This is a genomic window from Flavobacterium sp. XGLA_31 (assembly GCF_051547105.1).
In the GTDB taxonomy this organism is placed as follows: Bacteria; Bacteroidota; Bacteroidia; order Flavobacteriales; family Flavobacteriaceae; genus Flavobacterium.
This window is the reverse complement of sequence record NZ_JBPTTM010000002.1, coordinates 230,686-288,356: the sequence shown is the minus strand read 5'-3', so window position 1 is coordinate 288,356 and position 57,671 is coordinate 230,686. Positions and strand designations below refer to the sequence as shown.

Here is a 57,671-nt window from a genome sequence, read left to right as displayed (position 1 = left end):
TTATTGTCTGATTACAACTTTGACGGTATCACGGAACTGCGATGTGCTGACTTTGAGGATATGAAAGCAAAATGGGTCATTACTAAGATTCACCGAACCATTATACTGGGTAATGAAGGTGAAATTCAAAATGCCTTTACCAATGTGTTTGATCTGAACTTCCCGGATGAATTAAAATAAACCCAAACAAGTTCTAATATCATACTTCAATATATAAAAAAACGCCTTTCAATGAAAGGCGCTTTTTGTATACAATTATTCTGTTGGATTATTGATTTCCTTTAGCATAATCTGCCAGGAACTGAGCCAAACCACTGTCAGTCAACGGATGTTTTAACAATCCTAAAATAGAAGACAACGGTCCGGTCATTACATCAGCACCTATCTTAGCACAGTTCACCACGTGCATGGTGTGACGAATGGAAGCCGCTAAAATTTCGGTTTCAAAAGCATAGTTATCATAAATATCTCTGATTTCCTGAATCAAAGCCAAACCATCAGTTGAAATATCATCCAATCTGCCTAAGAACGGTGATACATAAGTTGCTCCTGCTTTGGCAGCCAACAAAGCCTGACCTGCAGAAAACACCAAGGTAACATTCGTTTTGATTCCTTTATCTGAAAAATATTTACAAGCCTTAACACCATCTTTTGTCATCGGTATTTTCACCACGATCTGGGGGTGTAAATCGGCTAAAATTTCGCCTTCTTTTATCATTCCTTCAAAATCGGTAGCTATCACTTCGGCACTTACATCGCCATCTACAATATTACAGATGTCTACATAGTGTTTCAAAATGTTATTCTTCCCGGTAATACCTTCTTTGGCCATCAAGGAAGGATTCGTAGTAACGCCATCCAAAACACCAAGCTCTTGTGCTTCTCTGATGTCGTTTAGGTTGGCCGTGTCAATAAAAAATTTCATACTCTGATTTGTTATATATTAAAAAAGTTGTGTTTCAAATTTAGCTTAGCTCAGTCACCCTAAAAAGGTTCAAGCCGGTGCAAAGTTACAATTTATAATGGTTCATTAACATACTTTCATAGATTCTGTCCGGCAAAATTCGTTTGAGTACTATCGAAAATTTCTGCATAAACAATCCTATCTTATAATGCAGTTTTGGTTTGCTGTCATTAATAATACCGTAAATGGCCAAAGCCATCTCCTCCGGATTACTCCCACTGTCGACGTGTTCATCCATTTGTTTTAAAGTATTGCCATAAGGAATTTCATAAGCTGAACCGGCTATTACCGGAGCATGATAACGCCCTGCAGCAATATTGGTTGCAAAATCTCCAGGAGCCACATTGACTACATGAATACCGAAGTTTTTCACTTCCATACTAATCGCTTCGGTTACGATTTCTAAGGCACCTTTGGAAGCCGAATACACTCCGCGGTAGGGCAATCCCATATAACCGGCTATCGAAGTAATGTTAATAATCAAGCCTGATTTTTGTTCCCGCATTTGAGGCAAAACCGCTTTTATGACTTCAATAGGCCCGAAAAAATTGGTTTCAAAGTTATTCTTGATTTCCTGAGTTGGAATTTCTTCCAAGGGACCCGTTATCCCAACACCGGCATTGTTGATGACCACATCAATTCTTTTGGAAACCGATATGATATGAGCAACGGCCTGTTGAATACTTTCGGGGTTGCGAACATCTACAGTCAATAACGGGAATATTGAATGCGTAATCTTTTCCGGATTGCGGCTTGTGCCATAAACCATAAACCCTTTGTGAAACAAAAATTCTCCTATCGCTTTTCCTATTCCGGAAGAACCTCCGGTAATTAAAACAACTTTACTCATATCATATCGTTATGTCTTGCCCGAATTGCAGCATGTATCCATTATTGTCATAAATGGCAAATTCTTTCATTCCCCATTCAAAGGTTTCCAATTCGTAGCCAATTTTGGTTTTGGTTTTTAGTTCTTGCCAGAGCGTTTCCACATCATCAGTTTTGATGTAAAAACTTCCGGTAAAAGTAGGTTGTTTAAATGAAGTATGTGCATTGGGTTTAGCAATCATTAATTCACAATCGTCTTTATGCAATGCCGCCCAACCCCAATCATCGTTTCGTTCTCCACATGTAAAACCAAGAATATTGGAATAGAACTCGATAGTTTCCTGCACTTGCTCTGTCCATATTATGGGTATTATGGGTTGGAATTTCATAATGGTTATTTGTTGTTAAAGATAAAAAAACTACAGATTGCATTTAGATTAATTTGATGCCTAAACCCGGTTTCTCACTCAGATGAATTTTACCGTTTACCACCTGGCTACCGGTAGCCAAATCATTGACTATTAAATTGGCTCCGTCCAAATCAGCAAAATCACAGAAAGGTGCCAACACAGCCCCTGCCGAAATCCCAATACTCGATTCGGTCATGCAACCTATCATAATTTTATAACCTGAGGCTTTGGCACTGGCTATCATTTCTAAAGCCGGAGTTAAGCCGCCACATTTGACCAATTTTATATTAACGCTATTGTAATGTGGCAGTAGTTTTTTCAAAACCGTCAGATCCTGACAATCTTCATCAGCCATCCAATTGGCGTAAGTACCGGCGTGAAGTATTTTATAATTGTCGGTGCCGGGTTTCATGGGTTGTTCCAAATAAGAAAATCGGGAAACAATTTCGTTATTTTCCAGGCGCAGGCATTCTTCTTTGGTAAAACTACCGTTGGAATCTAATGCCATATCCCTTTCTAATGCCACTAATTTACTAATCGCATTTTCGTCCAAATGATTGCATTTTACTTTGAACTTGTTCCATGTTGATTTTTGTATTTTCTGAATTTGATTTTCTACCGAATCTACGCTAATGGTAATGGAAGACTCCGGAAGAGCATTCACCTCAATTTTGTTAAGTTCCAAAAAGGATTTGTTTTCCAGCTTACCAAATAAGTCCCAATAAGCACAATCTAGGGCTGAACGGAGGAAACTGGGCAAATTGAGTTGTAAAAGAAAAGCGTAAAAATTAACGGGAGCCTCTATTTTTTGTTGTTCAATAATGGCTTTACTCTCATGCAACTTTTGATTGAAATCTTCCAAACTAATGTTGTAATAATCAATAGCGGTACACTCACCATAGCCTTGTAATCCGGCATGCGATAAGGTTACAAGTAAAGCTTCTCTATAGGAGTAGTTTCCATAAGCAATGGCAAAGGTTTCTTTGAGTTGAAATCGTACTATTTGCCATGATAAAACCATAGGGGTAAAAATAAAAAATCCCGAGAACATCGGGACATAATTTTTTAAAAAAAATGGCAAGCGACCTACATCGCACCGCTACAACCACATACCTTTGCTATGTTCCCATCCTGGAGGATTTTGCAGGAGCTGGTCGTGTAGGACTTGCCGGTGCAAATATACAATCTTTTTATTTTTTTGCAACAAAATAAGCCCTTTATAAATATATTTGTGAGTGAAAATTTAATCTATACGAATGAAAAATTATAACCTGCTAATAACCATTTTATTAGCCATGAACTTGGTAAGTTGCGGTGACAGTCGGAGTGAAATAGAAAGCTATTTCAGTTTTGATGAAGGCAATTTAAAAGCGATGTATCAGGCAAATGAAAAAGTGGAATTGACACTGTTAAACTCCAAAAACAAAACTATAGACAGTATCGTCTATTCCGTTAACGATACAAAAATAAGTTCGGTCAAAGGCAATGGTAAATTTACTTTGGACTTAAAGGACAAAAAACTGGGCTACCAAAATGTAAAAGCCCTGGTATATTTTGAAGGCGATACGGTTTCCACCAAAACACGTATAGAGGTAGCTTCATCCATTACTCCGAAACTATTAAAATACACCATCGTTAACACGTATGACCACGATGTAAAAGCATTTACCGAAGGGTTTGAGTTTTTCAGAGACACCTTAATGGAAAGCACAGGAACTCCTGAGGGCTACAAGGGCTATTTTGCCAAAATTGACTACAAGACCGGGAAAGCGTATAAGAAAGTAGATTTAGATGCTCAATATTTTGGAGAGGGAATAACAGTGGTAAACAATAAAATTTATCAGTTGACCTGGCAAAATAAAACCGGATTTATTTACGATGCGAATAGCCTGAAGAAGCTTAAAACCTTCACTTTTGATAAAAACATCGAAGGTTGGGGAATGACCAATGACGGTAAAACCATTTACCAATCGGATGGAACTGAAAAAATTTGGATGATGAATCCGGAGACTCAAAAAATGACTGATTTCATTAATGTGTATACGAATGACAGTAAAATTAAAAGTATTAACGAGTTGGAATGGATTAATGGGAAAATCTTCGGAAACATTTGGCAAAAAGACGCCATAGCCGTAATTAATCCGCAAACCGGAGCTGTAGAAGCTGTATTGGATTTATCGGCACTAAGAGCAAAAGTAACCAACAAAGAAGCGGAGGTACTGAACGGCATTGCGTACCATAGAAAGACCAATACCCTTTTTGTAACCGGTAAACTTTGGAATAAAACCTTTGAAATTAAAGTCAGCGAATAGACAGCTAAAATATAGTGTAATAAAAAATCCCGAATGACTTCGGGATTTTTTTGTTATTTCTTTTTATTCACAAACTCCATTTTGGTGGTATCGTAAACTAAACTGTTTTGGGTTGTTTTGTTTTTCAATGTTAGCGAACCATCCGGATTTAAAACACACTCATACCCTTCTCTTCTTATTTTTTCCTGAGTTTCAGAGGCATTTTTCAATTTATCCAAAAAAACTTTCTCGGTTATGTGATTGATGGTTTGCGTATTCGTAAACACTTGTTTTTTTGTAGTTAATTCATAAACCACCGTGTAATTGGCCTCAATATCTTCCGTTTTTAAATCGGTTTTGTTTTGTGATTTTTCCGTCCAACTCAGTAAGCAAAGTTTTATTCCTGCGGTTGTAAAGGGAATCAGTTTACAATTTAAAGGAGTAAATTTGGAATCCGCAGCTTTAATAATAACAGCATCATCCGGTTTTCCTTTTTCTTTGATAATAATTTGAAAATTACCGGCTTTTACATCGGCAACCAAGTTGTCTACCTTGGCGTAACCGGCAGTAGCTGCTGGGGCTTTTTTGGCACTTGATTTCTTTTTTTGGCTAAAACCATTAACACTTAACAACGCCACACAAAGAAGGAAAACTATTTTTTTCATAACAAATCAGAGTTGGTTTAAAATTATGAATCGAATATACGAAATAAACCATTCGGCTTATGTTAAATAAAAAAACGTCCAGAAACAGGCGGTTAAGTTATTTATTGGTCCTATTTTAATTCAAATTTACCACCTCGTAGTGAATGTTGGTAAAAACACCGTTTGTCAGGTTGATTTCATAAGGGATCGAAACGCCTAAAAAATCGAAATCATCCGTTTCCCCTATAGCATGCATGGTTTGAACAAATGTTCCAGTAGCTGTTTTTGCCCCAGAATTACAGGCGGAAATATGCAAAGTACCACTATCCGGGTTATGCATTCCATATTTATTTCCGTTAATTTTATAGGACACATAAGCATAGCCATCATCCACAGTATCAGAAGACAAATAGTCCCCAGTCGGAATTGCATCATCAGCCGTATAACCCGAAAAGAACGTCCACTCGAATTCTTTGTCTGTTGTTTCTGCTATAATTTTTAGCATTTTCTCATCAGTAGCCTGTGATTTATAAAGCTTGGCAGAAGTAACTGAGGCTGTTACATCAACCCCGTTAAATTTAAAGGTAATATTTTGACCTGTTGAACCACCTCCATCAGAGTCACCACTACTGCTGCTGCATCCTATCAAAAGTGCGGCAAAAAACAAGGTAATCAGAACATTAATTTTTTTCATTATAAAAGTTTTTTTTGATTAGAGTTCAGCAATGATACAAAAAAAACCGGACTATTACTAGCCCGGTTTTCTCTATCAATAACCTTTAAATTATTTTACTTCTTCAAAATCTACATCTTGAGTTTGGTCACCGTTGGCGTCAGCTTGTGGCTGAGCTTCATGCGTTTGACCTTCTCCTTGTGCTTTGTACATTTCTTCAGAAGCGTTTTTCCAAGCTTCGTTGATTCTATCTAGAGCCGGCTGAATCGTCGCTACATCTTTAGTTTCAAAAGCCGCTTTCAATTCAGTTAAAGCACCTTCAATGGCTTGTTTATTACCGTCAGATAATTTATCACCATATTCTTTTAATTGACTTTCTGTTTGGAAAATCATGCTATCAGCTTCATTTAACTTGTCTGCTTTTTCTTTAGCCAAACGATCGCTTTCCGCATTCATTTCAGCATCTTTCTTCATTCTTTCAATTTCTTCCGGAGTCAAACCTGAAGAAGCTTCGATACGAATGTCATGCGATTTACCGGTTCCTTTATCAGTAGCTGACACTTTGATGATACCATTAGCATCGATATCAAAAGTTACTTCAATCTGAGGTACCCCTCTTGGTGCCGGCGGAATACCGTCTAAGTGGAAACGTCCGATAGTTTTATTATCTGCCGCCATCGTTCTTTCCCCTTGAATCACGTGGATTTCCACACTTGGTTGATTATCAGCCGCAGTAGAGAATACTTGTGATTTTTTAGTCGGAATCGTGGTATTAGCTTCAATTAATTTTGTCATTACGTTCCCCATGGTCTCAATTCCAAGAGATAATGGTGTCACGTCAAGCAACAATACATCTTTAACATCTCCGGTTAAAACTCCACCTTGAATGGCAGCTCCGATAGCAACCACCTCGTCAGGGTTTACTCCTTTTGATGGTTTTTTACCAAAGAATTTTTCAACTTGTTCCTGGATTACCGGGATTCTTGTAGAACCACCTACCAAGATTACTTCGTCAATATCTGAAGTAGATAAACCTGCATCTTTTAAGGCTTTTGCAACCGGTTCCATTGAACGTTTCACCAAGCTCTCAGCCAATTGCTCGAATTTGGCACGAGTTAAAGTTTTTACCAAGTGCTTTGGTCCTGAAGCCGTAGCAGTCACGTACGGTAAATTGATTTCGGTTTGTGTTGAAGACGACAACTCAATTTTTGCTTTTTCGGCAGCTTCTTTTAAACGCTGTAATGCCATTGGGTCTTTGCGTAAGTCAACACCTTCTTCGCTGTTGAACTCGTTAGCCATCCAGTCAATGATTACTTGGTCAAAGTCATCACCTCCTAAGTGGGTGTCTCCATTAGTAGACAATACTTCAAAAACTCCGTCACCTAACTCAAGAACAGAGATATCAAAAGTACCTCCTCCTAAATCGTAAACTGCAATCTTTTGGTCTTTGCCTGCTTTGTCTAATCCATAAGCTAAAGCTGCTGCTGTTGGCTCATTGATGATACGCATTACTTTTAAACCTGCAATTTCTCCGGCTTCTTTAGTTGCCTGACGTTGTGCATCGTTGAAATAAGCCGGTACGGTAATAACGGCCTCTGTAACGGTTTGACCTAAATAGTCCTCCGCCGTTTTCTTCATTTTTTGCAACGTCATCGCTGACAATTCTTGTGGGGTATACAATCTACCGTCGATGTCAACACGTGGCGTGTCATTATCACCTTTCACCACTTTATAAGCTACAGTCGAAGCTTCTTTGGCACTCTCTGTATACTTGTTACCCATAAAGCGTTTGATTGACGCTATGGTTTTGGTTGGGTTAGTCACTGCCTGTCTTTTGGCAGGATCTCCTACTTTAATTTCTCCTCCTTCTACGAATGCAATCACAGACGGGGTTGTTCTCTTTCCTTCTGCATTAGCAATTACTACCGGTTCTCCACCTTCCATAACCGCTACGCAAGAATTGGTTGTACCTAAATCGATACCAATAATTTTTCCCATTTTATTTTCTCCTTTTTGTTTTTAGTTTTGATTATTCCTCTACGAGTGAATAGTACTTTGTGATGTACGATTTCCGAAAGGACAACTATTATGCCAAGTGGAAATTCAGAATAAATTGTCAGTTTTGAACCAAATAAGGCTGACAAGATGACATTTTATTGTATAAAAAATCCCAACCATTGGGTTGGGATTCTGTATTTAGTCGTTCATCGAAATGAGGAACTCATCATTATTTCGGGTTTTCTTAATCTTATCATTGATGGTATCCATTGCTTCCACCGGATTCATATCGGCCAAGAATTTGCGAAGAATCCACATTCTTTGCAGTGTTTTCTCATCCAACAATAAATCATCACGACGGGTGCTGGACGAAGTCAAATCGATAGCCGGGAAGATTCTGCGGTTGGCAATTTTTCTGTCCAATTGTAGCTCCATGTTACCGGTTCCTTTGAATTCCTCAAAGATTACTTCATCCATTTTGGAACCTGTTTCCGTTAAGGCTGTAGCGATGATACTCAAGGAACCACCATTTTCTACGTTACGGGCCGCACCGAAAAAGCGTTTCGGTTTCTGTAATGCATTGGCATCTACTCCACCTGACAACACTTTTCCTGAAGCAGGCTGTACAGTATTATAAGCTCTTGCTAAACGGGTAATGGAATCCAACAGAATCACTACATCGTGCCCGCATTCAACCAAACGTTTCGATTTCTCCAAAACAATATTAGCAATTTTAACATGTTCGGAAGGCTCTCTGTCAAAAGTAGAGGCAATAACTTCTCCACGAACACTGCGCTGCATATCGGTAACCTCTTCAGGTCTTTCATCAATCAGCAATACAATTAAATATACTTCAGGATGATTGGCTGCAATGGCATTGGCAATGTCTTTCAGTAACATGGTCTTACCCGTTTTGGGTTGGGCGACAATCATACCACGTTGTCCCTTACCTATAGGTGAGAACAGATCGATTACACGGGTAGAAACGCTAGCCTGTTTATCAGCTATATTGAACTTTTCTTTTGGAAAAATTGGGGTTAAGTGTTCAAAGGAAACTCTGTCTCGAACCACTTGCGGATCATGACCGTTAATTTTTAAAACTTTTACCAAAGGAAAAAACTTCTCTCCTTCTTTAGGAGGACGCACCACCCCTTTTACAGTATCTCCGGTTTTTAAACCAAATAAACGGATTTGAGAGGTAGACAAATAAATATCATCCGGAGAGGCCAAATAGTTGTAATCTGATGAACGCAGGAAACCATACCCATCGGGCATCATTTCGAGCACTCCTTCACTTTCAATAATCCCGTCAAATTCGTAGTCTGAATCGCGGAAGTTATTTTGCTTTTTATTTTTAAAATTGGGATTGTTATTGCTTCCGTTATTGCCATTACCGTTTTGATTTTGGTGTTTGTGTTTTGGTTCACGATTACCATCGGCATTTGGACTTAAAGTTATTTCTGTTACTTCCTGAACCGGAACGTCTGCAACTTCTGTTTCTGCAATTGCATGTTGTGGCTCAGCTACAGTTTTAGGGGCATTGTTATTCTTTTTTTCAAACCCCTTTTTAAACTTGGCATTTTTATTTTGAAAAGCGGGTCTTTCTTCTGTTTTTTCCGCTGCGGTTGGTTCTAAAGTAAATAAATCACTCTGTTTCTCTTCGGCAACCTTCTTATTATCGGGAACTATTCGAGCTCTTTTGGTTTTACTTTCAACTGATTTTTCCTTGCTTTTTTGGGGTTCTTCCTGAACAACAGCATTATTTTGGTGTTCCAAAATCTGCGCAATCAGCGTTTCTTTTTTGGCACCGGCAACTTTTATGGTTTTAGCCAATTTGGCAATTTCTTGAAGCTCAGCAAGCTTCATTTCTTTTAAGGCGGAAATATCAAACATGAATATTGTTTTGATTTAAATTCGAATAATGGAATGTACTAAATGTGGGTAGAAAAAAATTGGTATAGAATGGTCCGAAGGATGAAGTACTTACGGATTGGTTATGCAATAATACAAATAATATTTTACCTTGCAATAGCATTTTTTAAAAAGAAACTATATTTTTGTCCTTCATTTTTCAAAACGTTATGTTTAGAATACAAACTTATTATTTGATTGGATGTCTTATCGTCACGGCGGTTTTACCATTCGTATTTCCTTTATGGAAAGATGCAAACGGGAAATCGTTCTATTTTATGATGGACATTACTTATGTTGCTCTTTTCGGTTTAAGTAATACATTATCGTTGTTGAGCATCATTTCACATAAAAAAAGACAACAACAATTTGTCATGGGCAGATTGAATATGATATTGAATTTAATTTTATTAGGATTATTTGTGTATCGAACACTAACCGCATCTGGAGAAACAGCTATTTCTGAGAAAGGTGTTGGGATGTTCTTACCTATTTTTTCTATCGTACTTTTGGTTTTGGCCAACAAAGCCATCAAAAAGGATGAAGATCTCGTAAAATCTGTGGATCGATTGCGATAAACCTATAAACTTAGTTTTTTAGTGCTGCGAAAAACCCGTCTGCTTTAGTATGACGGGTTTTTTATTTTCTGCCTAATTCAATAATTTCCAAATTCTGAATCTTGTCGCCATCAATTTCAAAACGAAGCATCGTTCTGACTTGGTGAAAACCATAAATACCACAAGCCCCCGGATTCATGTGCAGTAAATTCAATTGCTTGTCAAATTGCACTTTCAATATGTGTGAATGCCCGCAAATAAAAAGCTTTGGCGTATTTTTTTGCAGTTCCACTAGAACAGACTGATTGTACTTTCCGGGGTAACCTCCAATATGTGTAATCCAAACATCCACATTTTCACAGAGAAATCTATTGTTCAGCGGAAATTCCATTCGGGCCTTATCATCATCGATATTACCGTAAACCGCTCGGAGCGGTTTGATTGCTTTAATGGTATCCGTAACCACCAAATCACCTATATCACCCGCATGCCAAACTTCATCTGCCTGATGAACATATTTCAAAATGCTGTCATCTATGTGACTATGGGTATCTGAAAGCAACAGAATTTTTTTCATAAAGCAACTAAGCAGTTTTATTATTGAGTGGCTAAGGTACAAAGTAAATCAACTTCATTTTGAGTACGGATTATTTAACCAAAAAGTTTTTATATTTGAGACTCTAACCAAAACCCTCACCATGAAACCACATGATAACGAAGAGATTACTCGTGACGAAATCAAAAAAGAATTTCAATTAGAGCGGATGATTTTGTTTAGCGATGCCGTGTTTGCCATTGTTATCACGCTGATGGCTATTGAAATCAAGATTCCCGAAACTGAAAAACTTACCCAAGAAACACTCCCGAAAGCACTGTTTCATCTTTTGCCTACATTATTGGCTTACATTGTTAGCTTCGGATTTATTGGCGCTATTTGGTATCAGCATTTGAAGATGTTCAGCCTGCTTAAGGATTACGACAAAGGATTGGTAATCAGAAATATGTTGCTGTTATTTTTTATCGGTTTGTTTCCTTTCAGCGCGACCCTTATCACCAGAGCCAAAGGCCAAATGATTCCTTTTTTCATTTACCTCTGCATGATACTGTGCTGTATTATTACCCAATACATACTCTATCATTATATAGTCGAAAAGCGTCCTTCTATCCGTTTAAACACGGATTTAAGTGAACACAAAACAGAGTTACAAAAACGCAAGATTGCCATGATAGGCTTTTCCATTTCAGGTATACTGATTATGATTACTTATGTATTGATTCAGCGACCGGAGCTAAAATCACTTTCGATGATGTGGATGATGGTTTTTCCTTTAGTTTATAAGTTATTGACCCGGAAAAAATAAGTATTTTTTTGAATCATTTTTAGACGGTTTCCAACCTAAAAACTTTGTAACTTTGACACTTTAAAACTGCGCCAATTACACTTTGAGATATTTTATCAAATTAGCTTATAAAGGAACCAACTACCACGGCTGGCAATCTCAGCCCGATGCGAATTCCGTTCAGGAAACACTCAACAAAGCCCTTTCAATATTGCTGCGAACCGAAATCGAAGTATTGGGAGCCGGACGGACCGATAGTGGTGTACATGCCAAACAAATGTATGCTCACTTTGATTTGGAAACGGCAATTGAAGTTGCTCCATTAATCCACCGTCTGAATTCATTTTTGCCCAAAGACATTGTTGTTTTTGACATCATTAAAGTTGCCGATGAAGCTCATGCCCGTTTTGATGCCACCCGAAGAACTTATGAATACCACATTCATACCTTTAAAGATGCTTTTGAAAATGACGGCAGCTGGTTACATCAGGCTAAATTAGATTTAAACCAAATGAATCAAGCCTGTCAAATCCTGTTCAAACATCATGATTTTGAATGTTTTTCCAAAACACATTCGGATGTGCGAACCTTTAATTGTGTTATTTTTGAAGCACACTGGCAACAGCATGGGAATAACATTGTGTTTACTATCAGCGCAGACCGTTTTCTCAGAAATATGGTTCGGGCGATAGTAGGTACTATGATCAATATTGGTTTAGGAAAAATTACTTTGGCCGATTTTGAAAAAATAATTGAAAGCAAAGACCGCAGCCAAGCCGGGTTTTCGGTACCGGCTCATGGACTCTATTTAACCCGAATTGAATACGAATACCTATCTTAATCATGCAGGTAAAAGCATTCGACATTACGTTATTCAAGCGTATTTTGAAATACACCAAGCCTTATAAACTACGGTATTATGGTGTGATTTTCTTTGCGGTTTCACTATCCGTCTTTGCAGCACTTCGCCCCTTTCTATTGGAAGTCACTGTTGACAAGTACATCAAAACGGCCAGCAAATCGGGATTATTGGTTTATGCCGTCATCATGGGAGCTACCCTTTTATTAGAAACCCTTTCACAATTCTACTTTGTGTATTGGGCTAACTGGTTGGGGCAAGATATCGTAAAAGATATCCGAACCAAACTGTTTCGGCACCTACTTACTTTTCGAATGAAATATTTTGATACTGCTCCTGTGGGCCAACTCGTTACCCGTTCTGTTTCTGATATAGAACAGATTGCACGCATCTTTAGTCAGGGTCTTTTCATGATTTTCAGTGATTTGATGAAAATGGTAGTATGCTTACTGATTATGTTTTGGATGAACTGGAAATTATCGATGATTGTGGTGGTTGCCATGCCTATTTTGGTTTATATCACCCGTATTTTTCAGCGTAAAATGCAAGTTGCCTTTGAGGAAGTGCGAACACAGGTTGCCAATATGAACACCTTTGTACAAGAACGCGTTACCGGAATGAAGATTGTACAGCTCTTCAATAGGGAGGCTATTGAATTTGAAAAATTCAAAGAGATTAATGAAAAACACAACAAAGCCTGGATAAAAACCATTTTGTACAACTCTATCTTCTTCCCTATTGCTGATATCATATCCTCCATAACATTGGGTGTTGTGATACTGTATGGCGGATTTCAAATAATCAACGGTAATCCGTTTACTTCCTTAGGGCAAATGACAGCCTACACCATGTTTATCGGAATGTTGTTTAACCCGCTGCGTCAAATTGCGGACAAATTCAACGAAATGCAAATGGGAATGATAGCAGCCAATCGTGTTTTTGATATTATTGACTCCAATCAGGATGTACAGGAGGACGGCGTAAAAATGGCCGATCATTTCAAGGGAACAATTCGGTTTGAAAATGTTCGCTTCAGTTATATTTCTGATGAGGAAGTTTTAAAAGGGATTAATCTGAAAGTAAAAGCCGGCGAAACCATTGCTATAGTAGGTGCAACCGGCGCCGGAAAGTCAACAATCATCAATCTTCTGAACCGGTTTTACGAAATCAATTCAGGAGCTATATACATTGATGATCAAAATATTAATGCGTTTCAAATGGACAGTCTTCGCAAACAGATTGCCATAGTACTCCAAGATGTTTTTCTTTTTGCAGATACGATTCACAACAATATCACATTACATAATCCTGACATTAGCAGAGAGGCCGTAATAAAAGCTGCCAAGGAAATAGGTGTGCACAAATTCATCAAAAGCTTACCCGGCGGTTATGATTATGATGTAAAAGAACGCGGAGTAATGCTTTCTTCCGGGCAACGTCAACTGATTGCTTTTTTGCGAGCTTATGTCAGCAACCCGAGTATTTTGATTTTGGACGAAGCCACTTCCTCTATTGATACCTACAGCGAAGAGCTCATTCAGCGGGCCACTGAAACGATTACCAAAGGCCGAACGTCAATTGTCATTGCTCACCGATTGGCAACAATCATCAATGCCGATAAAATTATTGTGATGGATAAAGGACAAATTGTAGAAGAAGGTACTCATCAGCAATTGGTAAACAAACTCAATGGTTATTACAAAAAATTATACGATTCACAGTTTGCCACAGAAAGCTAAATTTTCAAAATAAATCCTTAAATTCGCACCCGAGACTGAAAAGTCGAACCGACGAAGTAATCTCAAATAAGCAACGTAATTATTATGAAATGACACGAGCGTTAGCGACTGCATTTTTTACGAAATACTAAATAAACACAAAAAAATGAAATACGATATTATTGTTTTAGGAAGTGGTCCGGGCGGTTATGTTACGGCTATTCGTGCGTCACAATTAGGCTTTAAAGTAGCCATAATCGAGAAAGAAAACCTTGGTGGTATTTGTTTGAATTGGGGATGTATCCCAACTAAAGCATTGTTAAAATCTGCTCAGGTTTTTGATTACCTGAAACATGCTTCTGATTATGGTTTAACCGTAAAGGAATTTGACAAAGACTTTAACGCCGTTATTGCCCGTTCTCGTGGTGTAGCTGATGGTATGAGTAAAGGAGTTCAATTTCTAATGAAGAAAAATAAAATTGACGTTATTGACGGATTTGGAAAAGTAAAACCCGGAAAGAAAGTTGATGTAACGGCTGCAGACGGAAAAGTAACGGAATACAGTGCTGATCACATTATCATTGCTACCGGGGCGCGTTCTCGTGAATTACCAAATCTCCCACAAGACGGTGTGAAAGTAATTGGATACCGCCAGGCAATGACTTTGCCAACTCAACCAAAGAAAATGATTGTGGTTGGTTCAGGAGCTATTGGTGTTGAATTTGCTCATTTTTATAACTCTATGGGTACCGAAGTTACCATCGTGGAGTTTATGCCAAATGTAGTTCCCGTAGAAGATGAAGATATCTCTAAACAATTTGAGCGTTCTTTGAAAAAATCAGGAATCACGGTAATGACCAATTCTTCGGTTGAAAGAATTGACACTACAGGAAATGGTGTAAAAGCGTTTGTAAAAACAGCTAAAGGAGAAGAAGTGTTAGAGGCAGATATTTTACTTTCAGCTGTAGGTATCAAAACTAACATCGAAAACATTGGATTAGAAGAAACCGGTATTGCTACCGACAGAGATAAAATTTTGGTAAATGATTATTACCAAACCAATATTCCAGGCTATTATGCCATTGGTGATGTTACACCAGGACAAGCCTTAGCTCACGTGGCTTCTGCCGAAGGAATTCTTTGTGTTGAAAAAATTGCGGGTATGCATGTTGAACCTTTAGACTATGGAAATATTCCGGGTTGTACTTATGCTACCCCTGAAATTGCTTCTGTCGGTTTAACTGAAAAAGCCGCTAAAGAAAAAGGATACGAATTAAAAATTGGAAAATTCCCATTCACAGCATCGGGAAAAGCAAAAGCAGCGGGCACCCCAGATGGATTTGTTAAAGTAATATTTGACGCTAAATACGGCGAATGGTTGGGTTGCCACATGATTGGTGCTGGCGTTACCGATATGATTGCTGAGGCTGTTGTAGCCCGTAAACTGGAAACTACGGGTCATGAAATTTTAAAGGCTGTACATCCACATCCAACTATGAGTGAAGCTGTCATGGAAGCAGTAGCCGATGCTTATGGAGAAGTGATTCACTTATAAAACAAAATTTAATTAGCATAAAAAAAGCCGAAACTGAGTTTCGGCTTTTTTACTAATTCAAGTTAAATTACATTTTTGCTTTCAAAGCTTTGTATTTATCGGTCATTTCTAACTCGTAGTATACGCTGAGTAATGTTTTCTTAGCTGCATCATCTTCCGGTTTTAACTCCACTGCTTTTTCAAGATAAGGCAAAACGGATCTGAAATTATTTTTTCTCTCCGCTTTCAATGCTTCATAGCGCTTATTATCTTTCTCTGAAGTGCCTAATTTGTTCATTTCAGCTACCAGCTTGCCATCAGATCTCAATTTTAATTCTGCCAAGTTTAAATTAGCATTGAAATAATTAGGATCAATAGCCAAAGCCTGTTTGTAATACTTCTCAGCTTCGTCCAATTTGTCTGCATTTGCACTGACAACACCTAAATTATAAATTAAATCAGCATTATTGGGATTTTGCGTTAAAGCCTCATTAATTAACTTAGTATAGGTCGCAACATCATTAACTTTTAAATACAACTCAGCTTCTGTGAGTATTAACGAGGTATCGTTCGGATTTTCCTTACGGGCTTCTGTTATAGCCGTTTTGGCTTCATCTACTTTACCCTTCTGAATAAGAATCAAAGCAATGTTCTTATAAATTTCACCTGCTTTAGACGGCACTTTCTCTTCTCTTGGCTTTGAGTGAGAACCAGTACTAACAGCTACATCACGTAAAGATTTATTAGCGCCAAAATTTTCTTCTGTTTTGGTGGCGTTATTTGTAGCCAAATATAACGTTCCTGCTCCCGTATATTTCAGTCGCTTCAATTCGTTGTAATAGTCGAGTGCTTTATCATACTGCTCTCCATTGACAGCATATGAAGCGGCGTAAAACAACATATCCTGATCTTTCTTATCCAATTGGTAGATAGAATACAGAACATCTCCAGCCTCCTGATTTTTATTAGACTTTCCTAAAAGAGAGGCGTAATCCACCATCTCAGGTTTGAATGAGGTTATAGTCTCATTAATATCATCAGTATAAACTTTTTTACCGGTCTTCTTTTCATAATCTAAGGTTGCATTTAAACCGGTCGCCAAATCCGAAATAGATTTCGGATTTACAAATTTGGCCATAGTAGCCTGAATTTGTGCCGGTGCCATAGTTTTATCTAAAGCCAAATATTCTAATACCGGAATCATTGCTTTATAAAAACCGGCATAGACTTTATCTCCTTCTTCCGTAGCTAAAGGTTCTACTTTTGCAACCAGACCTTTATACTCGGCCAAATCAGCAGCTTTAATCTCATCTTTGGCATAGATTTTTTTCAACGTTTTTAACTCATCTTTTTGAGCCAAAGCAGAAGCAGAAGCAAAAAGTACCGTTGCTGCTACAATGTGTTTAATTTTCATGTGGTATTTATTTAAATAATTATTCTTGTGTTTCCGAAGCATCATCAGAAGTTTCCGCTTGATGGTTTTCTGTTCCATCTTCGATTTCTCCTTCTGATTCTTCTGACTCTTCTTCTTTCATTACTTTGGTTACCGCAGCAATCGAATCGTTTCCTTTGATGTTTATCAAACGAACCCCTTGTGTGGCTCTTCCCATTACTCTTAAATCAGAAACTTCCATTCTGATAGTCAACCCTGATTTGTTGATGATCATCAAATCATCCTCATCGGTCACAGCATTGATAGAAATTAAAGCCCCTGTTTTTTCGGTGATATTTAAGGTTTTTACTCCTTTTCCTCCACGGTTGGTGATACGGTAAACATCTTCTCCGTCTTCGTCAACCAATTTGGTTCTTTTTCCATAACCGTTTTCGGTAACAACTAAAAGCTGTGTATCATTGATATCTTCTTTTTTAACCGATACCATTCCGATTACTTCGTCTTTGTCGTCTGCCAAAGTAATACCGCGAACTCCAGAAGCCGTTCTTCCCATCGGACGCGTTTTCTCTTCTTCGAAACGCACCAATTTTCCGGATTTTACAGCAACCAATACCTGGCTTTCACCATCGGTTAGTTTTGCTTCTAATAGTTCGTCGTCTTCTCTGATGGTAATTGCATTGATACCGTTTTGACGCGGACGTGAATATTGCTCCAACGGAGTCTTTTTCACTTGCCCTTGTTTGGTAGCCATGATTACATAATGACTGTTGATGTACTCTTCGTCTTTTAAGTCCTGAGTACAGATGAATGCTTTTACTTTATCATCACTTTCAATGTTGATTAAGTTTTGAATGGCACGTCCTTTACTTGTTTTGCTTCCTTCCGGAATTTCGTATACGCGCATCCAGAAACATTTTCCTTTTTGCGTGAAGAACAACAAATACTGGTGATTGGTTGCCACAAACAAATGCTCTAGGAAATCCTGGTCGCGGGTACCGGCACTTTTTTGTCCAACTCCACCTCTATTTTGAGTTTTATATTCTGATAAGTTAGTACGTTTAATATATCCGGCATGTGATATGGTAATCACCACATTTTCATCGGCAATCAAGTCTTCAATACTTACATCGCCACCCGAGTATTCGATAGATGAACGACGGGCATCGCCATATTTGTCTCTAATTTCGATTAATTCTTCTTTGATTAATTCCATTCGCAATTCTTTGCTTGCCAATAAATCTTTCAAACGTTGAATTAATTTCATGATATCCTCATATTCCGCACGCAATTTGTCTTGTTCCAGACCGGTCAATTGGCGTAAACGCATCTCAACAATGGCACGAGCCTGAATATCCGACAAATTAAATCTTTCAATTAATTTGGCGCGCGCTTCGTCACCGTCTTTTGATGCACGAATCAACGCAATTACTTCATCAATATTATCAGAAGCGATAATTAACCCTTCTAAAATATGGGCTCTTTCTTCTGCTTTGCGCAATTCAAACTGTGTTCTTCTTACTACTACGTCATGACGGTGTTCTACAAAGTAGTGAATCAAATCTTTCAGATTCAACATTTGCGGTCTTCCATTTACCAAAGCAATGTTGTTTACACTGAAAGAAGACTGCAACTGGGTGTATTTGTATAAGGTATTCAATACCACATTCGGCACGGCATCGCGTTTGAGTTCGTACACGATACGCATACCGCTTCTATCCGACTCATCACGAATGTTTGAAATACCTTCTATTCTTTTCTCGTTAATCAAATCCGCTGTTTTCTTGATCATTTCAGCTTTATTGACTTGGTATGGAATTTCGGTAACTACGATACATTCCTTACCATTGGATTCTTCAAAGCCTACTTTGGCACGAATAACCACTCTGCCTCTTCCGGTTTTGAATGCTTCCCGAACACCATCCATACCGTAAATGATACCTCCGGTAGGAAAATCAGGTGCTTTGATGTGATTGATTAATTCATCTATTTCGATATCATTATTGTCAATATATGCCAGAGTACCGTCAACCACCTCGGTTAAGTTGTGAGGAGCCATGTTTGTGGCCATACCTACTGCAATACCTGAAGCTCCATTGATCAACAAATTAGGAATACGGGTTGGCATTACCGTAGGCTCCTGTAAGGTATCGTCAAAGTTCAACTGAAAATCAACCGTTTCTTTATCGATATCTGCCATAATGTCTTCTGACATCTTTTTCATTCTGGCCTCGGTATAACGCATCGCAGCGGGGCTGTCACCGTCAACGGAACCAAAGTTTCCCTGCCCGTCCACCAATAAATAACGTAAACTCCATTCTTGTGCCATACGTACCATGGCATCATATACAGAAGAATCTCCGTGCGGGTGATACTTTCCTAAAACTTCTCCAACAATTCTCGCGGATTTTTTGTGTGCTCTGTTAGAAAAAACACCCAAATCATACATTCCGTATAACACTCTTCGGTGTACGGGTTTCAAACCGTCACGCACATCAGGCAGTGCTCTTGAGACAATTACAGACATCGAATAATCGATGTATGCTGATTTCATTTCATCTTCGATGTTAATCGGAATTAACCTTTCTCCGTCAGACATATAATATAAATTATTTAATAAAAATTAGTTCAATTTCAAAACGTGCTAATATAGAATATTTATACATTTTACAACGGTATTTTGCTCACAAATTTCAATGATTTATTAACAAATCAAGGGCATTTATTGGTTAATAAATAACTATCAAAACTACTTTCATTATTGGCTTTTTTTTTGTCAATTAGCTGACAGTACTTTTAGAAGGAATGGTTTTTGCAATAACCATTCAGAATAACTAAATTTACAGTACCAATATTTTATTTATATGGATGATAATTTTTCACCAAGAGTCAAGGATGTAATCACGTACAGCAAAGAAGAAGCACTTCGTTTAGGGCACGACTTTATTGGCACGGAACATTTGATGCTTGGTATTTTGAGAGATGGAAACGGTAAAGCGATTGCTATTCTTAATAATTTGTCCGTTGATTTGGATCATTTACGCAAAAAAGTAGAAGTTCTGAGTCCGGCCAACCCTAATGTAGACATTAGCAACGATAAAAAAAATCTACACCTGACCCGTCAGGCGGAACGAGCACTAAAAACAACTTTTCTTGAAGCTAAAGTTTTTCAGAGTTCGTCAATCAGTACAGCACATTTACTATTGTGTATTTTAAGAAATGAGAACGATCCAACAACCAAACTGCTGCATAGGCTTAAAATAGACTATAATGTAGTTAAAGAACAATACTTAAATATGACACCAAACGAAGAAGATTTTATTGATGATCTACCAAAAAACGAGTCATACAACGACGATTCAGGTCAAGATGACAGTTTAAAAGAAGGTAGTTTTAATAATCCGGCGAACAAGACCAATAAAAAATCGAAAACGCCTGTTCTTGATAATTTTGGTCGTGATTTAACCGAATTGGCAGAAGAGGGCAAACTCGATCCTGTTGTGGGACGTGAAAAAGAAATCGAAAGAGTTTCTCAAATCCTGAGCCGCAGAAAGAAAAACAACCCGTTACTCATAGGTGAGCCGGGAGTGGGTAAATCTGCCATCGCTGAAGGATTGGCATTACGCATCATTCAAAAGAAAGTATCGCGCATTTTGTTTAACAAACGCGTAGTCACATTGGATTTAGCCTCTTTAGTAGCCGGTACCAAATACCGCGGACAGTTTGAAGAGCGAATGAAAGCCGTGATGAATGAGTTAGAGAAAAATGACGATATCATTTTGTTTATTGACGAAATCCACACTATCGTTGGAGCTGGTGGTGCCACAGGCTCACTGGACGCTTCAAACATGTTTAAACCTGCTTTAGCCCGTGGTGAAATACAATGTATCGGAGCTACGACTTTGGACGAATACAGGCAGTATATTGAGAAAGACGGAGCCTTAGAAAGACGTTTCCAAAAAGTAATTGTGGAGCCTACTTCTGTAGAAGAAACCATTACGATTTTGAATAACATCAAAAACAAATACGAAGACCATCACAATGTTATATACACACCGGAAGCCATTGAAGCCTGTGTAAAATTAACAAACCGTTACATGTCGGAACGTTTCTTGCCGGACAAAGCTATTGATGCTTTGGACGAAGCCGGTTCCCGCGTTCACATTACCAACATTGATGTACCGAAGCAAATCTTAGATTTGGAACGTCAGTTGGAAGAAGTGCGCGAATTGAAAAATTCTGTGGTTAAGAAACAGAAATATGAAGAAGCAGCCAAATTACGTGACGACGAAAAACGTTTGGAAAAAGACTTAGCTATTGCGCAGGAACAATGGGAAGAAGATTCGAAAAGCAACCGTATTCGGGTAACCGAAGACAACGTAGCCGATGTAGTATCGATGATGACCGGTATTCCGGTAAACCGTATTGCACAAACCGAAAGCAACAAGCTGGCTCATCTGCCTGATTTAATCAAAGGAAAAGTAATCGGACAAGACGAAGCCGTGTTGAAAATTGCACGTTCTATCCAACGAAATCGTGCCGGCTTAAAAGACCCAAACCGTCCGATTGGTTCATTTATCTTCTTAGGTCAAACCGGGGTTGGTAAAACACAACTGGCCAAAGTTTTAGCTAAAGAATTATTTGACTCTGAAGATGCCTTAATCCGTATCGACATGAGTGAATACATGGAGAAATTTGCTATCTCACGTTTAATCGGAGCGCCTCCGGGATACGTAGGTTATGAAGAAGGTGGACAATTGACTGAAAAGGTTCGCAGAAAACCATATTGTGTGGTGCTTTTAGACGAAATTGAAAAAGCACACCCGGATGTATTCAATATGATGCTACAGGTTTTGGATGACGGTTATTTAACTGACAGTTTGGGAAGAAAAATTGATTTTAAAAACACCATCATCATTATGACTTCCAATGTGGGAGCACGTCAACTTAAAGATTTTGGTCAGGGAGTTGGTTTCGGTACTTCTGCCAAAGTAGCCCAGGCCGATGAACATTCCAAAAGTGTCGTAGAAAATGCTTTGAAGAAAACCTTTGCTCCTGAGTTCTTAAACCGTATTGATGATGTAATTGTTTTCAATCCGTTGGAAAAACACGATATCGATTTAATTATTGAAATCGAATTGAAGAAACTATATGAAAGAGTGGCTGAATTAGGATACAAGCTAAAATTGTCTGATAAAGCCAAAGCCTTTATTGCTGATAAAGGTTTTGACAAGCAATTTGGTGCCAGACCGTTAAAAAGAGCCATTCAAAAATATGTTGAAGATGCTTTGGCCGAAGAGATTATCACTTCCAAAATAGCAGCAGGAGATGAGATTTTTATGGATTTAGACGATACAACCCAAGAGTTGACCGTTACGATTCAAAAAGCAGAAAAGCCAACAAAATAAGATAGTTTAATTTTTATAAGCCACGAATTCCGAATAATTTTACTGTTTTATTCGATAATTCGTGGCTTTTTAATTTTTATTTCATGCCACAAAATAAAATCATTTTAGGTTCTGAAGAATGGTGTTCCTTTCCGGAGCTTGGCATTCCTGCTATTAAGGCTCGTGTCGATTCGGGAGCCAAAACTTCGGCTTTGCATGCCATCAACATTGCTCCTTTTGTCAAGGAAGATAAAAACTGGGTTAAATTTGACATCAACCCTATTCAGAACAACCTCAAAACAGTTATTCATTGTGAAGCTTTACTGATTGACAAACGAGTGGTAAAAAGCTCCAGTGGTTTTCGTGAACAACGTTATGTAATTCAGACCAATATCAATCTGGGAGGCGATACCTGGCCAATCGAGATGACATTGACCAACAGAGACTCTATGGGATTCCGCATGCTGTTAGGTCGTGAAGCTATGAGCGGCAGAATATTGGTTGATCCGGAACAAAAATACCTCTTGGGACAAACTTCGACTGAAAACTTAAGGGAATTATACCAGAATGCCATCAATTCCAAAAGCGGTCTGCGTATCGGTGTTTTGGCCAGTAATCCGGAATTATACAGCAACAAACGCATCATGGAAGCCGGAGAAATGCGAGGTCACGAAATGCATTTCCTAAACATCAAGGAATGTTATATGAAACTCGATGCTGATAAACCGGAGATTCATTACCGGGGTGGAAAAATCCTCGATAATTTTGATGCCATCATTCCCAGGATACGACCCAGCATTACCTTTTACGGTTGCGCGCTCACCAGACAATTTCAGGCCATGAAAGTGTATTGTCTGAATTCAGCCGCTGCTATTACCCAGTCACGCGACAAGCTCTTTTCACTTCAATTATTATTGCGTAACGGAGTAGACATTCCCACTACAGGATTTGCCAATTCTCCTCTGGATACTGATGATTTGATTAAAATGGTGGGAGGACCGCCTTTGATTGTAAAGCTGCTGGAAGGCACTCAAGGAAAAGGTGTTGTTTTAGCTGAAACCAAAAAAGCCGCCGAATCGGTAATCAATGCATTCAAAAGTTTGAATGCTAACATTTTGGTGCAAGAATTTATCAAAGAAGCCAATGGTAAAGATTTGCGTCTTTTTGTTGTAGACGGCAAAGTGGTAGCTGCCATGCAACGGGAAGCTGCACCCGGAGAATTTCGAGCCAATATTCACATGGGAGGAACGGCATCCATTATAAAACCAACGGCAGAAGAAAAGAAAATTGCCATCAAAGCGGCCAAAGCCATGGACTTGAAAGTCGCCGGAGTGGATATCATTCGTTCCTCAAAAGGGCCTTTGTTGTTAGAAGTAAACTCTTCTCCGGGATTGGAAGGTATTGAAGGGGCTACCAACAAAGACATTGCAGGCGAAATGATCAAAGCTATCGAGAAGAACTTTAAAATAAAAGAGCATGAACCCGTATCTTGATATTGTCATCCGTAGTGTGGCTGTTTACCTGTTTATGGTCATTGCCTTGCGTATTTTCGGGAAAAAACAATTATCTCAATTAAACACTGCTGATGTGATTCTGATTTTGTTAATCAGTAACTCGGTTCAAAACGCTATGGTAGGCAGCAACACTTCTTTATATGGTGGTATGGTAGCCGCTTTGGCCCTTTTTGTGGTCAATTTTATATTCAAACGAATCATGCTGAAATCGACTTTCATCAAAGACTTAGTACAGGATACTCCTGAAATACTGATACATGATGGTAAAATAGCCTTTCAAACTATTGCGAAATTGGGCATTAGCAATGAAGAACTTCAGGAAGCTATGCGAGAACACGGTGTCGAGTTTTACAAAGATGTCAAATTAGCCATGTTTGAAATTGACGGTAGCATCAGTATTATCTCCGGAGAAAAAAATCTCAGACAAACGCATCACAAACGCAAAATTCATAAAACTTTGGGGAACATAAACAATTAAACTCATGAATAAAAACCGACTCGAAGCCTTTAGTGACGGTGTATTAGCCATTATTATCACCATTATGGTATTGGAATTCAAAGTACCGGAAGGTATCGATTGTACTTCTTTAAAACCCATATTACCCAAGTTTCTGAGTTATATTCTAAGTTTTATTTACGTAGGCATTTATTGGAACAATCACCATCACATGATGCACACTGTCAAAAGAGTCAATGGTGGTATTCTTTGGGCCAACCTCCACCTACTGTTTTGGCTTTCCCTCATTCCGTTTGTGACGGCTTACATAGGCGAAAATCACTTTGCACCATTTCCGATGATGATGTATGGAGTGATTTTGTTGATGAATGGAATTGCCTATTTTATCCTCCAAAATCTTATTCTGAAACACCACGGCAAAGATTCGTTACTTTCCAAGGCCTTAGGGAAAGATTACAAAGGCAAATCCTCTCCTATCCTCTATTTTATGGCTATACTGTTGGCCAATCCTTACCCCGCCATCGCCGGAGGCATTTATATTTTTGTAGCTTTGATGTGGCTGGTACCCGATAAACGCATTGAACGCATCTTTAACGAAAACGAATAAACCGCAACCATGAACCTCCTCTCTCAACTTCTCATCGGAAGCATTGCCGTTTTACACCTTTACATCTTGTGGCTCGAAATGTTTGCCTGGACTACCCGAGGGCGAAAAGTATTTAAAACTATTCCACAAGACCAATTTGAAAAAACCAAAGTCATGGCCGCCAATCAAGGGCTATACAATGGCTTCCTGGCCGCGGGATTACTTTGGTCACTGTATATTGATGATGCGGATTGGAGTCAACATATTGCCGCCTTTTTCTTGTCCTGTATCCTTGTTGCCGGAATTTACGGAGCCATGACTGCTTCCAAAAGAATCTTCTTCGTGCAGGCACTTCCCGCTATTTTAGGATTATGGAGTCTTTTCAGTTAAAACTTCCTGCGATACAATTCCTTCCTTTCAATTGCCTTATTTCGACATTGGTATGCTGATGCGTTACCAACAGGTAATCTCTCTTAGTATGAAGAGTCGTCTGTTATTGGATAAAAACTAATGCACTTTTTATCAAAAACTAACCCAGTTTTTATTTAAGTACGCTAATGAAGGTAAGATAGGGTAAAACAAAATCACGCTCCGTAGGAACGGAGTGGCGTTGGAAATACTAGGGTACATCAAAAGGAAAACGTAAAACTACTCTTCCAGGTCAATCATAAAACTGTTCAAAAAGGCTACAGAATTTTGAATGTCGTAATGCAGAATGCGGTCTTCTTTCACCAATGGTACTTCTTCTCGGTAAGACTTAAGGAACATTTCAATAAAAGGGCTGGATTGCAATGGTCGTCGGAATTCAATAGCCTGGGAAGCATTCATTAATTCAATCGCCAAGATACGCTCCAGATTTTCCATAATACGAAGTGCTTTCGTAGCGGCATTCGCCCCCATACTCACGTGATCTTCTTGCCCATTACTCGATACAATACTATCCACACTGGCTGGTGACGCCAATTGTTTGTTTTGACTGGCAATACTGGCCGCCGTATATTGCGGAATCATAAAACCTGAGTTTAATCCGGGATTGTCCACCAGAAAAGCCGGTAATCCTCGTAAACCGGAAATGAGCTGATAGGTTCTTCTTTCGGAGATGCTGCCCAATTCGGCTAAAGCGATACCCAAAAAGTCTAACGCTAAAGCCAAAGGTTGCCCGTGAAAATTCCCTCCTGATATAATGACATCGCTGTCTATAAAAATATTCGGATTATCGGTTACCGAATTGATTTCGGTTTTAAAAACTTTCTTTACATATTCAATAGTATCTTTCGAAGCTCCATGTACTTGCGGGATGCAACGGAATGAATACGGATCTTGCACATGTTCTTTCGGTTGAGCTATAATCTGACTGTCTTCCAACAATTCTTTCATGTGTCGAGCCGTCACAATTTGTCCTTTATGCGGTCGCACAAAGTGAATCAACTCATCAAACGGTTCGATACGTCCGTCAAAGCCTTCGAGGGAAATCGCTGAAATCACATCGGCCAAATAAGAGAACTTCTCCGCTTTCAACAGCACATAACACCCGTAGGCACTCATGAATTGGGTACCGTTTAATAAAGCCAATCCTTCTTTGGACTGCAATACTATAGGTTGCCATGCCATTTTTTCGAGTACTTTGGAAGCCGGCTGTCTGAACCCGTCGCAATACACCTCTCCCATTCCCAAAAGCGGCAAAGACAAGTGCGCTAAGGGAGCCAAATCGCCACTCGCACCCAAAGAACCTTGAGTATACACTACCGGCAAAATATCATGATTGTAAAAATCAACCAATCGTTCCACCGTTTGCAATTGCACACCCGAATGCCCGTAACTTAGGGACTGAATCTTAAGGAGCAACATTATTTTTACAATCTCCTGGGGTACTTCATCACCCGTTCCGCATGCATGAGACATGACCAGATTTTCCTGAAGTTGTGAAAGATTGTCATTGGAGATTTTCACATTACACAATGAACCGAATCCGGTGTTGATTCCGTAAATAGGCGTTTCATTTGAAGCCATTTTTTTATCCAAATACTCACGACATTTTTCAATGTTGAGTTTGGCTTCTTCCGATAAGGCCAAGGTTTTATGTTGCTCAATAATGTCTCGTAGGACCTCCAAAGACAACACTTCCGAACTGATGTAATGCGAATTTTCCATTTTGGTTTGGGATTAAAGGGTCAAAATTCCGCAAACCATTGCTAAAAAGCAACAAATTAGCTGAGTATTTTTTGATAAATTATTAAAAAAAAGTATTATACGGGTCTGATAAAACCAAAAACATAACAGTTACTTTAATTTATTGCGATATTCTTAAAAATTTAAGGAAACCTTTTTTAATTATTAAAAATTTATACATTTGAAACTATGATGATACCAGTTACCAAATATCCATTCTCTTCTACAACCTCTACTTTGGTTGCGACATTTGGTACCACATCATCAACCACTACAACCCCATTGGGGGTATAATCTTTCATATAATCCGTTTTCAGGTTCTTTCTTTATGAAAGAGCAAATTCAATAACCCTCTTTTCTATAAAAATCAGTATTATGATCGTATTAAAATTTGGCGGAACATCTGTAGCCAATGCCACCAATATAACCAAGACCATCAACATTATTACGCATAAAAGTCAGGAAGATCAACTCGCCGTAGTCGTATCTGCCTTTAGCGGTGTAACCGATTTACTCATACTAGCCGGTAAAACTGCATCGGCTAAAGACAAGGCTTACAAAGAGATTTTAAATGAGATTGATAAAAAGCACAAAGATGCTATTGATGAATTGATTCCACTAAGCGAACAAAGCGATATCATTAATACTATCAACAGCGATATCAATCTGCTGAAAACCCTTTTGGACGGTTGTTATCTTTTGGGCGAATTATCCAGTCGCACTGCCGATATTGTGGCCGGATTCGGCGAATTGCTTTCCTCCCAAATCATAGCCGTAGCCCTAAAACAAAAGGTAACTGATGCTGTTTTCAAAGACAGCCGCGAATTGATTAAAACCAATTCCAACTTCGGAAAAGCAACTGTTGACTTTACCGTAACAAACAAATTGATTGCAGATTATTTCAAAAACAACACCAATCAAGTGGCGCTATTCCCAGGATTTATTGCCTCATCGCCTGATGGCAATACTACTACACTGGGCCGTGGCGGATCTGATTATACCGCAGCTATTATTGCTGCTGCAATCAAGGCTTCGGTTTTGGAAATCTGGACAGATGTAAACGGAATGTTTACAGCCAATCCACGCATTGTAAAACAAGCCCAACCCATTGAAACCATTTCCTACCAGGAAGCGATGGAGCTGTCTCATTTTGGAGCCAAAGTATTGTATCCGCCCACCATTCAACCGGTACTTAAAGACAACATTCCTATCTTCATCAAAAACACCTTTGAACCGGAAGCCTATGGCACACTGATTTCCAGCAATCCCAACCAAGGCAGCAACCCTATTAAAGGCATCTCCCACATAGACAATATTGCTTTACTCACCTTGGAAGGTTCAGGAATGATCGGTGTTGCCGGCTCTTCCAAGCGTTTGTTTGAAGTATTGTCAAACGAGAACATCAATGTGATATTCATCACTCAAGCCTCTTCGGAACACTCCATCTGTATTGGTATTTTAAATGCCGATGCTGATAAAGCCAAAGCAGCCATCGATAAAACCTTTGAGATTGAGATTGCACAGAACCGCGTCGACCCTTGTATCGTGGAAAAGGACTTATGCATAGTAGCCCTTGTAGGCGAAAGCATGAAGAATCATCAGGGTATCAGTGGTAAAATGTTCAGCACTTTAGGCAAAAACAATGTCAACATACGAGCCATTGCACAAGGAGCTTCCGAAAGAAACATATCAGTAGTGATTAATGAGAAAGATGTCAAAAAAGCGCTGAACACACTCCATGAAAGGTTTTTCGAAGACAACACCAAGCAGTTAAACTTGTTTGTTATGGGGGTTGGTAATGTTGGCGAAAAATTCATAGACCAAATCAGCCAGCAAAAAAAATTCCTAAAGGAAAACCTCAAAATCAACCTGAGAGTGATTGCTTTGGCGAATTCACGCAAGATGGTCTTTGACGAAGACGGTATCAATTTGCACGACTGGAAAACCAAGGTAGACGAAGGCGAAACCGCCGATGTAAATACCTTTATCAGAAGAGTCATCGATTTGAATTTGCGCAACAGCATCTTTGTGGACATTACTGCCAATTACGAAATAGCAGGGATTTACAGTCAGTTCTTGTCACAAAACGTAGCCGTTGTGACTTGTAATAAAATTGCCTGCTCCTCAGAATATGAGAATTACAAAAACCTAAAAAACCTTTCCCGAAAATACAACGCGCCTTTCTTATTTGAAACAAACGTGGGCGCCGGATTGCCAATCATTGACACACTGAAACACTTGATTGCCTCAGGTGACAAAGTCAATAGAATTAACGCCGTTTTATCCGGAAGTCTCAACTTTATTTTCAACAACTTCAGCGAAAACTACAGCTTTCATGATGTTGTTAAAGAAGCAGGTGTTCAAGGATTTACAGAACCAGATCCAAAAATCGATTTGAGTGGTGTGGATGTAGCTCGGAAAATCCTAATTCTTATTCGCGAAAGCGGATACGAAATGGAAATGGAAGACATAGTCAATAATTCCTTCTTACCTGCAGCATGTATGGAAACTACCAACAATGACGATTTCTTCAAATCGCTTCTCAAATACGAAGCGCATTTTGATAACTTGTTGGCCGAGGCCAAAGCCAAAAACAGTCGATTAAAATTCGTAGCGTCTTTCGAAAATGGAAAAGCCAGTGTTGGCTTGCAATTTATACCAGCGGATAGTCCGTTTTACAATTTGGAAGGAAAAGACAACATCGTACAGTTTTACACCGACCGTTATGTAGACCAGCCATTATTAATCAAAGGAGCCGGTGCAGGAGCAGCGGTAACAGCATCCGGAATTTTTGCAGATGTAATCCGAATTGGAAACGTATAAATATCATGAACGAAATCAAAATATTCTGTCCTGCCACTATAGCCAATCTCAATTGTGGGTTTGACGTTCTGGGAGTTTGTCTTGAAGGCGTTGGAGACGAGATGATAATCCGAAAAGTGACTGCTAAAGGCATTACCATTACTAAAATTACCGGAGCAGATTTGCCTTTGGAAACTGAAAAGAACGTAGCAGGCGTGGCCGCATTGGCTATAATGGCTGCAGCTAAACCTGATTGCGGTTTTGAAATTGAAATTCATAAAAAGATAAAAGCCGGTAGTGGTATCGGAAGTTCTTCTGCCAGCGCAGCCGGAGCAGTATATGGTATTAATGAATTATTGGGTCAACCCTTTAACAGACATCAGTTGGTTGACTTTGCCATGAAAGGCGAAGCCATAGCCAGCGGTTGCGAACATGCCGACAATGTAGCTCCATGTCTCTTAGGCGGATTTACATTAGTCCGAGGCTATAATCCATTGGATGTAATCAAAATTAAAAGCCCGAGTGAACTATACGCTGTGGTGCTCCATCCGCAAATTGAAGTCAAAACAGCCGATGCCCGAGCAGTATTGTCACCAACAATCGACCTAAAAGCAGCCATTACGCAATGGGGTAACTTAGGCGGTTTGGTAGCCGGACTATATACTGAAGATTACGAATTGATTCATCGTTCGCTGCAGGATGTCATTATAGAGCCTCTGCGCAAAAAACTGATCCCCGGATTTGACATCACCAAAAATTCCGCCATGGATGCCGGTGCGTTAGGTGCCGGGATATCGGGTGCCGGACCTTCTATCTTTGCCTTGTGTAAAGGGCAGAGTACGGCTGAAAAGGCAGCATATGCGATGAGCAATGCTTATTTAGAAACCGGAATTCCTTTTGACATTCATTTATGCAGAATAAATGAGGAAGGGGTAAAAACCATTGTGAATTAAAAATGATTGCAAATTAAAAGTAAAACATGAAATACTTTAGTTTAAATAATAAAGCTCCCAAAGTAAGTTTTGAAGAAGCTGTCGTTTTGGGATTAGCTCCTGACAAGGGATTGTATTTCCCGGAAAGTATAACGCCTCTTCCCCATTCATTCTTTCAGAATATCGAAAACCTTTCTCATGAAGAGATTGCTTATGAAGCCATTAAACAATTTGTAGGTGATGAAATTCCGGAAACTGAACTCAAACAGATTATAACCGAAACACTTTGCTTTGATTTTCCATGTGTTCCTGTAGAAGAAAATGTCTTTTCTTTGGAGCTATTCCACGGACCTACTATGGCCTTTAAGGACGTGGGAGCCCGATTCATGTCAAGATGTTTAGGTTATTTTAATCGTCATGATGACAAGAAGAAAGTCACCGTTTTGGTCGCTACTTCAGGTGATACCGGCGGCGCTGTAGCCAGTGGCTTTTTGGGTGTAAAAGGAGTTGAAGTAGTTATATTATATCCTTCAGGTAAAGTAAGTGAAATACAAGAACGTCAACTTACCACGCTTGGACAAAACATAAAAGCTCTTGAAGTCGACGGTGTGTTTGACGATTGCCAGGACATGGTCAAAAAAGCATTTCTTGATGAAAGTTTAAAGCCTTATCATCTTACTTCTGCCAACTCTATTAATATTGCCCGTTGGCTCCCGCAAATGTTTTATATTTTCTTCGCGTACCAACAATTAAAAAAACACAACAAACCAATTATTCTTTCCTGTCCAAGTGGCAACTTTGGAAATATCTGTGCCGGTATTATGGCCAAACGATTAGGGTTACCTATTGCCCACTTTGTAGCTTCGACCAATGCTAATGATACGGTACCCCGCTTTTTGCAGCAAGGACTATACGAACCAAAACCTTCCGTCGCCACAATTTCCAATGCAATGGATGTGGGGAATCCAAGTAATTTTATTCGGATTCAGGAACTATACCACCATGATTTAAAAGAGTTTGAGAATGATTTTACTTCTTACAGCTTCACTGATAGCGAAACCAAAGCTGCCCTCAAAGATTTGTACCATCGCACCGGCTATATTGCCGAACCACATGGAACTATAGGCTATTTAGGTTTAAAAAAAGAAATGCCAAAGCATCCGGGAAGCATTGGAGTATTCCTCGAAACAGCACATCCAATAAAATTTTTAGATGTGGTAGAACCATTGTTAGACTTGACTCTAACTATTCCAAGTCAAATTGAGAGTGTACTGGGCAAAGAGAAGGTAAGTGTCAAAATTAAGACCTATCAGGAATTAAAAGATTTTCTGAAATAGACAAATTTTAGTTTGTATTGATTACCATTGCATATATGAACCAACTGACCAAAACTGATGATGTCGTGACCGTTACTTCTGCTGACCAATCGCAGACGGCAACGGTTCCACTCAGAGTTGTTGAACAAACCTTAACATGACCTGACGAACATCATTTCCCAAAAGATGTTTATGGTTTTGAATCATCTTTATTTGAACTTTTAAGATTATAATTTTCTGTTGCAGGTAGTTTAAAACGATTTTTCCTATTTTTGTTCCAAACCCTTATTTATGAAAAAAATTACTATTTTCCTCTCCCTATTTTTGTTAGTATCGGCTTGTGCAGTCAAGCAAACCCGTGAATTGTTAACCTCGGGCGATTATGATGCTGCCATTCGAAATTCGGTAGAGGGTCTACAAGGCAATAAAAATGCTAAAGGTAAACAAGACTATGTATATCTGCTCGAAGAGGCTTTTGCAAAAGCTAAAGAGCGCGATTTGCGAGCTATTAATGCATGGTTTAAGGATGCCAATCCCCAAAATTTGGAAAAAATATACAATACCTATGTACAGCTCAATTACCGTCAGGAACAGATACGTCCTTTGTTACCCTTAAAATTACTCAAAGAAGGCCGTGAAGCCCAATTTCAGTTTGACGATTATACTGATCAGATGGTAAGCAGCAAAAATGCCTTGTCAAAATATTTATATGATAATTCCAAAGCCCTATTGGTAACCAAAGACAAAATAACCATCCGCAGAGCTTATGATGATTTGGTATATTTAGATAATCTGAATCCAGGTTTTAAAGACGTTCGCAAACTGATAGACGAAGCCAAATTCAAGGGAACCGACTTTGTCAGCGTATATACTAAAAATGAAACCAACATGGTGATTCCGAAACGTCTGCAGGATGATTTACTGGATTTCAGCACCTACGGCTTAAATGATAAATGGACTGTTTACCATAGTAACCGTCAAAAGGGTATTGACTACGATTATGGTTTGATTGTAAACTTCAGAGACATAGCAATTTCTCCTGAACAGGTGAAAGAGAAACAATTTGAAAAGGAAAAACAGGTTAAAGACGGGGTCAAAAATCTGGTAAACGCTCAAGGTCAGATTGTAAAAGACAGCCTTGGTCATCCCATCAAAGTAGACAATATGAAAACCATTCGTATCAGCATTTATGAGTATTCCCAACTTAAAACCTGCCAGGTTACCGCTAAGGTAGATTATATTGATTTCAGAACCAATCAATTGTTGCAGACATTTCCGGTAAGTAGTGAGTTTGTATTCAATTCTGTTTATGCCAAATATACTGGTGATAAACGTGCCTGTGAAGAAAGTTACTATCCAAATTTTGACCGCAAGGCAGTTCCCTTCCCAAGCAACGAACAAATGGTATACGATGCCGGACAGGATGTAAAAAACAAGCTCAAAGACATCATAGCAGCAAACCGATTCCGGAAATAGAAATATCCGAAAATAAAAAACTCCCATTTAAGGGAGTTTTTTATTTTAATTTATGTTTGCTTTAATTGTCTCTGTTTTTTTCGTCGTTATATACGGTAGATGAAATTTCACTCAATAAAGCAGATAGTGTTTTCATATCTTTCCCTTTAGTCATTACGGTTATCATATAAGCCTTATCGTCTATATAAACCACAGCTGACTCATGCAATTGTTTTTCAGTTTCGGTACCTGACTCTCCAAACTTATGAGCGATTTTAGTGTGAGGAGGCAAGCCTTTAACAATACCATCTTCAAAATCACATTCACTCAAAAGTTCTGCGGCATATTCAGAATTACTGATAGTGAGGTAGCCTGCATTAAAAATAGCTCTCATAAAAAGGGTATAATCGTGAGCATTGAAATAATATTTGTTTGCATAAAGATTAGGCACTTCTACCCCCAAATCCTTAAATAGTTTTTGAAGTGTTTTAGGTTCCATATATTTTTCAAGCAAAATGGTCGCTGCATTATCCGAATACTTAATCATGTAAGTAAGTAACTCGCGGATAGAGTAACTTTTTCCCAGAACAATAGCTTTAGAAACAAAACGGACATTTTTGCCTGTGGCTACTTCCTGATTATAGGTTACTACTTTATTCAGAAAACCGGGATTGTTTTCTTCCATTTTAAGAACAGCAATAAGTATGGGCACTTTAAATAAGGAGCCCGGCTCATACTTTTCATCCGGGTTTACAGAAGTCCACACCCCATTAGAACGCAAATAAACCGATGCATTGTTTACATTACCGCTCTGTTTGTATTTTTCAATTATTTCAGTGATTTTTTGTTTAGTTGCTGCCAATTTATCAGACTCGCAGTCTTCATCTACCCAAAGTATAGGCCTTACAAATTTAAAACCATCAATACGTTTAATATTATAATTGCAATACTGACCGGCATTGGCCGCTTCGATTTCTTTCATTTGTTGCTCCTTTTCCCAATAATAAAGAAAAGCTCCAGTGATTGTGGAAAGAGCAACTGAAAAAAGGATGACATGTAAAAGTGTAAATTTTTTGGTGTTTAAAAAAGTCATTTCATGGGGTATATAAAATTAAGCCCACAAAAATAACCAAGTGCTTTTAACAATTTCACAGATAAATGTTACAATTTTCTTAACAATTTGTTAAATATCGTTTAAGGTCATCAGCCATGATATCATTGTGAGATGCGTCATAAATACTTTTCCCTTTGCGAATTAAAATCAACTGAGGAGATTGGTGTTCCACTTCAAACCTATGGGCAATTTCATTAGAAACCGAGCGGTATTCCAACAAATCAACAAAATAAGGAACTACTTCATCATGCAAATCAAATTCGCTTTCAAACTGTTTCAATACCATACGACTGATTCCACAACGGGTGCTATGCTTAAAAAGCAATACTGGTTTGGTTTCAGATTCTTGAATGAGGTCATCCAATTGTTCGGTATCCGCTAAAGGCTTCCATCCTATTTTTGAAGTTTCTGAAGAAGGTGATGTACCAAAAATATTTTTGAATAAGTTCATAATTGTCTGGTTTTACGACATTTTGACCGAAAGTTAAAAGCAAAGTTGCGAAAAACAAGCCATCTTGTCGGTAAATTAGATTTGGAATACAAATTGACGTTATTGTTTCAAAGTTAAAAAACAAGAACCGATTTCAAACAATTTTAACAATACAACAACAAAATATGAACATCAACAATTTAACCATCAAATCGCAAGAAGCGCTGCAACAAGCACAGCAAATTGCACAAAGTTACGGCCAACAGCAGTTGGAGAACGAACATATTTTCAAAGGAATTTTGGAAGTAGATGAAAACGTAACGCCATTCATTTTGAAAAAACTCAATGTGAATGTGGACTTATTTAAAAAAATACTAGACAGTACCATTCAAAGCTTCCCGAAAGTTTCAGGTGGTGAGCTTATGCTGTCCCGCGAGGCTAATACAGCATTAACCGAAGCCAATATTATAGCTAAGAAAATGAACGACGAATACGTTTCGATTGAACACTTAATTCTGGCTATCTTTAAATCAAAGAGCAAAGTGGGGCAAATTCTGAAAGACCAAGGTGTCACTGAAAAAGGATTGGAAGCTGCTATAGCCGAAATCCGTAAAGGGGAACGCGTCACTTCTGCCTCAGCCGAAGAAACCTATAATGCCTTAAACAAGTACGCTAAAAACCTGAATGAGTTAGCTCGTACCGGGAAACTCGACCCTGTTATTGGTCGCGATGAAGAAATCAGAAGGGTATTGCAAATCCTGACCCGTCGTACCAAAAACAACCCGATGTTGGTGGGTGAACCCGGTGTTGGTAAAACGGCTATAGCTGAGGGTCTTGCCCATCGTATTGTGGATGGAGATGTACCTGAAAATCTGAAAGACAAAATCGTGTACTCTCTTGACATGGGGGCTTTGATTGCCGGAGCCAAGTATAAGGGAGAGTTTGAAGAGCGATTGAAATCTGTAGTAAAAGAAGTTACTGCTGCAGAGGGTGATATCGTTTTATTCATAGACGAAATCCACACCTTGGTAGGTGCCGGTGGTGGTGAAGGCGCTATGGATGCCGCTAACATACTCAAGCCGGCTTTGGCTCGCGGAGAACTACGAGCCATTGGGGCCACTACTCTTGATGAATATCAAAAATACTTTGAGAAAGACAAAGCATTGGAACGTCGTTTTCAGAAAGTAATGGTAGATGAGCCGGATACCGAAAGTGCTGTTTCTATCCTGAGAGGGATTAAAGAGAAATACGAAACCCACCACAAGGTACGCATCAAAGACGATGCAATTATTGCTGCGGTGGAGTTATCCCAACGTTATATTACCAATCGGTTTTTGCCGGATAAGGCTATTGACTTGATGGACGAAGCGGCTTCGAAATTGCGTATGGAAATCAATTCAAAACCAGAAGAACTCGACGTGCTGGATAGAAAGATTATGCAATTGGAGATCGAAATTGAAGCCATTAAACGAGAGAATGATGAAATCAAACTCAAAGGATTAGGTTTGGATTTAGCAAACCTTAAAGAGGAACGCAACGAAATCTTTACCAAATGGAAATCAGAAAAAGATGTTGTAGACAACATCCAGACGGTAAAACAGGAAATAGAAGACTTTAAAGCAGAAGCTGAACGAGCTGAACGCGACGGAGATTATGGTAAGGTAGCTGAGATACGTTACGGAAAAATCAAAGAGGCACAAGAAAGACTCGATACCCTGCAAGCCCAACTCATTGAAAACCAATCCGGGCACTCTTTGATTAAAGAAGAGGTAACCCGTGAAGATATTGCCGAAGTAGTGGCTAAATGGACCGGAGTTCCTGTCATGAAAATGCTGCAGGGTGAAAGAGAAAAATTGCTACATCTTGAGGATGAATTACACCACCGCGTAGTGGGTCAGGAAGAAGCCATCGAAGCCATTAGTGATGCCGTACGTCGTAGCCGTGCCGGCTTGCAGGATGCTAAAAAACCTATAGGTACCTTCTTGTTTTTAGGAACCACAGGGGTTGGTAAGACTGAGTTGGCTAAGGCTTTGGCAGAATATTTATTTGACGACGAAAACGCCATGACCCGTATTGACATGAGCGAGTACCAGGAACGCCACAGCGTGAGTCGCTTAGTGGGTGCTCCTCCGGGATATGTTGGGTATGATGAAGGCGGACAGTTGACGGAAGCCGTGAGACGTAAACCGTATTCGGTAGTGCTGTTGGATGAAATTGAAAAAGCCCATCCTGACACATTTAACATCCTATTGCAGGTATTGGATGAAGGACGCCTAACCGATAACAAAGGCCGTGTAGCCGACTTCAAGAACACCATCATTATCATGACTTCTAATATGGGAAGTGCTATTATACAAGAGAAATTTGAAAACCTCAAAGGAGGGCTTGAAGCGGCCACCGAAGCGGCAAAAACCGAAGTATTGGGCTTGTTAAAACAAACCGTGCGTCCTGAGTTTATCAACCGTATCGATGAAATTGTGATGTTTACACCATTAACAAGTGCCAACATTAAAGAGATTGTTGGATTGCAATTAAAAAGTGTAACCAAAATGTTGGCCCAACAAAACATCACCATGGATGCTACTCCGGAGGCTATTGACTACTTAGCCGAAAAAGGATATGATCCGCAATTTGGTGCCCGTCCGGTAAAAAGAGTTATCCAGCGCGAGGTGCTCAACCAATTGTCTAAGGAAATCTTAGCCGGAAAAGTTACTACTGACAGCATTATACTGTTGGATAGTTTTGACGGAAAGCTGGTATTTCGTAACCAAAGTGAGTTGGTAGAGTGAGTTAAAAGTTGATAGTCTTTTCTAATTACTTTTCATCTTAATATCAAAATATAAGGTTGTTTTTAGTTTGATGAGAAAAGCCCTGACAGTGTGAAAACGGTCAGGGCTTTTTGTATGCGTTTCATCCTGAAGTATCCGTTTTGAAGGCGCTTGCATAAATTTTGTTCCAAAGCAGCATCACCCATAACAGTGATTTTGCTAACTTAAGTTAATTGATTCTTTGTGCGTAGACTCATCCCCTTTTATGGCGTGGTGACCCGATTAAAAGAGGTTGTAAACTGGTATAAAACCGTTGCAGACCGGATTAAAGGGGTTGTATGGGTACTAAAAACACGTTAGGTACTTGTTTAAAGAGGTTTTCAACGGGATTAAAGTGGTTAGCAACCACATAAAAGGGGTTCTTAACCACTTAAAAGTAGTTATAAAACCGCTTATAAGGGGTATAGTACGAAGAAAAAGGCCTCCTGAACTCCTTTTATAAGGTAACCAACCCCATAAAACCTATATAAGACCTCTTTAAAGTAAATCGCAACGACTTATACTTGACGTGGTAGGAAATTGATTTCATCACAAGATTGAACTGCAAGTCAACATTTAACAAAACATACACTTTTAGTGTACTTTTTTTTGACATATAAATACTATATTTACAATACAAAAACATGTAAATCAAATAATTGGTAAAGAAAGAGACTTACCCTCTCCAAGTGACACTAGATTTATGTTCCGTTTATTTTAGAGGTTTGTTATTAAGCGGAAGATTGATAAAACCAACCAAAAAAAAATGCAGCCCTACTTTATATTGTTTTGGAAGACACAAAGCCGGACTGCAAAATCTATTTTAAAACACAAATTTATGAAAAATTTCTTTTACGGCTTAATCGCCACGGTCCTTTTATTGGCAACCCCCACAAATGCAAAAAATCTGCCCGGAGTTTATACTTCCGCTATCGGCAGTGAAGACGTTTTTACTAAAAAACATATTGAAGGAGACATCAAGTTGAGTGGCGGGTGCGTCATTCATTACTCTATTGATATTGATTATCAATTGTTTCCTCCACGTATTAATTCTATTCACGGTTCGATTACTATGACCGGTCCCTGCTCGGGTACCCAGACTTTTAAAGCGGTGGCGACCACCGATGAAAAAGGAACTATTACAGCCCTCGAAACCGATTTGACGGATAAAAATTTACAAACCAAAGAGTTCAATGAAGCTTTGATGAAAAGTCTGAATGAACAAAACATTTTTGAACAAAAATAATAGTAACCTATAAGAAGGGACAACAGTCCCTTCTTATTTAAAACTAATCATTATGAAAAAAATATTTTTTAGTACAGCCCTGATTTTATTGATTATTCATTCTACTAATGCCCAGGAAATCTATTTGGCAAAATATAAGATTGTTGACACTCAATACAACGGAAAAAACGATAAGGATTCAAAATTTGAAGATTTGTTTTTAAACAGCGTAATCTATAATTTCTATTCCAATGAAAGCATCAATTATCTGAACGATGTCCAAACACTCGAGGCAAAAGGTGTTAATTTAAAAGTTTCCGGAGAACAACATATTTATATCGATTATAAAAGCAATACCGTTTGCTACAAGCCCAACGATACTGAATTTTTTTCTTTCAAAGAGCTGACCTTTAAAAAAGCAAAATCTACACTGACTGTTTTGGGAATGAGTACCACTAAATACATTTCGACTGATGGCAATATCATAATTTACACGGCTCAAAATTTACCTTGGTATGTGCAACCTTGTATTGTAAGCACCAATCAATTTAATGAAGGCATTGTTAAATTTGAAAACTTAAAAACGAAAAGCGGCTTTGAATTAATTGAATTTAAAAAAACGGAACCAACAGATGATTTTAAGGAAGTACAAAAACAATTAGCCGCTCTCAAAACTGACCATAAAAAAGCGATTTTATCTCCTTTTGTAAAATTTGATTGAGATTGACTGATTCATAATCTTGGTTCCATCATAAATACAGCTTTTTTATTTTATCGGATGGAAGCAATCTCTTTACAAGAGCTCGTTTCATTTGCTGTGACAGAATTTGAAAAAAAAGATTTATTTTTGAGTTATCAATCACTCTTATGGAATTTGAAATTTTAACCACAGAACGTCTTTTACTGCGAAAAATCAATCCCGATACCCATCAGTATATCTACACCAATTATACTGATGATGCCCTGTGCTCCTTTTTAGGGTTGTCTTCAACAGAAACCCTTCGTAAAGAAAAAGAAAAGTTTAACGGAGGCTTATACACTTTCAATAAATCCTATCTTTATTTTCAGATTCTTGACAAGAAAGACGAAAAAGTAATAGGCTGGTGTGGCTATCACACGTGGTATTTAGATCACAATCGGGCTGAAATTGGTTATGGTCTTTTTGACGAAACGTATAAAAACAAAGGACTTATGCACGAAACGCTGAAAGCCGTTTTGGATTATGGTTTTAACCAAATGAACCTGCATCGTGTAGAGGCTTTTATTGGAAAAGACAATATCCCGTCGCTGAAAAGTGTGGCAAAATTTGGATTTACTCAAGAAGGTATACTGCGGGAACATTATTTTACAAACAACCAGATGGAAGATTCGGTAGTATTTTCATTGTTGAAACAAGAATATCAAGCGCTAAGTAACATGTTGTAAAAACTCAAGAATCCATCAGAACGGCTTAATCATAATTTGATTCTATTCGATATTCTTATACTATTGCCGAGGAAATGCTAATAACGATTATCAAGGCTTGGCTACTCCACCTTGATCTAACTGGTTAAAAGATTTAACATCAACCTGACTCATCACAATGCAATTTTGTGTAACTTTAGGCTTCATTTAAATTTTTAGGTATGAAAAGAAAAGCAACGGCCGTATGGAACGGCACCGGAAAAGACGGCAAAGGTCATCTAACAACCCAAAGTACGGTATTGAATCAAACCCAATACTCTTTCAGTTCCCGTTTTGAAGATGGAATAGGTACTAATCCTGAAGAATTAGTAGCGGCGGCTCATTCAGGTTGTTTCACTATGAAATTGGCCTTTAATCTACAGGCTGCCGGATTTACTCCAACAGAATTAAAAACAAACTGTGAAATTGTTTTTGAGGATGGTAAGATTGTGGCTTCCAACCTAACCTTATCCGCCCAGGTAGACGGGATTGAAACAGGTCAATTTGCCGAATTGGTAAAAGACGCCGAACAAAACTGTCCTATTTCGCAATTATTGAATACTGCTATTTCTGTGAATTATACGTTGAACGCCTAAAGAGCAGGAAGTATAAAAATAAAAAAAGTCCCTATCCAGGGACTTTTTTTATGTTATTTGAATTTGGAAATACCTTGTTTTAACCATGCCAGATATTCATTAGCATCTGGAGTGTAACCTACCGGTGTATTCAGATTTTGTTCTTTTAAATCGGTTAAAACGTAGTACGGTTGGGTATTAGTTTTATATTTAGTGATAATAAACTCTGTCCACTTGTCACCCACGGTAACGATCTCGTTTCCTGTGATTTTAGAAACGTATTGTTCACTTTTGGGTAAATCTCTATCCTCATCAACATACAAAGAAATCAAAACCACGTCATTTTTCAAGACTTGTAACACTCTTTCATCTGACCAAACATTATTTTCCATCTTACGGCAATTTACACAGGCATGTCCTGTAAAATCAATCATAATAGGTTTGTTTACCGTTTTGGCGTAGGCAAACCCTTTGGCATAGTCTTTAAAAACCGTCAAACCATGAGGCCCTGCCTCTGCCCCATCAGGCAATGTGGCAGATTGTGAAGCTCCAGATGAACCGAAGAAACCATTAGGGCTTTCGCTATAGGTCTGTGGTGGCGGAAAAGCACTGATTAACTTCAAAGGCGCTCCGAATAAGCCCGGAATCATATAAACTGTAAATGCCAGAACCAAAACTCCCAGTGACAATCTTCCTACCGAAATATGTGCTATTGGGCTATCATGTGGAGTGCTAATCTTACCAAAAAGATACAATGCCCAAGCTCCGAACACTGCTATCCAAATGGCAAGGAATACTTCTCTTTCCAACAAATGCAATTGCAAAACCAAATCGGCATTGGATAAAAACTTGAATGCTAAAGCCAATTCCAGAAAGCCCAGAGAAACTTTAACCGTATTCAACCATCCGCCTGATTTTGGTAACGAATGCAACCAACTTGGAAACATGGCAAACAACATGAACGGCAAAGCCAAGGCTGACGAAAATCCTAACATGCCTACTATAGGAGCAATTCCTCCCTTAGAAGCTGATTCTACCAATAATGTTCCTACGATGGGACCTGTACAGGAGAACGAAACGATAGCCAATGCCAAAGCCATGAAAAGTATACCTATTACCCCTCCTCTATCTGCTTGACGATCGACTTTATTGGCCCAGGAATTAGGCAGCATGATTTCAAAAGCCCCCAAGAATGAGGCGGCAAACACAATCAATAATACAAAGAAAATTACATTGAACCAAGGATTGGTCGATAATGCATTTAATGCATCAGCACCAAAAATTGCAGTGATGGCTAATCCTAAAACTACATATATAGCGATAATGGAAATTCCGTAAATAACAGCGTTGCGTTTTCCTTGTGCCGGTGTTTTGCTCTGTTTGGTAAAAAAGCTCACGGTCATTGGAATCATTGGGAATACACATGGCGTCAATAAAGCAGCAAAACCGCCTAAAAAAGCTAAAAAGAAAATCATCCATAACCCTTTTTTTTCTTCTTTCTTGGGCTTTGCTATTTCTGATGCAATTGCTTTATTTTGAGGAACGTTTTGCTTTACTGTATTTTCTTTGACCGCTACTGTATCTACTTTGGTAGTGACAGTTGCAGATGTTGTTACTTCCGCTTCTGAGGTCGGAATAACGAAAGTAAACTGCTTGTTATCGTTGATACAACTTTCTTTACAAACCTGATAATCAATTTTTCCTTTGATGGAAGTAAGCTTAGCGTTGATTATTTTTACTTTTTGAGTAAAAGTCACTTTCTTTTCAAAATAATACTCATCCACGCCAAACACATCGTTGAAATGCTTTTTATACGGGCTCTCCTTGGGTTTTCCGATTAGTTCATAATTTCCTTTGGCATTGTCAAAACTGAATTCTGCAGATAATGGCCCGCCATCCGGCGTATATTGTGAATACACATGCCATCCTTCATCGATGGTTCCGTTCATTACCAAATTGAATTCGGTATCAGAAACTTTCTCGACTTTACTGGTCCATTTTACGGGTTTTATAATCTGTGTGGTTCCTTTGGCGAAGGCCAAAAGCAAAAGAAGCGTAACTAATAATTTGTTCATTCTTGAAGTTGTATTTGTAGTATATTCGTGGTTTGTTTTGTTATTTTAAATCGATTGTCAGCTCTTTTTCCTATTATCCAAACAATTTGATTATCAGAGCACAAAATCCATGTATTTAACTTATCAGGTAAAGCTATTTTTTCATCTTTAAAAAACTTACTGACTTTCTTTTTACCATTCATTCCCAACGGAAAGAAAACATCGCCTTCCTCCCACTTCCTGATTTGTAATGGAAAAGTGAGTATATCTTCATCAACAAAGATAGTGCTACTTGATGGATTCGTAATGTCAGCTACACGGCAAAACAACATTTTTAAGGGAACTTTAACGTCTTTTTGATTTTTTTCAATCCAGAATTGCTCCCTACTATCATCCGTCTGTTTGGGAAATAAAATCAAAGAAACTCTGTCTTTCAGCAAAATATGTGTTTCCGAAAACACTTTTTTTCCGGATTGGGCTTGAGGCAAATCATAAATTACCTCCCAATCCGTAAAACCAAAAGGTTGCAGCCATTGGTACAAATAGGCTTTGTAATTTCTGCATTTTAAAAGTTTTACCAAGCTAATTTTAACTTGATTATCTGTTTTAGTAGCCACCTGATTGTAGACTATTTGTGCAGCATCATCTACTAAAGTCTGAGCTTGCTGTAGGTTTTTGACAGTATTCTCAAAGGAATGCAACAAACTCGGATTCAATTCTTTCAGCACAGGAATTACTTGATGGCGTACTTTATTTCTCCGGTATTTATCAGAAGCGTTGCTGCTGTCTTCTCGCCATGGCAACTTGTTTTCTTTGGCAAAAGCTTCAATTTCGCTTCGGGAAAAAATCAGTAATGGACGAACAATATTTCCATTTTGTTGTGGGATTCCAATCAAACCATCTAAACCCGTTCCCCGAGAAAAATTAATTAAAAACGTTTCCAAACTGTCATCCAATTGGTGAGCCGTCAGGATATAATCGTAATCGTGATTTAACAATACTGTTTCAAACCATTCGTAGCGAAGTTTTCGAGCAACCACCTGAATGGATAATTTATGTTCTTCTGCAAAAGCCGCCGTGATGAACTTTTGGGTGAAAACAGGAATTTTAAGTTCCTCGCAAAGCGCTTTGACAAATTGTTCGTCACCATCACTTTCATCGCCACGCAATTGAAAATTGCAATGAGCAACAGCAAAAGGGAGCTGTAGCTGATGACACAAATACAACAAAACCATACTATCAACACCTCCGCTGACAGCCAGTAGCAATCGTCCTTCCTTTAAAAAAGGAAAGTTAGTGCTGAGATGATTTTGAAATTTTGTGAGCATCCTCAAAAATAGTCATTTTAATTTAACGCAACACAGCAAACATGGCTTTGGCTTTGAGTAAACATTCTTCATATTCCTGCTCAGGGCTGGCAAGTGAAGTGATAGCACTCCCTACTGAAAAAGACAAATAATTTTCTTTTGCATTATACAAAATACTTCGAATAACCACATTAAAATCAAAATCGCCTTGAGGAGTAAAATAACCCAAAGCCCCACTGTATAACCCTCGCTTGGTTTCTTCTAATTCTTCTATGATTTTCATGGCGGAAATTTTAGGAGCGCCCGTCATGCTTCCCATCGGAAAAGTAGTTTGCAGTATTTCTACAGGAGCAATTGTGCTCTCTACTTTTGAAACTACTGTCGAAATCATTTGATGCACTTGTTCAAAAGAATAAATTCCACATAACTCTTCCACTTCGACCGATCCTTTGACTGCTGTATGTGATAAATCGTTACGCACCAAATCAACAATCATGATGTTTTCCGAGCGTTCCTTCGGATTGGATGCCAACTCTATTTTAGCCTTTTCATCAGAGGCTTCATCGGCAAACCGTTGAGCCGTTCCTTTTATGGGTTGTGATATTACTTTGTTAGCTTCTTTCCTTAGGTACCGTTCGGGAGAAGCAGATAACAAATAATACTCCTGGTTTTTGAAGAAGGCCGCAAAAGGCGGCTTCGAAATAGCATTGAGTTTTTGATAAATCGCTAAAGGATGAATGACTGCTTTTTCGGCGTAGAATTCCATACAGAAGTTTGCTTCATAAATATCCCCCCGATGAATATGCCGAAGCATTTCTGAGACTTTGTCAATATACTCTTTTTTTGAAATGCGTTGTTCAATTGCAATTGTTGAACCGGGAACTTCAAATTCAACACTCGAAAGTATTGCTTCCCAGTCTGATTCCATTTCATCATCGCACAAATGCAAATACTGTATTTGAAACATGTTTTCTTTTAACAGAAATATTTTTTTGGGCTGAAAAAAAAACAAATCAGGAAAATGCAAGCCGTCAAAATTATCAGACCGCAAATCTTCTATATCATTTTTCAAATCATAAGACAAGTAACCAAACAACCAATCCTTAGCTTGTTGCTGGTATTGATGTAAATCGGCAAAAGCGTTTTGATAATCGGTTTTTATGGAAGTAAACGCATCCACAGCCAACACGGCGTCAAATTCAGTATACTTTTGATGATAGGTATTTGAATCCAAAAAAACGATTTCTCTGAACTGCTGAGACCACTGTAAGAGTTGTTTTTTTAATGCTTCAGGATGCTTAATTTCTTTGGAAAGTATTGTTCTCAAGGAGTCTTTTTTTGGTATTCAAATTTACAATAAAAAAAATTCTTTCCACATGGAGATTGTTTTCAAAATTTTGGCACACTTTTTAATACAAATTAAATAGTATTCACCTTAAACTCATTTGCGCTATTGATAGTAAACTACTTTGTCTTGTAAAATTTGAACTCTATTAATAACTCATTAAAATGAATGTAAGATGAAGCACTTTTCAAAACCGGGCTTAGCCCTACTCCTATTCGGACTTCTTGCCATAGCTTGCAAGCAGGCAGCAGCAAATGAAGCTACTGCCGACACAAAGGCCTTAGCCGACTCAACGGCTGTAATTCCCAACACACCGGAAACAATTAGCGGGAATACTCCAACCGCTAAAAACACAACTGTCCGGAAATTTGTACGTACAGCCGATTTAAAATTCAAAGTGAAGAATGTGGCCAAATCAACCTATTCCATTGAAAACATCGTGCGAAAACATGGTGGTTTTATTACCAATACTGATATGAAAAGTACCGTCAATGAACACGATGAAACTCAGGTTAGCCAGGACAGTATTCTTGAAACTACCAGGTATACCGTTGATAATACGATTACACTTAGGGTCCCAAATACTGAATTGGATTCGGTTTTGACCGCTTTGACTAAAGAGGTCGATTTTTGGGACAACCGCTCCATAAAAATGGATGATGTGTCTTTGCAATTGTTAGCGAATAAATTGGCACAAAGAAGAATCAACAACCACCAAAAACGATTAGAAAAAGACATCGATACTAAAGGGAAAAAACTAAATGATCTAACCACTGCTGAAGATCATGCCTTGGACCGGGCTTCAGAAAGTGATGCTGCTACGATGAGTAATTTAGCTTTGGAAGACCAAGTGAGTTTTAGTACCGTTACTTTGTATTTGTACCAGAGAGAAACAGTAAAAAAAGAATTGATTTTAAATGAAAAAAGCAGCAATGCATACCGACCTCATATCGGCCTGCAGATTCTAGACAGTTTAAAATCCGGATGGTATATGATGGAAGCCATAATTGCTTTTATAGTTCGACTTTGGGCACTCCTGTTACTCATTGTACTGGTTTATTTTGGATATAAAAAAATCATGATCAAATAACAATTAGTTTCCTGATAATGAAATAAATACCATTAGTTTCGGCTAATGGTATTTTTTTATCTAACTTTGATAAACCAATCATTAAACACCAATAATAATGAAAATCGCTACTCTAATTATCAGGACCTTAATTGGTTTGTTCTTGCTCTTCGTGTCTATTAGTTTCTTTTTAAAATTAATGCCCGAACCTATAACTACAGGAGATTTTAAAGCCTTTCAGGTAGGACTTGTAGCCTCTGTCTATTTGATGCCTTTAGCCAAAGGAGTGGAATTGCTTTGCGGCTTGGCCTATGTCACCGGAAAATATGTAAGTTTAGCCAACATTGTGATACTCCCGGTTACATTTAATATTTTACTCATCAATTATTTTATGACCCCCGAAACATTGCCGATTGCCATTGGGCTGTTCTTGGGAAACATTTTCTTAATTTATCGCTATTGGCATAATTACAAGACTGTATTTACACCATAAAAAAAGCCCTCAAATTTGAGGGCTTTTTTTATTTAATCAGTAACTGTTAGTGTGATGCTAAATAAGAAGCTGTACTTTTTCTGTCAGCATTCATAGCTTCCTCTCCTTTATTCCAGTTAGCCGGACAAACTTCTCCGTTGGTTTGAACATGAGTGTAAGCGTCAATTAATCTAAGGTATTCATTAACATTTCTACCTAATGGCATATCATTTACACTTTCATGGAAAACTTTACCTGTTTCATCAATCAAATATGTAGCTCTGAAAGTCACGTTAGAACCTTCTAAAATTTCGTCATTTAAATCGGCATCATAAACCCACTCTGCATCTAAAATGTCCAAAGCAGCTGCTAAATTTCTGGTAGTATCCGCCAAGATTGGATATTTAACACCTTCAATTCCTCCTTGGTTTTTTGGTGTATTCAACCAAGCAAAGTGCACTTCGTTAGTATCACATGATGCACCAATTACCATAGTGTTTCTGCTTTCAAATTCTCCTAAAGCTGCTTGGAAAGCGTGTAATTCTGTTGGACAAACAAAAGTAAAGTCTTTTGGATACCAAAATAAAATTACCTTTTTGTTGTTTTTGGTAGCTTCTTCAAGCACATTGATTTTTAAATTTTCTCCCATAAAAGAGATGGCATCTACTGCAATACTCGGGAATTTTTTACCTACTAATGACATATTATATATGGATTAAATGTTATTTTTTTAATGGCGCAAAAGTACACACTTAACTCATTTAATTACAATAGCCGGGTATTAAATTTTACTATGAATAAATAATTTCAGCCTATACTACAAAAAAAAGCGTCTCAACATGTTGAAACGCCTTCCCGAAGTATAAACAATTTAAAAAAAATCAAACCAAATCAAAACGATCTAAATTCATCACTTTGTCCCAAGCTGCTACAAAATCGTGTACAAACTTAGCTTTAGCATCATCCGAAGCATAAACTTCCGCTAAAGCACGAAGTTCGGAATTAGAACCGAATATTAAATCCACTCGTGTTCCGGTCCATTTGTGTTGTCCCGTGGCGCGATCTATTCCTTCAAAAATATCCTGCTCCGCAGAAGCTGCTTTCCATTTGGTTCCATAATCAGTGATATTGACAAAGAAATCGTTAGTCAGAGTTTCCGGATTTTTGGTAAATACGCCGTGTTGTGATTTGTCAAAATTAGCATTCAGCACGCGCATCCCTCCAATAAGAACTGTCATTTCAGGAGCAGTCAGTGTCAGCAATTGTGCTTTGTCAATTAATAATGCTTCTGCAGAAACATTAGACTTGTTTTTCACATAATTTCGGAAACCGTCTGCTTGAGGTTCTAAAACAGCAAATGATTCCACATCGGTTTGTTCTTGAGATGCATCAGTGCGTCCCGCCCTAAAAGGAACCGATACAGTGTGCCCTGCACTCTTAGCCGCCTGTTCAACACCGGCACAACCGGCCAAAACGATTAAATCAGCTAGTGAAACCTGTTTCCCATCCGTTTGCATTGCATTAAACTCTTTTTGAATAGTTGTTAAAATATCTAACACTTTTGAAAGCTGAGAAGGATTATTAACTGCCCAATCTTTTTGCGGAGCCAAACGAATGCGTGCCCCGTTAGCTCCGCCTCGCTTATCGGAACCACGAAATGTTGATGCCGAAGCCCAAGCGGTTGACACTAATTCAGCAACGGTCAATCCTGAAGCCAAGACTTTTGCTTTCAAAGCATTCACATCATTAAAGTCTATTAGTTTGTGAGTCACTGCCGGCAGAGGATCTTGCCATATCAATACTTCTTTTGGCACTTCCGGTCCTAAATAACGGGCAATAGGTCCCATATCACGGTGGGTTAGTTTATACCAAGCTCTGGCAAAAGCATCGGCAAAAGCATCCGGATTTTCATAGAATCGTCTCGAGATTTTTTCATAGGCCGGATCAAAACGTAAAGAAAGATCTGTAGTAAGCATAAAAGGAGCATGCTTTTTTGTCGGATCATGAGCATCAGGCACTAAACCGGCTCCTGCATTGTCTTTGGGTCTCCATTGATGCGCTCCGGCCGGACTTTTTGTTAATTCCCATTCATACCCAAATAAATTTTCAAAGAAATTATTGCTCCATTTGGTTGGTGTAGTGGTCCAGGCACCTTCCAATCCGCTGGAAATAGTATCAGCTCCGTGACCACTTCCAAAGGAATTTTTCCAACCTAAATTTTGTTCTTCAATTCCGGCTGCGGCTGGCTCTCTGCCCACATATTTACTTGGATCAGCGGCACCATGTGTTTTCCCGAAAGTATGCCCACCGGCAATAAGCGCCACGGTTTCTTCATCATTCATTGCCATTCGTCCAAAGGTCTCTCGGATGTCACGTGCAGCTGCAATTGGATCAGGATTTCCGTTTGGTCCCTCCGGATTCACATAAATTAATCCCATTTGAACAGCAGCCAGAGGATTTTCTAAATCCCTGTCACCTGAATAACGTTTGTCATCCAGCCACGTTGTTTCTGATCCCCAGTACACATCTTCTTCGGGTTCCCAAACATCTTCTCTTCCGCCTCCAAAACCAAAAGTCTTGAACCCCATAGATTCGAGGGCACAGTTTCCGGCCAGTATCATTAAATCCGCCCATGAAATTTTATTTCCGTATTTCTTTTTGACCGGCCAAAGCAATAATCGGGCTTTGTCAAGATTCACATTGTCGGGCCAACTGTTTAAAGGAGCAAAACGCTGTGTTCCGGATCCTGCACCTCCCCGACCGTCATGAATACGATAGGTTCCCGCACTGTGCCAAGCCATACGAATAAAGAAAGGGCCATAATGACCATAGTCGGCCGGCCACCAATCCTGTGAATGAGTCATGAGGTCAAAAATATCTTTTTTAACCGCATTCAAATCCAAAGATTTAAAGGCTTCAGCATAATTAAACGACTCTCCCATCGGATTCGAAAGCGAAGAGTTTTGACGCAAAATATTCAATTTTAACTGATTGGGCCACCAATCCCGATTACCGGTGCCATTACCGGCACTTTGATTCAGAGCTCCGTTTGAAAACGGGCATTTGCCTTGTGAAGTTTCATTTGTCATATTTCATAAGTTTTAGATTCGTTTTATACTCTAAAGTTAAGGTTAATTTCTCTTGGTTACCCCGTCTTTTGATTAAATATTGCTATTTCTTAATTGCCAAAATTTATATCCTTTAGCTATCACATTTAAACATAGGGTTCGTTTTAAAAAATTCCGAATGTCCGCTGGACATTCTCCTCTTAATATCAAATCTTTTATATATTTGTTTTTCCATCATTAAAGACAAACTATGGGGTTTTCCAATTTATTTCGAAAAAAAACAGTACAGGATATTTTGAATCAGGTTGCCAAAAATGAGGCTGACGGACATCAGGCTTTAGGCAAACATTTAACCGCAAGAGACTTAACTGCTTTTGGTATCGCTGCTATTATTGGTGCCGGGATTTTCAGTACCATCGGGAAAGCCAGTGCAGATGGTGGTCCTGCTGTTATTTTCCTATTCATATTTACGGCTATTGCTTGTAGTTTTGCCGCTTTTGCCTATGCCGAGTTTGCTTCGATGGTACCCGTCTCCGGAAGTGCGTACACCTATTCGTATGTGGCTTTTGGTGAAATTATTGCCTGGATTATTGGTTGGGCCTTAATCATGGAATACGCTATTGGTAACATAACGGTAGCCATCTCCTGGAGTGATTATTTTACAGGCCTCCTTGAAAGCGGCGGCATTCATTTACCCCAATGGGTCCAAATGGATTATTTAACCGCCTCTAATGGTTTTAAAGATGCTACTGCCCTGATGCAAAGCGGAAAAGCATTTGCCAATTTACCTGAGAATCTTCAGACCGCTTATATGGCGTGGACAACATCCCCAACGCTTGGATCCTTTCACTTGGTTGCCGATTTACCTGCATTATTAATTATCATCGTAATCACTTATTTGGTGTATCGAGGTATGAAAGAATCGCGTAATGCCAGCAATCTGATGGTGGTCGTAAAGCTTTGTATTATACTGTTGGTTATAGCTGTTGGTATTTTTTATGTTGACACTACGCATTGGAGTCCATTTGCGCCCAATGGGGTTAGCGGCATATTGAAAGGCGTGTCTGCCGTATTCTTTGCCTACATTGGTTTTGATGCCATTTCCACCACGGCAGAAGAATGCAAAGACCCACAACGTGATCTTCCCAAAGGAATGATGTGGGCCATTATCATTTGTACTATTCTTTACGTAATCATTGCTTTAGTATTGACCGGAATGGTAAATTATTCCGATTTAAATGTGGGCGATCCATTGGCTTTTGTGTTTGACAAACTGAATTTAAAATGGATGTCGGGTATCATTGCGGTGAGTGCTGTAGTGGCTATGGCAAGTGTATTGCTTGTATTTCAAATGGGGCAACCCCGCATCTGGATGAGTATGAGCCGTGACGGATTATTGCCCAAACGTTTCTCCAAAGTGCACCCAAAATACCATACGCCTTCCTATGCTACGATTGTTACCGGATTTGTAGTGGCTGTTCCGGCTTTGTTCCTGAACTTAACCATGGTGACTGACCTTTGCAGCATAGGTACCTTGTTTGCTTTTGTATTGGTTTGTGCCGGAGTTTTGGTATTGCAAAACAAAAAAGACATCCCGAGAGGGAAATTCAAAACGCCCTATATCAATTCGAAATTTGTATTTCCGATGTTGTTGCTGGTTGGTGTTGGAGTTGCTTTTACGGTAAACAAACCCGCAACGATGGCTTTTATAACCAATGAAAAACAAATCAACGCTCCGGCGGATATCGTAACTTCATTGAGTAAAAAAGATTCAAAAAAGGTATACGATTATTTAGCCGCATTAAAAACTGATGTCAACACACCTGATGTGGAGCAATTGCTGAGTGAATTCAGTCAAAACGAGGCAACCTACAAACAAGTAGTGGATAATATGCCTATTGACACCAGTTTAAAATACGAGAGCGGATTTAGCTTGTTCAAACACAAAATCCCTATGTATATCTTCCTGATTTCCCTATTGTGTTTTGCTGTTTGGTCCTGGAAACAAAACTTGTCGCTGATTCCGTTACTCGGTTTGGTTTGCTGTCTTTACATGATGGCCGAACTCAGCATTTGGAACTGGATTTATTTTACCTGTTGGCTGCTCATCGGGCTAACCATTTATTTTGGTTTCAGTCACAAGAACAGCAAACTTAATAAAGCCAATGTCTAATTATAAAAAATCCCGATGGCTCGGGATTTTTTGTTTTTATAACTTACTAAACTTCCGGGTTTCTTTTCCTTTATCGGTTTCCACAGTGATGAGGTACGTTCCTTTGGCAAGCGCAGCCACATCAATTACGGAGGCTGGTGTAAACTTCATCATGACTTGTCCTAAAAGGTTGGTGACTGTAATTGCTTTAACGTTAACATTATTTGAAACAGCAATATTCAAATTATTTGAAGTCGGATTAGGATACAAAACAAACAGGCTGTTTGGTGCAAGGCCCGGTGTACCCAGAGCAGTAACTGTTGTGGTGACCGTGTTGGTCACTATCGGGAAATTAAAATCAAAGTAGATGTTGGCTGTATTGGAAATCACATCGTTTACAACAAGCGTGCTTTTGGGTTTAATTTTATACGCAATATAACCGTGGCTGGCCGCTTCATCGGTAGTGGCATCAGGCAGGTTAATCCCTTCATAAAATACTTCCAATTTGTTTCCGGAAGTCAGCGTGCTTCTGAACGGATGACTGCTTGACACCATCTCTAAGGTACTCCAGTCCAAATTGGCATCGAGCATATCCTTGATTACAATATTTTCTGCCGGAGCTGTACCCATATTTTGAAAACGCACCACATAATGCAGGTAGTCTCCAATCTTATCTGTGCTGATTTGCGAGCCTTCAACCACTTCTTTGTCGTTTGGATCCATAGAGTTTACCACTGTTTGATTAAAAGCAAATACATTATCATTCGGGGTTTCGTCAGTAAGGCTGGAATTGATCATTGCCTGAAAATTCAAAATGTCACCCAAATTAAGCGGCGGAACTTCTTGTGGCGAATTAAGATTAAGCACCAACTCCATGTTTTTTCTTTCGTATGGTACTAAATTGTTAAAATCCCATGAGACCGTGTTTGTTGTCCAGGCATTGGCTGACGGAAACGAAGCCACATAATCTAAAACAGCACCATCATAAGTAAACGTCACTATACCGGATTGACTTTGATTTCCTTTATTGACAATCGTTATCATATAATGTGTACTAAACCCGGGACGTGCGGAATTGAGCGGAGTTACGGTTATTTCTAAATCAGGATGGTTTCCATTAGGCACCAAACAAAAGTTTGCTGTTTCCGTAGTACCTGAACCCGTAAAATTAAAATTATAATTGGCCGGTGTCATCACAAAATAATCCGGATGAGGCAATTGAGGGGTAACAGTCAGTGTATTGGGACCGGTATAAAAAGAATACCCTCCCCCATAGTTCGTATAAACGTAACTGTTTTGAAAACCATTTGTATATGTAACTTTCCGGTAGCCTATCCCTTCATTTATTCCATCGCAGTCAAAGGCAATATTTCCGTTAATCGTATTGAAACTGCCTCCCGGAGTCGAGGTACAATAACTATTGACGTTAACCGTATCCCCTATTGGTCCTCCGAAATTACCATGATTGGTTATATAATAGACTTCAAAGTCATCACAGCACACCAAATTTAAATTCGGATTGTCACTAATTTGACTTGGCGGCGGCGGCGGTAACGCAAGCGTTTTAAATGAATAATAACCGTCTGTCATAAATCCGTTTTTGAGATTAAGATAAGTCAAATTAGGATTGTTAGTTATATAAAGTCTATAAGCTTTGGTACTACTTAAATCGATGGAAGTCATCGGATTATAAGAACAAAAGAATTGGTAAAGATTAAAACAATTGGTCAAACTCAAATTGGTTATACTATTGTTACTGCAATACAAATACCGCAGGTTTATAAAATTATTCAAGTTGAGAGTAGTCAACGCATTATTCTGACAATACAATAACTCCAAATTAGCAAAGGCTTCTATCCCTGTTAAGTCAGCAATATTTTGATCCGAAACGTTTAACCAGGTTACAGCCAAAGCTTCACTTTCCTGAATTTCTCCATCATCGTTGGTATCAACGTCTGTTGTAAATTGACTGGAACCATCAGTCACACAATTCGTATTGATCAATGCGTTCTTAAAATTAACATCGGGGATGTTTACAATTTGCGCGTGTACCGACAGCCCCATGATCAACAATAATCCAAAGAAGTAGTTTTTTTTCATAGCCCATTTTATTAGAGTTCATAAAGTTATGAAAAAAAATGTAAGATTAATGCTTTAAACTCAAAATAGTCTAATGGTTCAACGGCCGTTTCTTAATCATACCGCCTTTGGTGTCTTTCACACTGTGCATCACTACAAAGGCATTGGATTCTATTTTTTCAATTTCGGTGTTGAGTTTGTTGAGTTCCAATCGGGTGACGACGGTATAAATAATATCTACTTCTTTACTCTCCCCTCTTTTGCCGTGACCCCGCTTGCCACTGTAAACCGTAACGCCGCGCCCCATTTTATGGATGATCATTTGCCTGATTTCATTGTGATACGAGGAAACAATGGTCACCCCAATGTATTCTTCAATCCCTTCCACTATAAAATCTAAGGTTTTGGAAGCGGCCAAATAGGTAATCATGGAATAGAGCGCCACTTCAATCCCGAGGAAATAGGCAGCCGTTGAAAATATCAACACGTTAATCACGATGATGAAGTCGCCTATGGTGGTCCCCAGTTTTCTGCTCAGGTAAATGGCGAGTACTTCGGTTCCGTCAATGACAGCACCGCCTCTGACTGCAAAACCGATGCCCGCACCCAGAAAAAATCCCCCGAAAACAGCGACGAGCAAGTTGTCATTCGTGACATTCGGGAAGGTAACCAAGGCCAGGCAGAGTGAAAGTCCGGCGATAGCCAAGGCCGTTTTGATGGCAAACACGCGACCCATGACCACATACCCTAAGAGTACAAAAGGGATATTGACCCCGATAATGAGCAGATAGAGCGGGACTTTGGTGATGGCGGACAGCAAGAGTGAAATCCCCGTTGCGCCTCCGTCAATAAAATGATTGGTCAGCAGAAAGCCTTTGAATCCGAAGGAAGCCGAAAAGATGCCCATGGTAATCAAAACCACATCTTTGACATGGCGGCGGGCGGAAATTTTAAACAAGCGGTATGCTTTGGCCAATGCATACGCCGAGTAGTCTTTAGGTTCTTTGCTTTTTAAAACCGTGTGGAGGATAATTTTTTTCCAAAGGGAATTCATAGGCTGTTATTTTGAAATGGAATGCTTTGGCAAAATATAAAAAAGGAGGCAAATGCCCTTTCCTTTTTGGAGGACATTAACATTTGCATCCTATTTTAACTAGTATTATTCGGCGGTTACCGGGTTGATAATTGCCGTGATTTTTGAAATGGAGTTGGCCGGAAAACCTCCTTTTTGTGCATGCTCCATGATCATGTGTTCATTGGGAGCGATATACACACAATAAATTTTATTGCCGGTTACAAAACTTTCCACCCATTGGATTTGAGGGCCCATGTTGTTCAAAACACCGCAAGATGTTTGTGAAATTCCTTTTAGTTGGTCGGGAGTGAGGTCGCCTGCTCCCGGAATGTCACGTTCGATGATATACTTTGGCATAAGCTATTCCGTTAAGTCCCTACTCGTATGGCTTTTCGGTGACGCCCCGTTTGTGATGGTCTCTGGACTCCATTTTTTAGTCTTAGCTAATTTACTAAAAATGAATGAATTATTGGTTATTAAAGTGTGTGCGTTTTATACATTCCCTACCGAGGCAGGGAGCTTCTTTGTATTGTTGGCTACGGACTGTTGACCACCGGATACTCCATTTATACAACCGGATGCTCCATTTATACAGCTGGATGCTCCATTTATACAACCGGATGCTCCATTTATACAGCTGGATGCTTCATTTATAGAGCCGGATGCTTCATTTATAGAGCCGGATGCTCCATTTATAGAGCCGGATGCTTCATTTATAGAGCCAGATGCTCCATTTATACAACCGGATACTCCATTAAGAACTGGGGATGCTTCATTAAGAATTGGGGATGCTCCATTAAGAACTGGGGATGCTTCATTGAGAACTGGGGATGCTTCATTAAGAACTGGGGATGCTCCATTGAGAATTGGGGATGCTTCATTGAGAATTGGGGATGCTCCATTGAGAATTGGGGATGCTTCATTGAGAATTGGGGATGCTCCATTGAGAATTGTGGATGCTTCATTTATATTCCTGATTCTTATTTTGAGTGAGTAAGATTTTTACTTATAATGGTGCTAATTCGTAAGAATTTTATATTTTAGTGGGCAGGTATGATTTTATGATACTTATAAGGTAGTTGGCTGCAATGCCTCAACACACAAACTAATAGAAATGAATCTCTCAACGACACATAAAATCATCTCATACTTAATTTTAACTATTAACGTAATTCTCGTTCCTATTAGTACTTTTACTCTTGTGAAAGGTGAAAGTCTCTTGGGCATTGGTTTTAGTGCAATCTCATTTTTGCTCCCAATTCATTTACTAATAATTACTTCAATCCTACCCTTGAAAACAAAATTTAGAAAAAATAAAGTTTTATTAGCATTCAATATTTTAGGATTACTTTATTCAATATTCATTTCAATAATTACAATCTTGATTTTTATTGATGGACAACAGGAATGCATTGCATGAAAATAGATATAATCTAATTAAAGAACACTGCACAGCAACCAACAGCGGTTGGGCGCGATAGCTACTGTGTAAAGCGGCGGCACCTTAGCTGCCATTTTATAACACGTCTATCTTATGAAGAACATTATGCTTTTTTTATTGGTTTTCACCGTATTAGGATGTGGAAAAAAGAGGTCTTCAGCAGACAGCTTTTCGACATCCAAAATTGTGAACTCAACTGAACGAGAGCTCATTGTTGCTATTCAATATGACAGGGTTGCAATAGAAAAAATATATGGCAAGAACTCTTATCAGATGGGAA

General features: G+C 38.8%; 50 protein-coding genes and 1 other RNA gene (2 of these 51 only partly in view). 27 read left to right on the top strand and 24 right to left on the bottom strand.

Annotated elements, in window-relative coordinates:
* On the top strand, positions 1 to 180 hold the end of the coding sequence (locus tag ACSVH6_RS05275) for a peroxiredoxin family protein (RefSeq protein ID WP_438076284.1). 1,251 nt of this gene lie to the left of the window's left edge; the window shows 180 of its 1,431 coding nt (coding positions 1,252–1,431); the start codon falls outside the window, past its left edge; it ends in the stop codon at positions 178 to 180.
* A gap of 88 nt (positions 181 to 268) precedes the next feature.
* Here ACSVH6_RS05275 and fsa read toward each other — a convergent pair whose 3' ends face one another.
* From fsa to ffs, 5 genes are all read right to left on the bottom strand, one after another.
* On the bottom strand, positions 269 to 925 hold the full coding sequence (fsa, locus tag ACSVH6_RS05270; protein WP_438076282.1) for a fructose-6-phosphate aldolase: 657 nt from the start codon (positions 923 to 925) through the stop codon (positions 269 to 271).
* An 85-nt stretch (positions 926 to 1,010) separates the two neighbouring features.
* A complete protein-coding gene (locus tag ACSVH6_RS05265) occupies positions 1,011 to 1,814 on the bottom strand; it encodes an SDR family oxidoreductase (RefSeq protein ID WP_438076280.1) in 804 nt (267 codons plus the stop codon).
* 1 nt (position 1,815) lies between these two features.
* Positions 1,816 to 2,181, bottom strand: coding sequence for a VOC family protein (locus ACSVH6_RS05260; protein WP_438076278.1), 366 nt, complete (start codon positions 2,179 to 2,181; stop codon positions 1,816 to 1,818).
* A 43-nt stretch (positions 2,182 to 2,224) separates the two neighbouring features.
* A complete protein-coding gene (locus ACSVH6_RS05255; RefSeq protein ID WP_438076276.1) occupies positions 2,225 to 3,253 on the bottom strand; it encodes an enolase C-terminal domain-like protein in 1,029 nt (342 codons plus the stop codon).
* A 22-nt stretch (positions 3,254 to 3,275) separates the two neighbouring features.
* Positions 3,276 to 3,373: signal recognition particle sRNA small type (gene ffs / locus ACSVH6_RS05250), an RNA gene on the bottom strand.
* Positions 3,374 to 3,458: 85 nt separating this feature from the next.
* On the opposite strand from ffs, the gene ACSVH6_RS05245 reads away from it, so the two are divergent.
* Entirely contained in the window at positions 3,459 to 4,514 is a 1,056-nt protein-coding gene (locus tag ACSVH6_RS05245; protein ID WP_438076275.1) for a glutaminyl-peptide cyclotransferase, read from the top strand.
* A 53-nt stretch (positions 4,515 to 4,567) separates the two neighbouring features.
* Here the strand turns inward: ACSVH6_RS05245 and ACSVH6_RS05240 are convergent, their stop codons facing one another.
* The 4 genes from ACSVH6_RS05240 to rho form a co-directional block, all read right to left on the bottom strand.
* A complete protein-coding gene (locus ACSVH6_RS05240; RefSeq protein ID WP_438076273.1) occupies positions 4,568 to 5,158 on the bottom strand; it encodes a hypothetical protein in 591 nt (196 codons plus the stop codon).
* Between the two features lie 115 nt (positions 5,159 to 5,273).
* Positions 5,274 to 5,831, bottom strand: coding sequence for a hypothetical protein (locus ACSVH6_RS05235; protein WP_438076272.1), 558 nt, complete (start codon positions 5,829 to 5,831; stop codon positions 5,274 to 5,276).
* Between the two features lie 90 nt (positions 5,832 to 5,921).
* Positions 5,922 to 7,808 (bottom strand): molecular chaperone DnaK, encoded by a 1,887-nt coding sequence (gene dnaK, locus ACSVH6_RS05230; protein ID WP_438076270.1) that lies wholly within the window; start codon positions 7,806 to 7,808, stop codon positions 5,922 to 5,924.
* Between the two features lie 198 nt (positions 7,809 to 8,006).
* Complete coding sequence (rho, locus tag ACSVH6_RS05225; RefSeq protein WP_438076268.1) at positions 8,007 to 9,701, bottom strand: transcription termination factor Rho; 1,695 nt, start codon at positions 9,699 to 9,701, stop codon at positions 8,007 to 8,009.
* 188 nt (positions 9,702 to 9,889) lie between these two features.
* Between rho and ACSVH6_RS05220 the strand changes: the two genes are divergently transcribed.
* Entirely contained in the window at positions 9,890 to 10,297 is a 408-nt protein-coding gene (locus tag ACSVH6_RS05220; RefSeq protein WP_438076266.1) for a DUF4293 family protein, read from the top strand.
* 61 nt (positions 10,298 to 10,358) lie between these two features.
* On the opposite strand, the gene ACSVH6_RS05215 is transcribed toward ACSVH6_RS05220, so the two are convergent.
* On the bottom strand, positions 10,359 to 10,853 hold the full coding sequence (locus tag ACSVH6_RS05215; protein WP_438076264.1) for a metallophosphoesterase family protein: 495 nt from the start codon (positions 10,851 to 10,853) through the stop codon (positions 10,359 to 10,361).
* Between the two features lie 121 nt (positions 10,854 to 10,974).
* Between ACSVH6_RS05215 and ACSVH6_RS05210 the strand changes: the two genes are divergently transcribed.
* The 4 genes from ACSVH6_RS05210 (at position 10,975) to lpdA (ending at position 15,748) form a co-directional block, all read left to right on the top strand.
* The gene (locus ACSVH6_RS05210) at positions 10,975 to 11,637 is read left to right on the top strand and encodes a TMEM175 family protein (protein ID WP_438076262.1); all 663 of its coding nucleotides are present in this window, start codon (positions 10,975 to 10,977) and stop codon (positions 11,635 to 11,637) included.
* Positions 11,638 to 11,719: 82 nt separating this feature from the next.
* Positions 11,720 to 12,457, top strand: coding sequence for a tRNA pseudouridine(38-40) synthase TruA (gene truA, locus ACSVH6_RS05205; protein ID WP_438076261.1), 738 nt, complete (start codon positions 11,720 to 11,722; stop codon positions 12,455 to 12,457).
* Between the two features lie 2 nt (positions 12,458 to 12,459).
* Complete coding sequence (locus tag ACSVH6_RS05200; protein ID WP_438076259.1) at positions 12,460 to 14,214, top strand: ABC transporter ATP-binding protein; 1,755 nt, start codon at positions 12,460 to 12,462, stop codon at positions 14,212 to 14,214.
* A 145-nt stretch (positions 14,215 to 14,359) separates the two neighbouring features.
* On the top strand, positions 14,360 to 15,748 hold the full coding sequence (lpdA, locus tag ACSVH6_RS05195; RefSeq protein WP_438076257.1) for a dihydrolipoyl dehydrogenase: 1,389 nt from the start codon (positions 14,360 to 14,362) through the stop codon (positions 15,746 to 15,748).
* A gap of 67 nt (positions 15,749 to 15,815) precedes the next feature.
* Here lpdA and ACSVH6_RS05190 read toward each other — a convergent pair whose 3' ends face one another.
* Together ACSVH6_RS05190 and gyrA are read right to left on the bottom strand one after the other, a co-directional pair.
* Complete coding sequence (locus ACSVH6_RS05190) at positions 15,816 to 17,141, bottom strand: tetratricopeptide repeat protein (RefSeq protein WP_438076255.1); 1,326 nt, start codon at positions 17,139 to 17,141, stop codon at positions 15,816 to 15,818.
* Positions 17,142 to 17,160: 19 nt separating this feature from the next.
* Entirely contained in the window at positions 17,161 to 19,716 is a 2,556-nt protein-coding gene (gyrA, locus tag ACSVH6_RS05185) for a DNA gyrase subunit A (protein ID WP_438076253.1), read from the bottom strand.
* Between the two features lie 265 nt (positions 19,717 to 19,981).
* On the opposite strand from gyrA, the gene ACSVH6_RS05180 reads away from it, so the two are divergent.
* From ACSVH6_RS05180 to ACSVH6_RS05160, 5 genes are all read left to right on the top strand, one after another.
* Positions 19,982 to 22,525 carry an ATP-dependent Clp protease ATP-binding subunit gene (locus ACSVH6_RS05180; RefSeq protein ID WP_438076252.1) on the top strand — a complete coding sequence of 848 codons (2,544 nt, stop codon included), beginning with the start codon at positions 19,982 to 19,984 and terminating at the stop codon, positions 22,523 to 22,525.
* Positions 22,526 to 22,608: 83 nt separating this feature from the next.
* Positions 22,609 to 23,997 carry a 30S ribosomal protein S6--L-glutamate ligase gene (gene rimK / locus ACSVH6_RS05175; RefSeq protein ID WP_438076250.1) on the top strand — a complete coding sequence of 463 codons (1,389 nt, stop codon included), beginning with the start codon at positions 22,609 to 22,611 and terminating at the stop codon, positions 23,995 to 23,997.
* A complete protein-coding gene (locus ACSVH6_RS05170; RefSeq protein ID WP_438076248.1) occupies positions 23,981 to 24,496 on the top strand; it encodes a DUF421 domain-containing protein in 516 nt (171 codons plus the stop codon). The genes rimK and ACSVH6_RS05170 overlap by 17 nt, the downstream gene beginning before the upstream one ends.
* A gap of 4 nt (positions 24,497 to 24,500) precedes the next feature.
* Entirely contained in the window at positions 24,501 to 25,082 is a 582-nt protein-coding gene (locus tag ACSVH6_RS05165) for a TMEM175 family protein (protein ID WP_438076246.1), read from the top strand.
* 9 nt (positions 25,083 to 25,091) lie between these two features.
* Positions 25,092 to 25,451 (top strand): DUF1304 domain-containing protein, encoded by a 360-nt coding sequence (locus ACSVH6_RS05160; RefSeq protein WP_438076244.1) that lies wholly within the window; start codon positions 25,092 to 25,094, stop codon positions 25,449 to 25,451.
* Between the two features lie 258 nt (positions 25,452 to 25,709).
* Here ACSVH6_RS05160 and hutH read toward each other — a convergent pair whose 3' ends face one another.
* A complete protein-coding gene (hutH, locus tag ACSVH6_RS05155; protein WP_438076243.1) occupies positions 25,710 to 27,212 on the bottom strand; it encodes a histidine ammonia-lyase in 1,503 nt (500 codons plus the stop codon).
* Positions 27,213 to 27,403: 191 nt separating this feature from the next.
* Positions 27,404 to 27,532, bottom strand: coding sequence for a hypothetical protein (locus ACSVH6_RS05150; RefSeq protein WP_438076241.1), 129 nt, complete (start codon positions 27,530 to 27,532; stop codon positions 27,404 to 27,406).
* Positions 27,533 to 27,605: 73 nt separating this feature from the next.
* On the opposite strand from ACSVH6_RS05150, the gene thrA reads away from it, so the two are divergent.
* The 5 genes from thrA (at position 27,606) to ACSVH6_RS05125 (ending at position 33,756) form a co-directional block, all read left to right on the top strand.
* Complete coding sequence (gene thrA, locus ACSVH6_RS05145; RefSeq protein WP_438076240.1) at positions 27,606 to 30,053, top strand: bifunctional aspartate kinase/homoserine dehydrogenase I; 2,448 nt, start codon at positions 27,606 to 27,608, stop codon at positions 30,051 to 30,053.
* Positions 30,054 to 30,058: 5 nt separating this feature from the next.
* Entirely contained in the window at positions 30,059 to 30,985 is a 927-nt protein-coding gene (locus ACSVH6_RS05140; protein WP_438076238.1) for a homoserine kinase, read from the top strand.
* A gap of 26 nt (positions 30,986 to 31,011) precedes the next feature.
* Positions 31,012 to 32,301 carry a threonine synthase gene (gene thrC / locus ACSVH6_RS05135; RefSeq protein ID WP_438076236.1) on the top strand — a complete coding sequence of 430 codons (1,290 nt, stop codon included), beginning with the start codon at positions 31,012 to 31,014 and terminating at the stop codon, positions 32,299 to 32,301.
* Between the two features lie 17 nt (positions 32,302 to 32,318).
* Positions 32,319 to 32,441, top strand: a complete 123-nt coding sequence (locus tag ACSVH6_RS05130) for a hypothetical protein (RefSeq protein WP_438076234.1) — start codon at positions 32,319 to 32,321, stop codon at positions 32,439 to 32,441.
* 130 nt (positions 32,442 to 32,571) lie between these two features.
* Entirely contained in the window at positions 32,572 to 33,756 is a 1,185-nt protein-coding gene (locus ACSVH6_RS05125; RefSeq protein WP_438076232.1) for a hypothetical protein, read from the top strand.
* A 61-nt stretch (positions 33,757 to 33,817) separates the two neighbouring features.
* Here ACSVH6_RS05125 and ACSVH6_RS05120 read toward each other — a convergent pair whose 3' ends face one another.
* Both ACSVH6_RS05120 and ytxJ read right to left on the bottom strand, forming a co-directional pair.
* On the bottom strand, positions 33,818 to 34,717 hold the full coding sequence (locus tag ACSVH6_RS05120) for a serine hydrolase (protein WP_438076230.1): 900 nt from the start codon (positions 34,715 to 34,717) through the stop codon (positions 33,818 to 33,820).
* Positions 34,718 to 34,907: 190 nt separating this feature from the next.
* On the bottom strand, positions 34,908 to 35,300 hold the full coding sequence (gene ytxJ, locus ACSVH6_RS05115; RefSeq protein WP_438076229.1) for a bacillithiol system redox-active protein YtxJ: 393 nt from the start codon (positions 35,298 to 35,300) through the stop codon (positions 34,908 to 34,910).
* Between the two features lie 164 nt (positions 35,301 to 35,464).
* Between ytxJ and clpB the strand changes: the two genes are divergently transcribed.
* The 5 genes from clpB (at position 35,465) to ACSVH6_RS05090 (ending at position 41,350) form a co-directional block, all read left to right on the top strand.
* Positions 35,465 to 38,068: an ATP-dependent chaperone ClpB gene (gene clpB, locus ACSVH6_RS05110; protein ID WP_438076227.1), complete on the top strand. Its 2,604-nt coding sequence runs from the start codon at positions 35,465 to 35,467 to the stop codon at positions 38,066 to 38,068.
* An 856-nt stretch (positions 38,069 to 38,924) separates the two neighbouring features.
* Positions 38,925 to 39,332 (top strand): hypothetical protein, encoded by a 408-nt coding sequence (locus tag ACSVH6_RS05105; protein ID WP_438076225.1) that lies wholly within the window; start codon positions 38,925 to 38,927, stop codon positions 39,330 to 39,332.
* Between the two features lie 52 nt (positions 39,333 to 39,384).
* Entirely contained in the window at positions 39,385 to 40,032 is a 648-nt protein-coding gene (locus ACSVH6_RS05100; RefSeq protein WP_438076223.1) for a hypothetical protein, read from the top strand.
* A gap of 146 nt (positions 40,033 to 40,178) precedes the next feature.
* On the top strand, positions 40,179 to 40,736 hold the full coding sequence (locus ACSVH6_RS05095) for a GNAT family N-acetyltransferase (protein WP_438076221.1): 558 nt from the start codon (positions 40,179 to 40,181) through the stop codon (positions 40,734 to 40,736).
* 200 nt (positions 40,737 to 40,936) lie between these two features.
* Positions 40,937 to 41,350, top strand: coding sequence for an OsmC family peroxiredoxin (locus ACSVH6_RS05090; protein WP_438076219.1), 414 nt, complete (start codon positions 40,937 to 40,939; stop codon positions 41,348 to 41,350).
* Positions 41,351 to 41,403: 53 nt separating this feature from the next.
* Here the strand turns inward: ACSVH6_RS05090 and ACSVH6_RS05085 are convergent, their stop codons facing one another.
* Genes ACSVH6_RS05085 through ACSVH6_RS05075 form a run of 3 tightly spaced genes read right to left on the bottom strand, consistent with a single transcriptional unit; the run spans position 41,404 to position 46,017 of the window.
* A complete protein-coding gene (locus ACSVH6_RS05085; protein ID WP_438076217.1) occupies positions 41,404 to 43,404 on the bottom strand; it encodes a cytochrome c biogenesis protein CcdA in 2,001 nt (666 codons plus the stop codon).
* Complete coding sequence (gene tilS, locus ACSVH6_RS05080; RefSeq protein WP_438076215.1) at positions 43,401 to 44,711, bottom strand: tRNA lysidine(34) synthetase TilS; 1,311 nt, start codon at positions 44,709 to 44,711, stop codon at positions 43,401 to 43,403. Before tilS ends, ACSVH6_RS05085 begins: the two co-directional genes overlap by 4 nt.
* A gap of 22 nt (positions 44,712 to 44,733) precedes the next feature.
* Positions 44,734 to 46,017 (bottom strand): anthranilate synthase component I family protein, encoded by a 1,284-nt coding sequence (locus ACSVH6_RS05075; RefSeq protein ID WP_438076213.1) that lies wholly within the window; start codon positions 46,015 to 46,017, stop codon positions 44,734 to 44,736.
* A gap of 193 nt (positions 46,018 to 46,210) precedes the next feature.
* On the opposite strand from ACSVH6_RS05075, the gene ACSVH6_RS05070 reads away from it, so the two are divergent.
* A complete protein-coding gene (locus ACSVH6_RS05070; RefSeq protein WP_438076211.1) occupies positions 46,211 to 47,125 on the top strand; it encodes a DUF4349 domain-containing protein in 915 nt (304 codons plus the stop codon).
* 178 nt (positions 47,126 to 47,303) lie between these two features.
* Positions 47,304 to 47,597: a DoxX family protein gene (locus ACSVH6_RS05065; protein WP_438076209.1), complete on the top strand. Its 294-nt coding sequence runs from the start codon at positions 47,304 to 47,306 to the stop codon at positions 47,595 to 47,597.
* 46 nt (positions 47,598 to 47,643) lie between these two features.
* Here ACSVH6_RS05065 and ACSVH6_RS05060 read toward each other — a convergent pair whose 3' ends face one another.
* Positions 47,644 to 48,279, bottom strand: a complete 636-nt coding sequence (locus ACSVH6_RS05060) for a peroxiredoxin (protein ID WP_438076207.1) — start codon at positions 48,277 to 48,279, stop codon at positions 47,644 to 47,646.
* Between the two features lie 178 nt (positions 48,280 to 48,457).
* A complete protein-coding gene (gene katG, locus ACSVH6_RS05055; protein WP_438076205.1) occupies positions 48,458 to 50,665 on the bottom strand; it encodes a catalase/peroxidase HPI in 2,208 nt (735 codons plus the stop codon).
* A gap of 229 nt (positions 50,666 to 50,894) precedes the next feature.
* Between katG and ACSVH6_RS05050 the strand changes: the two genes are divergently transcribed.
* Positions 50,895 to 52,817 (top strand): amino acid permease, encoded by a 1,923-nt coding sequence (locus tag ACSVH6_RS05050; RefSeq protein WP_438076203.1) that lies wholly within the window; start codon positions 50,895 to 50,897, stop codon positions 52,815 to 52,817.
* 36 nt (positions 52,818 to 52,853) lie between these two features.
* On the opposite strand, the gene ACSVH6_RS05045 is transcribed toward ACSVH6_RS05050, so the two are convergent.
* The 3 genes from ACSVH6_RS05045 to ACSVH6_RS05035 form a co-directional block, all read right to left on the bottom strand.
* A complete protein-coding gene (locus ACSVH6_RS05045) occupies positions 52,854 to 54,896 on the bottom strand; it encodes a DUF7619 domain-containing protein (protein WP_438076201.1) in 2,043 nt (680 codons plus the stop codon).
* Between the two features lie 70 nt (positions 54,897 to 54,966).
* Positions 54,967 to 55,929, bottom strand: a complete 963-nt coding sequence (locus ACSVH6_RS05040; protein WP_438076199.1) for a YitT family protein — start codon at positions 55,927 to 55,929, stop codon at positions 54,967 to 54,969.
* Positions 55,930 to 56,034: 105 nt separating this feature from the next.
* The gene (locus tag ACSVH6_RS05035) at positions 56,035 to 56,307 is read right to left on the bottom strand and encodes a DUF4242 domain-containing protein (RefSeq protein ID WP_438076197.1); all 273 of its coding nucleotides are present in this window, start codon (positions 56,305 to 56,307) and stop codon (positions 56,035 to 56,037) included.
* A 460-nt stretch (positions 56,308 to 56,767) separates the two neighbouring features.
* Between ACSVH6_RS05035 and ACSVH6_RS05030 the strand changes: the two genes are divergently transcribed.
* Together ACSVH6_RS05030 and ACSVH6_RS05025 are read left to right on the top strand one after the other, a co-directional pair.
* Positions 56,768 to 56,947: a hypothetical protein gene (locus ACSVH6_RS05030; RefSeq protein ID WP_438076195.1), complete on the top strand. Its 180-nt coding sequence runs from the start codon at positions 56,768 to 56,770 to the stop codon at positions 56,945 to 56,947.
* 537 nt (positions 56,948 to 57,484) lie between these two features.
* Positions 57,485 to 57,671 carry the 5' end (the start) of a hypothetical protein gene (locus ACSVH6_RS05025; RefSeq protein WP_438076193.1) on the top strand. It continues 245 nt past the right edge of the window, so 187 of the gene's 432 nt are visible here — the first part of the coding sequence; its start codon is at positions 57,485 to 57,487; its stop codon lies off the right edge, out of view.

Bases quoted from the DNA above. Each gene is read 5' to 3' on its own strand.
- fsa (WP_438076282.1), bottom strand. From the start codon at position 925: ATGAAATTTTTTATTGACACGGCCAACCTAAACGACATCAGAGAAGCA.
- ACSVH6_RS05265 (WP_438076280.1), bottom strand. From the start codon at position 1,814: ATGAGTAAAGTTGTTTTAATTACCGGAGGTTCTTCCGGAATAGGAAAA.
- ACSVH6_RS05260 (WP_438076278.1), bottom strand. From the start codon at position 2,181: ATGAAATTCCAACCCATAATACCCATAATATGGACAGAGCAAGTGCAG.
- ACSVH6_RS05255 (WP_438076276.1), bottom strand. From the start codon at position 3,253: ATGTTCTCGGGATTTTTTATTTTTACCCCTATGGTTTTATCATGGCAA.
- ACSVH6_RS05245 (WP_438076275.1), top strand. From the start codon at position 3,459: ATGAAAAATTATAACCTGCTAATAACCATTTTATTAGCCATGAACTTG.
- ACSVH6_RS05240 (WP_438076273.1), bottom strand. From the start codon at position 5,158: ATGAAAAAAATAGTTTTCCTTCTTTGTGTGGCGTTGTTAAGTGTTAAT.
- ACSVH6_RS05235 (WP_438076272.1), bottom strand. From the start codon at position 5,831: ATGAAAAAAATTAATGTTCTGATTACCTTGTTTTTTGCCGCACTTTTG.
- dnaK (WP_438076270.1), bottom strand. From the start codon at position 7,808: ATGGGAAAAATTATTGGTATCGATTTAGGTACAACCAATTCTTGCGTA.
- rho (WP_438076268.1), bottom strand. From the start codon at position 9,701: ATGTTTGATATTTCCGCCTTAAAAGAAATGAAGCTTGCTGAGCTTCAA.
- ACSVH6_RS05220 (WP_438076266.1), top strand. From the start codon at position 9,890: ATGTTTAGAATACAAACTTATTATTTGATTGGATGTCTTATCGTCACG.
- ACSVH6_RS05215 (WP_438076264.1), bottom strand. From the start codon at position 10,853: ATGAAAAAAATTCTGTTGCTTTCAGATACCCATAGTCACATAGATGAC.
- ACSVH6_RS05210 (WP_438076262.1), top strand. From the start codon at position 10,975: ATGAAACCACATGATAACGAAGAGATTACTCGTGACGAAATCAAAAAA.
- ACSVH6_RS05200 (WP_438076259.1), top strand. From the start codon at position 12,460: ATGCAGGTAAAAGCATTCGACATTACGTTATTCAAGCGTATTTTGAAA.
- lpdA (WP_438076257.1), top strand. From the start codon at position 14,360: ATGAAATACGATATTATTGTTTTAGGAAGTGGTCCGGGCGGTTATGTT.
- ACSVH6_RS05190 (WP_438076255.1), bottom strand. From the start codon at position 17,141: ATGAAAATTAAACACATTGTAGCAGCAACGGTACTTTTTGCTTCTGCT.
- gyrA (WP_438076253.1), bottom strand. From the start codon at position 19,716: ATGTCTGACGGAGAAAGGTTAATTCCGATTAACATCGAAGATGAAATG.
- ACSVH6_RS05180 (WP_438076252.1), top strand. From the start codon at position 19,982: ATGGATGATAATTTTTCACCAAGAGTCAAGGATGTAATCACGTACAGC.
- rimK (WP_438076250.1), top strand. From the start codon at position 22,609: ATGCCACAAAATAAAATCATTTTAGGTTCTGAAGAATGGTGTTCCTTT.
- ACSVH6_RS05170 (WP_438076248.1), top strand. From the start codon at position 23,981: ATGAACCCGTATCTTGATATTGTCATCCGTAGTGTGGCTGTTTACCTG.
- ACSVH6_RS05165 (WP_438076246.1), top strand. From the start codon at position 24,501: ATGAATAAAAACCGACTCGAAGCCTTTAGTGACGGTGTATTAGCCATT.
- ACSVH6_RS05160 (WP_438076244.1), top strand. From the start codon at position 25,092: ATGAACCTCCTCTCTCAACTTCTCATCGGAAGCATTGCCGTTTTACAC.
- hutH (WP_438076243.1), bottom strand. From the start codon at position 27,212: ATGGAAAATTCGCATTACATCAGTTCGGAAGTGTTGTCTTTGGAGGTC.
- ACSVH6_RS05150 (WP_438076241.1), bottom strand. From the start codon at position 27,532: ATGAAAGATTATACCCCCAATGGGGTTGTAGTGGTTGATGATGTGGTA.
- thrA (WP_438076240.1), top strand. From the start codon at position 27,606: ATGATCGTATTAAAATTTGGCGGAACATCTGTAGCCAATGCCACCAAT.
- ACSVH6_RS05140 (WP_438076238.1), top strand. From the start codon at position 30,059: ATGAACGAAATCAAAATATTCTGTCCTGCCACTATAGCCAATCTCAAT.
- thrC (WP_438076236.1), top strand. From the start codon at position 31,012: ATGAAATACTTTAGTTTAAATAATAAAGCTCCCAAAGTAAGTTTTGAA.
- ACSVH6_RS05125 (WP_438076232.1), top strand. From the start codon at position 32,572: ATGAAAAAAATTACTATTTTCCTCTCCCTATTTTTGTTAGTATCGGCT.
- ACSVH6_RS05120 (WP_438076230.1), bottom strand. From the start codon at position 34,717: ATGAAAGAAATCGAAGCGGCCAATGCCGGTCAGTATTGCAATTATAAT.
- ytxJ (WP_438076229.1), bottom strand. From the start codon at position 35,300: ATGAACTTATTCAAAAATATTTTTGGTACATCACCTTCTTCAGAAACT.
- clpB (WP_438076227.1), top strand. From the start codon at position 35,465: ATGAACATCAACAATTTAACCATCAAATCGCAAGAAGCGCTGCAACAA.
- ACSVH6_RS05105 (WP_438076225.1), top strand. From the start codon at position 38,925: ATGAAAAATTTCTTTTACGGCTTAATCGCCACGGTCCTTTTATTGGCA.
- ACSVH6_RS05100 (WP_438076223.1), top strand. From the start codon at position 39,385: ATGAAAAAAATATTTTTTAGTACAGCCCTGATTTTATTGATTATTCAT.
- ACSVH6_RS05095 (WP_438076221.1), top strand. From the start codon at position 40,179: ATGGAATTTGAAATTTTAACCACAGAACGTCTTTTACTGCGAAAAATC.
- ACSVH6_RS05090 (WP_438076219.1), top strand. From the start codon at position 40,937: ATGAAAAGAAAAGCAACGGCCGTATGGAACGGCACCGGAAAAGACGGC.
- ACSVH6_RS05085 (WP_438076217.1), bottom strand. From the start codon at position 43,404: ATGAACAAATTATTAGTTACGCTTCTTTTGCTTTTGGCCTTCGCCAAA.
- tilS (WP_438076215.1), bottom strand. From the start codon at position 44,711: ATGCTCACAAAATTTCAAAATCATCTCAGCACTAACTTTCCTTTTTTA.
- ACSVH6_RS05070 (WP_438076211.1), top strand. From the start codon at position 46,211: ATGAAGCACTTTTCAAAACCGGGCTTAGCCCTACTCCTATTCGGACTT.
- ACSVH6_RS05065 (WP_438076209.1), top strand. From the start codon at position 47,304: ATGCCCGAACCTATAACTACAGGAGATTTTAAAGCCTTTCAGGTAGGA.
- ACSVH6_RS05060 (WP_438076207.1), bottom strand. From the start codon at position 48,279: ATGTCATTAGTAGGTAAAAAATTCCCGAGTATTGCAGTAGATGCCATC.
- katG (WP_438076205.1), bottom strand. From the start codon at position 50,665: ATGACAAATGAAACTTCACAAGGCAAATGCCCGTTTTCAAACGGAGCT.
- ACSVH6_RS05050 (WP_438076203.1), top strand. From the start codon at position 50,895: ATGGGGTTTTCCAATTTATTTCGAAAAAAAACAGTACAGGATATTTTG.
- ACSVH6_RS05045 (WP_438076201.1), bottom strand. From the start codon at position 54,896: ATGAAAAAAAACTACTTCTTTGGATTATTGTTGATCATGGGGCTGTCG.
- ACSVH6_RS05040 (WP_438076199.1), bottom strand. From the start codon at position 55,929: ATGAATTCCCTTTGGAAAAAAATTATCCTCCACACGGTTTTAAAAAGC.
- ACSVH6_RS05035 (WP_438076197.1), bottom strand. From the start codon at position 56,307: ATGCCAAAGTATATCATCGAACGTGACATTCCGGGAGCAGGCGACCTC.